This window comes from Streptomyces sp. NPDC053750, assembly GCF_044544295.1.
In the GTDB taxonomy this organism is placed as follows: Bacteria; Actinomycetota; Actinomycetes; order Streptomycetales; family Streptomycetaceae; genus Streptomyces.
On record NZ_JBITXB010000006.1, the window covers coordinates 280,292 to 336,617 of the forward strand.

Consider the following 56,326-nt stretch of genomic DNA (forward strand, 5'->3'; position numbering starts at 1 on the left):
AGGATTCGGCAGGGCATTCCGGCGGACATCCTTTTGCCCGCTTTTCCGTGGACCTGATAATGCGACGCATTGCCAACTCTTTACCTTGTGTCGCCGCAACCTTCCCGGCCTTCGAGCGGTAGTCACGGCGTCCGAATCGTTGACTTCCGTCGAAGGAGCATCATGTCCCTCCCCCTGACCCGCCGGATCGCCCGTGCCGCGCTGCTCGTCGCTGCGGGAGCGGCTGCCGGGGTCGGTGCGGCCGGCTCCGCCAGTGCGGCTCCCGAACTGCCGGCCAACCCGAACCTCGGGGGACTGACCGCCCTCGACGGGGCGAACGCCGGCGACACCCTCGGCGCCACCACCCAGGGTGTCACCAAGACCGCGGGCGACACCGGCGGCAAGACCGTCAAGAAGGCCACGCCCATGGCGCAGAAGGGCGCCAAGGACGTGACGGGCTCCGCCACGGACGTCGTCGGTGACACCACGCAGACCGCCACGAAGGGCGGGCTGCCGCTCGGCTGAGCGCCCGCCTGAACAACAGGGGCGACGGGGTCTGGGAGTTCTCAGGCCCCGTCGCCTTTGTGTGCCCCCGTTGATTGCAGCGGGGCGGGGCGGTCAGGCCGTCAGCCGGCTCACGGCCGCGCGGACGCGCTCGTCCGTGGCGGTGAAGGCGACGCGGACGAACTTCTCGCCGGCCGGGCCGTAGAAGTCGCCCGGAGCCACCAGGATGCCGCGCTCGGCCAGGTGGGCCACCGTGTCCCAGCAGGACTCGTCACGGGTGGCCCAGAGGTAGAGGCTGGCCTCGCTGTGCTCGATGCGGAAGCCGTGGCCGAGGAGGGCCTCGCGCAGGGCCGTGCGGCGGGCCGCGTAGCGCTCGCGCTGGACGCGCACGTGCTCGTCGTCGCCGAGGGCCGCCACCACGGCCGCCTGCGTCGGTGCCGAGGTCATCATGCCGCCGTGCTTGCGGATCTCCAGAAGAGGGCCCAGGACGGCCGGATCGCCCGCCAGGAAGGCCGCGCGGTAGCCGGCGAGGTTGGAGCGCTTGGAGAGCGAGTGGACGGCCACCAGGCCGTCGTACGAGCCGCCGTTGACGTCCGGGTGCAGGACGGAGACCGGGTCGGCCTCCCAGCCCAGCTCCAGGTAGCACTCGTCGGAGACGACGAGGACGCCGTGCTCGCGGGCCCACGCGACGATCCGGGTCAGGTCGGCCTTGGACAGCACCCTGCCGGTCGGGTTGGACGGCGAGTTGAGCCACAGGAGCTTCAGGCCCGTCGGGTCCAGGTCGGTGGGGCCCGGCGCGTCAGCGCCTGGTGTCAGCGTGTACGCCTCGTACTCCGCGCGGGCCAGCCGCGCGCCGACCTCGTACGTCGGATAGGCCAGACGGGGGAAGGCCACCCGGTCGCCGGGGCCGAGGCCCAGCTGGGTGGGGAGCCAGGCGACGAGTTCCTTGGAGCCGACGATCGGCAGGACGTGGCGGTGGGTGACGTCGCGGGCGCCGAGGCGGCGCTCGACCCAGCCGGTGATCGCGTCGCGCAGTGCCGGGGTGCCCCAGACGGTCGGGTAGCCCGGGGAGTCCGCCGCGTCGATCAGGGCCTTCTGGATCAGCTCGGGGACCGGGTCGACCGGGGTGCCGACGGAGAGGTCGACGATGCCGTCGGGGTGCGCGGCGGCCGTCTTCTTGTACGGCTCGAGCTTGTCCCAGGGGAAGGTGGGCAAGCGGTCGGAGACTGCGGACACGGTTACTGGCTCACTTTCGTCGGGTACGGCGCGGGCCCGCCAAACGCCTCGGTCCCGTGCGGCGCCGATCGGGGGGCGATCAGGCCGTACGGGACCGAGGCGGCGCGGTGCGGGCCGCTCCTACTGGTTCTGCGGCGGCAGCGCGGCGACGAAGGGGTGGTCGCGCTCGATCAGGCCCAGCTTGCTGGCGCCGCCGGGAGAGCCGAGCTCGTCGAAGAACTCGACGTTCGCCTTGTAGTAGTCCTTCCACTCCTCCGGAGTGTCGTCCTCGTAGAAGATCGCCTCGACCGGGCAGACCGGCTCACAGGCACCACAGTCGACGCATTCGTCCGGGTGGATGTACAAGGACCGCTGGCCCTCGTAGATGCAGTCGACCGGGCACTCCTCGATGCACGCCTTGTCCTTCACGTCGACACAAGGCTGCGCGATGACGTAGGTCACGCTGTCGTTCCTCCTCGATAGGGCGCTGGCGGGCCTCCTCAGGCTCCGCCGCCTGGCGCGCGGGAGCGCGGCGTCGTCGATGCCCGCCCCTAGTATCTCCGTTCTGGGGCATGATCCGAACAGGAGGGGTGGACCGACCCGTGGAAATCTCTGCCGCTGGACGCCTTGAGGTCCGTATCACCACTGCTGACGTGGGCAAACGGGTCTCCGTGCGGCGCTTGAGCGAACCTGGTGTCTCGGGTGAGAGGTTCACCGACACGGTCGGCGTTCTCACATCATGGGACGACGGTGTGCTGCTGATCACACGGAAGAGTGGCGAGACCGTCCGTATCCCGGAGGCCGCGCTGGTCGCGGGCAAGGTGGTGCCGTCCGCTCCGGCGCGTCGGCGCGGCCCCGCGGCCTCCTACGAGGAGCTGGCGCGCGTCGCCTCGCGGGCCTGGCGGCCGGTGGAGAGCGAGCGGCTCGGTGAGTGGGAGCTGCGGGCGGCCTCCGGGTTCACGCGGCGGGCGAACTCCGTACTGCCGCTCGGCGATCCGGGGATGCCGCTCGACGAGGCGCTGACCGCCGTGCGCCGCTGGTACGGCGAGCGCGGCCTGCCCGCCTACGTCCAGACCGCCACCGGTGCCGAGGGCACACAGGAGCTGCTCTGCGCGGAGCTGGAGCGGCGGGGGTGGGTGCGGGAGGTGACGGCCGAGCTGTGGATCGGTGCCCTGGCACCGGTCGCCGACCTCTCCGAGGGGACCGGGGTGGTCCTGTCCCGGGAGGCGGACGAGGCGTGGCTGGCGCGGTACCAGCGCAAGGGCGTGAGCGACGTGGCCCTGCGGGTGCTGGGCGCCGGGCCGTCCGTGTGGTTCGCGACGGTGCCCGGTGCCGACGCCCCGGCCGCCATCGGGCGGTGTGTCGTGGACGGGCGGTGGGCCTCCTTCTCGGCCGTCGAGGTCGACCCCGCACAGCGGCGCCGGGGACTGGCGACCGACGTGATGGCCACGCTGGCCCGGCGGGCGCTCGACGAGGGCGCCTCGGCGGCATGGCTCCAGGTGGAGACGGACAACGCGGGGGCGCGGGCGCTGTACGCCGGGATGGGCTTCGCGGCGCATCACACGTACCACCACTACCGTGCGCCCGAGGATGCCGGTCCGGAGAATGCCGGTCCGGGCCGGTAACCGATCGCCGTGAAAGGGCACGAGCCAGGCATGCGTCACCTCCCCCATCCCCCGCCGCCCGAGCGCTCCGCCGAGGTACGACGGCTGTTCGCCGAAGAGGCGCGGTCCGAGCGGCCCGATCTGTCGACGCTGTGCCTGCTGGTGGGCGCGGAGGCGGACGGGGCCCTGGACGAGGCGGGTCTGGACGCCGCCCAGATGGAGCTGGACCGGCTGGCCGGGCAGCTGCCGTTCCGGCCGGGTACGCCGCAGGCCTGGGCGGCTGCGCTGCGGGACCTGCTCGGCGGGCGGTACGGGTTCCACGGGACCGCGGCGGACTACCGGCGGCTGGAGTCGTCGCTGCTGCACGAGGTGCTGCGGCGCCGGCGCGGGCTGCCGATCATGCTGTCGGTGGTGTGGATGGAGGTGGCCCGGCGGGCGGGGGCCCCGGTGTACGGGGTCGCGTTGCCGGGGCACTTCGTGGTCGGGTTCGGGCCGGAGTTCGGGCCGGAGGAGGAGCGGGTGCTCGCCGATCCGTTCGACGGGGGCCGGGTGCTCACCGGGAACGACGCGGAGGTGCTGGTCGCCGGGGCCACGGGGGCGCGGTTGCAGCCGTCGATGCTGGAGCCCGCGGCGCCCCTGGACGTGGTGGCGCGCATCCTGAACAACGTACGGGCGTGGGCGGCGGCCCGGCCGGAGCGGTCGGACGTCGGGTTGTGGGCGATCGAGCTGGCGTTGCTGTTGCCGGCGCGGCCGGCGCGGCTGCGGTACGAGCGGGCGCGGTTGCTGGTGCAGCGGGGGGAGTTCTCGGCAGGGGCCGGCGAGCTGGAGGCGTACGCGGAGGTCGTGGAGGCGGTGGACGAGGCGGCGGCCGAGCTGGTGCGGGGGGAGGCGCGGGCGGCGCGAGCCATGCTCAACTGAGGTGGTGAGGGGCCGGCGCGAGTCGTACGACGAGAGGGGCGCCCGGCGCGTGCCGGGCGCCCCTCTCTCGTGGACGTGCGTCAGCTGGGGTTGGTCTCGATGACCGCCACGCGGTCGGTCTTGCTCTTCAGGGCCTGGCGCAGGGCGCCGTAGACGTCCTCGGGGGTGACGGCCGTCTTCTCACCGTTGGCGCGGGTGATGAGCACGCCGTCGAACGTCTGGCCGTAGAGCTCCTTGAGGGCGTTGAGGTCGGGCTTGTCGACGAGCTTCCCGTCGACGGCCGTGACCCTGAGGAACTTCCACAGCGACTTCTCGGGGCTCAGCGGAATGGAGTGTGCCGCGTCCGTCTGCACGGTCACGCGGGCCGACATGGCCGGCTCGGCGAACTCCTTCAGCATCCGGTCGACCTCGGCGTTGGAGACCGTGGGCTGCCGGGTGGTGGTCGGCACGTTCACCGGGGTGGCGGTGCCCGTCTCCACCTGGGCCCGGTACGCCTCCTGCACGGCCTCGGTGGACTTGGCCACGTCTATGCCCTTGCCCGCCTTGCCGTACACCGGGACGGCCTTGCCGGACTCGAACCTGATCGTGCCCTCGGTCAACGATCCGGCCCCGCCGGCCGCGTTCTCCAGGGCGGCGTGGAGCTTCTCCTCGTCGACGGGCATGACCGGGTCGACGACCCGCTTCTGTCCGAAGAGCGAGCCGATCACGGACATCGGGTTGTAGTCGCTCGTCGCCGCGTCGCTGGCCGTGGCCTGCGTGTCGAGCTGGAGACCCGCCTGGTCGGGCTTCAGGGAGACGGTGTCGCCGCCCACGGTGAGCTTGAGCGGCTTGGTCGCGCGGGCGCCGAGGGCCTTGTCCAGCTTCTCGACCGCGTCGTCGCGCGTGCCGCCGCCGATGTCGACGCCGAGCACGGTGGTGCCCTTGGGCACGTCGGAGCGGTTCATGAGCAGGCCGGCGCCGTAGGTGACACCGGCGACGACGACCAGGCCGCCGACGAGCAGCGGGAGCTTCTTCCGGCCGCCCTTCTTCTTGGCCGGCTTGGTGGAGCTCGCCGGAGGCTCGGCGACCGGCGTGGGCAGCTTGGGCGGCGTGTGCGGCAGCGGTCCGTCGGTGCCCTGGAACGGGGTGCCCCGGTCGCTCGGGACGACGGGGATGCCGCTGGTGACGGTGTTCCCGGAGACGTTGTCCGGGTTCCCGCGGCCGGGGGTGCCCGGCTCGGGGGCCGGCTTCTGCGGGGTGAGGATCGCGGTGTCGTCGCTGAGCCCGCCACCGGGGCCGAGGCCGGTGGTGCCGGTGGCGGCGCCGGGGGCTTGTGATCGGCTCGGGCCGCCACCCGGGCCCGCAGGGGCCGCCGTACCCGACGGGCCGCCGGGCCCGCGCAGGCCGTTGGGCGCGGGTCGGCGCTGTGCGCCGGGGCCGCCGGGTGCGCCCGTACTGCCGGGCGGGGGCGGCGTCAGTCGGCCCTCGCCGGTGGCCGGGCCGCTCGTCGGGCCGGTGGGGCCCTGGGGAACGCCGTACGGGGACGGGCTGTTGGGGCCGCTCGGGTGGTTCGGGCCGCTCTGCTCGTTCCCCGAGAAGTACGGCAGGTCGTCGCGGCGCGGCTCGGGACCGCCGTCGGTGCCCGGACGGGGGTTGCTGCCGTTGCCGTTGCCCAGCGGTCCGGACGCCAGTGCCTCGGTCACGTCGAAGGAACCGGTGCCGCCACCGTGTCCGGGCGCCACGGGGCCGCCGGTCGCCCCGGGGAGACCGGCGCCGTTGGTGGAGCCCGACCGGGAGCCGCCCGGCACGTTCATGGAGCCGACGACGCCACCGGGGCGGCCACTCCCGCCGCCCGGCCGCGCACCGGCACCGGCGCCCGAAGGACCCGCGTTCGGTGCACCGCTCGGCGCTCCGGAACCACCGGGAAGCCCGGCGCCGTTGGTGGAGCCGCCGCCCTGAGCGCCCTTGCCGGAACCGGACTTGCGCGGCGCGAACCAGTCGCTGGTCGGCTTCTCCTCGGCCGACTGGGCCGACTCGGCGGGAGCCTCGGGGGCGGAGGACGGGGCCGGGGCCGGGGCCGTGGGCGCGGCGGCGCTCGGTGCGGGCCGCTCGGCCGGCTCCGTGCCGGCGGCGTCGCCCTCGGCGTCCCCGACGGGCTTGCGCACGACGACCGGCGGAATGGGCCGCGACCCGGGGATGTTGATCCGGATCCGGGTCGTCAGCGTCGTCTCGGTCTTGCGCTCCTCCGGCCGCGAGGCCGAACGGCCCGCGTCCGCACCGGCGTCGGAAGCCACGGGTGTCCCGTAGGGCGGGGTGCCCGACGGGTAGGCGGCTCCGCCGCGCCCGTGGGGCCCGGAGGACGAACTGTCAGTTTCACGACTCAAGGCAGGTTCTCCCGGTTGGCTCCGCCGCCCGGCACACCAGAAAGCGGGCGGCTCGGCGGCGCGCACCACCATACTGGCCGCGTCTCACGCGTATCCCGTGACCGCCGGGGAAACCCACACCGGACTCGCACGTCCGCGCCACGGCGAAGTAGTACGTCACTTGCGAAGTCGGCCGGCGTCGCCGTCCGGTTGCCGCACCGGCGCGAGGGTGGCGCACATCACAGCGACGGCGATACCACCGAGCAGGAAGAGGTAGGAACCGCTCCCGGCGGCGAAGAGGAAGTCGCCCTCGGGCCGGCTGGTGGTGAGCAGGACGACGGCGATCGCCCAGCCGGCGGCGGGCGCGACGGCCCCGCCACGGCGGCCCACGGCCCGGCCCGCGCCGAGGCACAGCCCCGCCTCCGCCGCCAGCGCGAGCAGCAGCCCGCCCGGGAACCACGCCGGCTGCACGAGTGCCCCGGCCACACCGACGACGGCCCCGAGCACGAAGAGCCCCAGGTAGAGGGCGGCCCGCCCGGGGGAGGGCGCGCGCAGCGGCTGGGCCAACGCCGAGGTGGGAGCCTGCTCGTTGCGGCGGCTGCTCATGAGGTCACCTCGGTCCCGGTCTCGATTCCGGCGAACAGGTCGCTCTCACGCCCGCCGCCGTCACCGTCACCGGCCCGCTCGCCGCGCACCAGTTCGTAGTACTCGGTGGTGAAGACCGGCTGTGCCAGTTCGTTGGAGAGGATGAAGTAGGGCTCGGCCACGGTGATCTGTGTGGCGTGCGCGCGCATGGCGGCGGCCTTGGCGGCGGCGTACGGGGTGCTCTCGCCGCTGATCTCGGTGGTGATCCGGTCGTCCTGGACCACGCCGGGTACGTCCTCGACGCCGGCCGCCTTCTCGAAGGGCAGGCCCGGCAGGTCGTCGCGGAGGCGGGCGAAGGAGTCCTCGGCGACGGTGCGCGGCACGCGGTTCCAGTACACCTTGGCGACCGGACAGCCGGCCTCGGCCGCGAGCTCGGCGGCGCGCATGGCGATGCGGTGGGCCTGGATGTGGTCGGGGTGGCCGTATCCGCCGTCGGGGTCGTAGGTGACGAGGACCTGCGGGCGCACCTCGCGGATCACCTCGACGAGGAGCCCGGCGGCCCGGTCGACGTCCGCCTGCCAGAGACAGCCGGGGTCGTCGTTGTCGGGCAGGCCCATCATCCCGGAGTCGGCGAAGCGGCCCGGCCCGCCGAGGAGCCGGAAGTCGTCGACGCCGAGCGCGCGCATCGCCGCCGCCAGCTCGCCCCTGCGGTGCCCGCCCAGGGCGGCTCCGGTCAGGTGTGCGAGCTCGGGCGGGATGACCTCGCCGCGCTCACCGAGGGTGCAGGTGACCAGCGTCACGTGGGCGCCTTCGGCCGCGTACCTGGCCATGGTGACGCCGTTGTTGATCGACTCGTCGTCCGGGTGCGCGTGCACCAGCAGCAGACGCCGGGCGGGGAGTTCCGTCATGCCCCCACCCTATGAGGCGGAGACCTCGTCCTCGTAGCGCGGGAGACCGTGGAGGGGTCGGCACGTCGGGACGGGCGCCGCGACAGCGTTTCACGGCCGACGCACATCCCGCGCCGAGCCGGGTCATGGATACCGTTGCCAGGCTGACCGACAGGTCGGCACCGGCGCCCCCTCCCGGAGGCGCCGGTGCGGCCCCCACGGACCTGTCACTTCTGACGGAAGGCGCTCGATGCGCAAGCCGAAAGCCCACCGGACTCCCGCCGGCCCCGCCTACCAGGGACGCCTGCTTCCCCACCCGGAGGAAGAGGTCGTCGACCAGGGACTGAAGTTCGACCTCGGCACACTCGTCTCCCGCAGGCGGGCCCTGTCCTTCCTCGGAGGGGTCGGGGGCATGGCGGCCCTCGCCGCGTGCGGCTCGGGTTCGAGCTCGAGCAGCAGCGCGTCGAGCACGGCCAGGGCCACGGCCTCCGCGTCGTCGTCCGACCTGACCGAGATCCCCGACGAGACCAACGGCCCCTACCCCGCGGACGGCACCAACGGGGTCCAGGTCCTGGACCAGGACGGAATCGTCCGACAGGACATCCGCTCGAGCTTCGGGGACTCGACGACCACCGCGCCGGGCATCCCCCTCACCTTCGAGTTCACCCTGCTGGACATCGCCAAGGACGGCCGGCCGCTGGCCGGGGCGGCCGTCTACGCCTGGCAGTGCGACCGGGACGGCAACTACTCCCTGTACTCCAGCGGGATCGAGGACGAGAACTACCTGCGCGGCGTCCAGGTCGCCGACGACGACGGCCGGGTGAGGTTCGTCAGCATCTTCCCCGCCTGCTACCCGGGCCGCTGGCCCCACATCCACTTCGAGGTCTACCCCGATCTCGATTCCGTCACCGACTACGACAAGCGGCTGTCGACCTCCCAGCTGGCCCTTCCCAGGACCGGCTGCGAAACCGTCTTCGCCACCGACGGTTACGAGTCCTCCGTCGACAACCTGGCCAAGCTCACCCTCAAGACCGACAACGTCTTCGGCGACGACGGCGGAGTCCACCAGCTCGCCACCCTGACCGGCTCGGTGAAGGCCGGCTACACGGCCGAACTGACCGTCCCCATCGACACCGGCACCGAGCCCACGGCCGGCAACGCACCCGGCGGCGCCCCCGAAGGCGGCCGGCCGCCCAGCGGAGCCCCGACCGACGGCCCGCCGCCCGGCTCGGCGCCCTCGAGCAGCTGACCCGGGTGTCAGAAGTTGATGCTGCCGATCATCCCCGCGATGTTCGTCGTCAGCTCACTGATCGTGGGCGCGACGGTCGACGAGGCCAGGTAGAAGCCGAGGAGCATGCACACGACCGCGTGTCCCGCCTTCAAGCCTGACTTCTTGACCAGCAGGAAGACGATGATCGCCAGCAGCACAACCGCCGAAATCGAGAGTGCCACGGCGGCTCACCTCCAATAAGCCCAGGGACATGGGGGGTCGGACGCAGTCGGACGCGATCGGTCGCAGTCGAACCTTGGGGCAGATAAATCCACGCAGCGGGCACCTGGTTGATACCCACTATGCGCTAGTGATCATAACTATCCGTGCGCGCGCATCTCTCGGCGCACAGCCGCACAAGGGGGCGCATGGCCAATATGGTCAGGGCATGACGACCGAGTCCGACTCCTTCCCCAAACGGCACGCCCGCACCCAGCGGTTCACGCTCGGCGCGCCGCGTTCGTTCACCGTGGCGCCCGATGGTTCACGGGTCGCCTTCCTGCGCTCCGGCACCGGTACCGACCGGGCCAATTCGCTGTGGATCCTCGACGTCGAGGAGGGCGGGGAGCGCGTCGCCGCCGACCCGCGCGCCCTCCTGGGCGGCGCCGAAGAGCATCTGTCGCCCGAGGAGAGGGCACGGCGCGAACGCAGTCGGGAGGGCGGGGCCGGCATCGTCGGCTACGCCACCGACTCCGCCGTCGAACTGGCCGCTTTCGCCTTGTCAGGGCGGCTCTTCGCGGCCGAACTGCGGGCCGGGACGGCGCGTGAACTGCCCACCCCGGGGCCGGTGATCGACCCGCGCCCCTCCCCCGACGGCCGGCACATCGCCTACGTCGCCCAGGGCGCCCTGCGGGTCGTGGGCGCCGAGGGGGACGGCGACAGGGCGCTGGCCGAGGCGGACGCGGAGGGCGTCGGCCACGGGCTCGCCGAGTTCATCGCCGCCGAGGAGATGGGGCGCAGCCGGGGCTTCTGGTGGGGGCCGGAGTCGGACCGGCTGCTGGTGGCGCGCGTGGACGACACGCCGGTGCAGCGGTGGTGGATCTCCGACCCGGCCCACCCCGAGCGTGATCCACGCCACGTGCCGTACCCGGCGGCGGGCACCGCCAACGCGGACGTACGGCTGTTCGTGATCGGGCTGGACGGGGGGCGCACGGAGGTTCTCTGGGACCGGGCACGGTATCCCTATCTGGCGCGAGTGCACTGGTCAGCGGCGGGTGCGCCACTCCTCCTCGTACAGGCGCGCGACCAGCGCAGTCAGTTGTTCCTGGCCGTGGACACCGAGTCCGGGACGACCCGTATGGTGCACGCCGACGAAGATCCAATTTGGCTGGAACTCTTCCCTGGCGTGCCCTGCTGGAGCCCCTCCGGACAGCTCGTGCGGATCGCGGACGAGGGGGGCGCCCGGGTGCTGGCGGTCGGGGAACGGCCGCTCACCGGTGCCCAGTTGCACCTGCGGGCCGTACTGGACGTCTCCTCCGACGACGTGCTGGTTTCCGCGTCGGCCGGTGCGGAGGCGGACGATCCGGAGACCGGTGAAGTGCACGTGTACCGGGTGAACGAACTCGGCGTGGAGCGCGTCTCCCAGGAACCCGGCGTGCACTCGGCGGTGCGCGCCGGGGGCGTGACCGTTCTCGTCTCCGCGACGCTCGACCGGCCGGGGGCCCGGGTGCAGGTTCTGCGCGACGGGAAGCCGGCGGCGACCATCGCCTCGTACGCCGAAGACCCCGGTTTGTCCCCGCGCGTGACGCTCACCGAAGGGGGCGCACGCCGTGTCCCGTGCGCCGTGCTTATGCCAAGGGACTACCACGGTGACACCCCCCTCCCCGTCCTCCTGGACCCGTACGGTGGCCCCCACGGCCAGCGTGTGGTGGCCGCGCACAACGCCCACCTCACCTCGCAGTGGTTCGCCGACCAGGGGTTCGCGGTGGTCGTCGCCGACGGTCGGGGCACCCCGGGGCGCTCCCCCGCCTGGGAGAAGGCCATCAAGGACGACGTGGCCGCCGTCGTGCTCCAGGACCAGGTGGACGCACTGCAGGCCCTCGCCGCCGACTTCCCGCTGGACCTCGGCCGCGTCGCCATCCGCGGGTGGTCCTTCGGCGGCTATCTCGCCGCGCTGGCCGCGCTGCGCCGGCCGGACGTCTTCCACGCCGCGGTCGTGGGGGCGCCGGTCACCGATCTGCGGCTCTACGACACCCACTACCAGGAGCGGTACGTCGGACACCCCGACGAGCAGCCGGAGGTCTACCGCCGCAACTCGGTGATCGACGACGCGGGCCTGGTGGACGCCGCCGAGCCGCACCGTCCCATGATGGTCATCCACGGGCTCGTCGACGACAACGTGGTGGTCGCCCACTCCCTGCGGCTGTCCTCTGCCCTGCTGGCCGCCGGCCGCCCGCACGAGGTGCTTCCGCTGTCCGGCGTCACGCACATGACCCCGCAGGAGTCGGTCGCCGAGAACCTGCTGCTGCTCCAGGTGGACTTCCTCAAGCGGTCGCTGGCCTGACATCACCCGCCTGAGGCACCCGGAGGCATCAACCCCTGTAACACGCAGGCAACTTCACCAAAACGGTTCCGATATACGGACGCGCGACGCTGATCAGCGTACGGCCGTGCGGGTGCCGTAAGCGGGCCGGGGAGCCATGTCACCCCGGCCCGCTGTCATGCCTGCTGCTCCCCGCCCGCCTCCAGGGGCACCACCTTCTTCTCCTCGGCGAAGTGGCACGCCGAGTCGTGGGCCGCGGGGCCGGAGACCGCGCGGAACTCCGCGGGGACGGCGAGGGCCGGGACCTCCCGCGCGCAGCGTTCCTGGGCCTTCCAGCAGCGGGTGCGGAAGCGGCAGCCGGAGGGGATGTTGGTCGGGGACGGGACGTCACCGGCCAGGATGATGCGCTCGCGGTGTTCACGCGCCTCCGGGTCGGGGACCGGCACGGCGGACAGCAGTGCCTGGGTGTAGGGGTGGGTGGGATGGTCGTAGATCTCCGCGTCCCTGCCCGTCTCCACGATGCGGCCCAGGTACATCACGCCGACCCGGTCCGAGATGTGCCGGACGATCGACAGGTCGTGGGCGATGAAGATGTAGGACAGGTCGAACTCGTCCTGGAGGCGGCCCATCAGGTTGATCACCTGGGCCTGGACGGAGACGTCGAGGGCCGAGACCGGTTCGTCGGCGACGATGATCTCGGGGCGCAGGGCGAGGCCCCGCGCGATGCCGATGCGCTGGCGCTGGCCGCCGGAGAACTGGTGGGGGTAGCGGTTGATGTACTCCGGGTTGAGGCCGACGACGTCCAGCAGGTGCTGGACCCGCCTCCGCCGGTCGCCCTTCGGGGCCACCTCCGGATGGATGTCGTACGCCTCGCCGATGATGTCGCCGACCGTCATGCGGGGGTTGAGGGAGGTGTAGGGGTCCTGGAAGACCATCTGGATGTTCCGGCGTACGGCCTTCAGGGCCCGGCCCGAGAGCCTGGTGATGTCCTCGCCCTTGTAGCGGATCTCGCCGGCCGTCGGCCTCTCCAGGTGGACCAGCATCTTGGCGACCGTGGACTTGCCGCAGCCGGACTCGCCGACGATGCCCAGGGTCTCGCCGCGGGCCAGGTCGAAGTCGACGCCGTCGACGGCCTTCACCGCGCCGACCTGCTTCTTGAAGAGGATGCCGGAGGTCAGCGGGTAGTGCTTGACCAGCCCTCTGACCTGAAGAATGGGCTCAGCCATGCAGGCACTCCCTCCAGAAGTGGCAGGCGCTGCCCCGCTCCGCGTCGGAGTCCGTCACGTCGTAGAGGGGCGGTACGTCGGTGCGGCAGACGTCCTGGGCCATCAGGCAGCGGGGGTGGAAGGCGCAGCCGGACGGGATGCGGGTGAGGTTGGGCGGCAGGCCCTTGATGGCGTAGAGCTCCTGGCCCTTCTGGTCCAGGCGCGGGATCGACTCCAGCAGGCCGCGGGTGTAGGGGTGGGCGGGGCTCTTGTAGATGTCGTGGACGGGGGCCGTCTCGACGATGCGGCCCGCGTACATGACGGCGATCTTGTCGGCGACGTCGGCGACCACGCCCAGGTCGTGGGTGATCAGGATCAGGCCCATGCGCAGCTCGCGCTGGAGTTCCGCGAGCAGATCCATGACCTGGGCCTGGACGGTGACGTCGAGGGCGGTGGTCGGCTCGTCGGCGATGATCAGCCTGGGCTCCAGGGCCATCGCCATGGCGATCATGATGCGCTGGCGCATGCCGCCGGAGAACTGGTGCGGATACTGTCGCACGCGCTCCTTCGCGGCCGGGATGCGGACCCGGTCCATCAGCTCGACGGCCTTGGTCCGCGCGTCCTTCCTCGACATCCCGCGGTGCACGGTGAACATCTCGCCGAGCTGGTCGCCCACCGTCAGCACCGGGTTGAGCGACGACAGGGCGTCCTGGAAGATCATCGCCATCTCGGCGCCGCGGATCTTGCGGCGTTCCTCCTCCTTCAGTTTCAGCAGGTCCCGGCCCTCGAAGAGGACCTCGCCGGCGGTGACCCGGCCCGGCGGCATGTCGAGGATGCCCATGACCGTCTGGGCGGTGACGGACTTGCCGGAGCCCGACTCGCCGAGGACGGCCAGGGTCTCGCCCGCGTCGACGCCGTAGCTGACGCCGTTGACGGCCTTGGCGACGCCGTCCCGGGTGTGGAACTCCACGTGCAGGTCGCGCACTTCGAGCAGCATGCGGCGGCTCACCTCAGCTTCGGGTCGAGGGCGTCGCGCACCGCGTCGCCGAGCATGATGAACGCGAGGACGGTGACGGCGAGGGCTCCGGAGGGCCAGAGCAGCGCGTGGGGGGCGTTGCGGACGTAGGGGGCGGCGGCGGAGATGTCGATGCCCCAGGAGACGCTGGGCGGCTTGAGGCCGACGCCGAGGAAGGACAGGGTCGCCTCCAGGGAGATGTACGTGCCGAGCGCGATGGTCGCCACGACGATGACCGGTGCGATCGCGTTGGGCGCGATGTGGCGGAGCAGGAGGCGGGAGTGGGAGGCGCCCAGGGCACGGGCCGCCTGCACGTAGTCGTTCTGTTTGGCGGTGATGACCGAGCCGCGGGCGATGCGGGAGATCTGCGGCCAGCCGAGCAGCACGATGAAGCCGATGACCGGCCAGACGGTGTTGCTGGTGATGACGGAGAGCAGGACGAGGCCGCCGAGGACCACCGGGATCGCGAAGAAGACGTCGGTGATCCTGGAGAGGATCGAGTCCCCCACGCCGCCGAAGAAGCCGGCGAGGCCCCCGAGGACGCTGCCGAGGACCGCGACGCCGAGCGTGGCGAGGACGCCGACCGTCACCGATGTACGGGCGCCGTAGACGGTGCGGGTGTAGACGTCGCAGCCCTGGCCGTTGAATCCGAAGGGGTGGCCGGCCTGGGAGCCCTCCTGAGCCTTGGCCAGGTCGCACTTGAGGGGGCTGCCGGAGGCGATCAGGGACGGCCAGACGGAGATGACGATCAGGAAGAGGATCACCAGGGCCGAGATGATGAAGACGGGGTTGCGGCGCAGGTCGTGCCAGGCGTCGGACCAGAGGCTGCGGGGCCTGTCCTGGGGGCCGGGTCCGCCGTCCGTGTCGCCGTCCGTGTCGCCGTCCGTGTCGCCGTCCGGGCCCGACGGCGCCTTCTCCAGCGTGACCGCCTCGCTCGCACCCAGGTCCATGGTCCCGCCCGTGCCGGTCGCCGCGACGGCGCGTTCGGGCTCGTAGGGCTCGTGTTCAGGCATAGCGGATCCTCGGGTCGAGTACGGCGTACAGGAGGTCGACGACGAGGTTGGCGACGAGGAAGACAAGGACCAGGACGGTGACGAAGCCGACCACGGTCTGGGTGTTCTGGCGCAGGATGCCCTGGTAGAGCTGGTAGCCGACGCCGTGGATGTTGAAGATCCGCTCGGTGACGATGGCGCCGCCCATCAGGGCGCCGATGTCGGTGCCGATGAAGGTGACGACGGGGATCAGGGAGTTGCGCAGCAGGTGCCGGGTGATGACCCGGTGGCGGGGCAGGCCCTTGGCGATGGCGGTGCGGACGTAGTCGGAGCGCCGGTTCTCCGCGATGGAGGTACGGGTCAGCCGGGTGACGTACGCAAGGGAGACCGAGGCGAGGACCAGGCCGGGGACGATCAGCTCGCCGAAGGCGGCCTCGGTGGAGACGGCCGGGTCGATCCAGCCCCATTTGACGCCGAGCAGGAGCTGGAGGAGCAGGCCGGTGACGAAGGTGGGGACGGAGATGACCACGAGGGTGAGGAGCAGCACCCCGGTGTCGACGGGTCGGCCGCGGCGCAGGCCGGTGACGACGCCCAGGATGATGCCCACGATGATTTCGAAGAGGATCGCCACGACGGTCAGCCGGATGGTGACCGGGAAGGCCGTGCCCATCAGCTCGGTGACCGGCTGGCCGTTGAAGGCGGTGCCGAAGTCGCCGGTGAAGACGTTGCCCATGTAGGTGACGTACTGCTGCCACACGGGCTGGTCGAGGCCGAACTCGTGCCGCAGCCGGGCGGCGGTCGCCGGGTCGCACTCCCGGTCGCCGCACAGGCCGGCGATGGGGTCGCCCATCACGTTGACCATCAGGAAGATCAGCAGCGTGGCCCCGAGGAAGACCGGGATCATCTGGAGCAGCCGCCGGACGACGTAGCGTCCCATGGCGCCCCCTCAGCCGACCTTGATCTCGTCGTAGACCGGGACGCTGAACGGGTTGAGCTTGACGTTGGAGAGCCGCTCGGAGTAGCCGGCGCTGCCGTTCTGGTACCAGAGCGGGATGGCTCCCATCTCGTCCCGCAGGACTTCCTCCGCCTGCTGGAAGAGGCCGATGGCCTTGGTGGTGTCCGTCTCGGCGTTGGCCCGGTCGACGAGGTCGTCGAACTTCTCGTTGGACCACTTGCCGTCGTTGGAGGAGGCGTTGGTGTAGTAGAGCGGCTGGAGGAAGTTCTGGATGAGCGGGTAGTCCATCTGCCAGCCGGCGCGGAAGGGGCCGCTCATCTTCTTGTCGGTGATCTGGCCCCGGAAGTCGGCGAAGGTGCCGACCGGGTTGCCGACGCAGGCGCGGTCGTTGTCCAGGGCGTTGTTGATGGAGTTGCAGACCGCGTCGATCCACTGCTTGTGGGAGCCGGTGTCGGCGTTGTACGTGATCTTCACCTGGCCGCCGGGCAGTCCGCCGCCCTCCGCGATCAGCTTCTTGGCCTCGTCGGGCTTGTACTCGCACGCCTCGCCGCACAGGCCGGCCTTGTAGCCGCCGTCCGCGCCGAGGACGGGTGAGGTCCAGTCGGTGGCCGGGGTGCGGGTCTGCTCGAAGATCGTGTCGGTGATCTGCTTGCGGTTGATCGCCATGGACAGGCCCGTGCGAACCTTGTCCGAGCCGGACTTGTTCCAGTCCTTGTCGTAGTAGGGGAAGGCGAGGGTCTGGATGATGCCGGCCGGGGTGTTGATGTAGCGGTCGCCGAGGTCGCTCTCGACGTTCCTCAGCTGGGCGGCGGGGACGTCGTCGACGAGGTCGAGGTTGCCGGCCATCAGGTCGGTGTAGGCGGTGTTGTTGTCGGTGTAGACCTTCAGGTCGACGCCGCCGTTCTGGGCCTTGTCCGGACCCGGGTACTCCTCCCACGTCCGCAGGGACATCTGGGAGCCGCGGGTGTAGTTGTCCACCATGTACGGGCCGTTGCCGACCGGTTTCTTCAGCCAGGCGTCGTGGTCGTCGAAGAACGCCTTGGGCAGGGGCGCGAAGGCCGGGTAGCCGAGGGTGTCGGGGAACGTCGAGAACTTCTGGCCGAGCTGGACGGTGAAGGTGAGGGGGCCGGTGACCTTCAGCCCGGTGAGCGTGTCGGCGCTCTGCTCGCTCCCGTCCTCGGGGTGCACCTTGTCGTAGCCGTCGATGTAGCCGAAGAAGTAGGCGTTGCGCTGGTTGTTCTTCAGGCTCGCGCCGTAGTTCCAGGCGTCCACGAAGGACTGGGCGGTGACCTTCTCGCCGTTGCTGAAGGTCCAGCCGTCCTTGACGGTGATGGTGAACTTCTGCGAGTCGGAGCTCTCGATCCTCTCGGCGAGCATGTTCTGTGCCTCGCCGGTCTCGGGGTCGTACTTCTTCAGCCCCCGGAAGATCATGTCGAGGACCTTGCCGCCCTGCACCTCGTTGGTGTTGGCCGGCTCCAGCGGGTTCTGCGGATCGCCCCAGGAGGAGCTGAGCACCGCGCTCGTGTCTCCGCTGCCGCCGCCCCCGCCTCCGCAGGCAGTCGTCGCGAGGGCTACCGCAGCCGCACATGCGGCCCATCTGGCGTGCGTGGCTCCGCGCATGGAGTGCCTCCCTGTGCCCTGGCTGTTCGGCTGATCCGTTACGGGTCAGCTTCAGGGGGTGCATCCATCGGCGCACACTCGTCCGGTCCGTACGGGTTGCGCGGTGCTCCGGACGGGTGTGGCGGGAACCGGCACAGCGCAGGGGCGGGAGTGTTCCTCCCGCCCCTGCGCTGTTCCTGTCTGCCGTTCAGCTCTTCGAGAGCTTCGCGTCGCCGCCGTCGGCGTCGTCCTCCAGGGCCTTCAGCCCCGGGTCCATCACGATGTCCTCGGACCTGGCCTCCGTCGTGGGGTCCTCCGGGAAGTGGCAGGCGGTCAGATGGCCCGACCGGTTGCCCTCGAGGTGGACCAGCGGCGGCTCCTCGGTCGCGCACTTGTCCTGCGCCTTCCAGCACCGGGTGCGGAAGCGGCAGCCGGACGGCGGGGAGATCGGCGAGGGGACGTCGCCCTCGAGGCGGATCCGCTCCTTCTTCTCCGCGTCGATGTCGGCGTCCGGCACCGCCGACAGCAGCGCGTGCGTGTACGGGTGGCGGGGCCGGTTGTAGAGGGAGTCGCGGTCGGCGATCTCCACGACCTTGCCGAGGTACATCACCGCGATGCGCTGCGAGAAGTGCCGCACGATCGCCAAGTCGTGGGCGATGAAGACGAACGCGATCCCCATCTCCCGCTGCACTTCCTGCAGCAGGTTGACCACCTGGGCCTGGATCGACACGTCGAGCGCCGAGACCGGCTCGTCGGCGATGATCAGCTTCGGCTCCAGGGCGATGGCACGCGCGACGCCGATGCGCTGGCGCTGACCGCCGGAGAACTCGTGCGGGAAGCGGTTGTAGTGCTCGGGGTTGAGACCGACGATCTCCAGGAGTTCCCGGACGCGCTTCTCGCGGCCGCCGGGCGGGTTGATCCCGTTGATCTCCATCGGGCCCGAGATGATCGTGCCCACCGTCTGCCGCGGGTTCAGCGCCGTGTAAGGGTCCTGGAAGATCATCTGGATCTCGGACCTGATCGGCGCCAGCTGCTTGCGGTTGGCGCGGCTGATGTCCTGCCCGCGGTACTGGATGGTGCCCTCGGTGGGCTCGTACAGGCGGGTCAGCAGTCGGCCGGTCGTCGACTTGCCGCAGCCGGACTCGCCGACGAGGCCGAGGCTTTCGCCCTCGAAGACCTCGAGGTCGACGCCGTCGACGGCCTTGACGTGGCCGACGGTGCGCTTGATGGGGAAGCCGCCCTTGATCGGGAAGTGCTTCTTCAGTCCCGTGACCTTGAGGAGCGGTGTGCCGTCGCCGTCCCGCTGCTGCGGGACGGTGTCGGCGACCGCCGTGGTCGTCTTGCTGTTGTCGCTCATGGTGATGCCCCAGTCGCCGGTTTCTCTCAGCCCAGCCGGGGCTGAATCGTGTCGATGAACACCTGCTGCCGCTGGCCCTCCGTCAGGTGACAGGCGGCGGCCCGGCCATCGGCGAGCGTCGGGCGCTCAGCCGAGCACAGGCCTCCGGAGACCTTGTCGGTGAAGCCGCACCGCGGGTGGAAGGCACATCCCGACGGCGGGTTCAGCAGGGAGGGCGGCGAGCCCGGGATCGGCACCAGCGGCTCGTCCACGTCGGAGGACAGCCGCGGCATCGAGCCCAGTAGACCCCAGGTGTACGGGTGCTGGGGCGCCTTGAGCACCTCGCGCACCGAACCGCGCTCCACGGCCCGGCCCGCGTACATCACCAGGATGTCGTCGGCCATGTTGGCGACCACGCCGAGGTCGTGGGTGATCATGATGATCGCGGAGCCGAACTCCTGCTGCAGGTCCTTGAGCAGGTCGAGGATCTGCGCCTGCACCGTCACGTCGAGGGCCGTGGTGGGCTCGTCGGCGATGAGCAGGTCCGGGTCGCAGGAGAGCGCCATCGCGATCATGGCACGCTGGCGCATGCCGCCGGAGAACTGGTGCGGGTAGTCGTCGACCCGCTTCTGCGGGTGCGGGATGCCGACCTTCTGCAGCAGGTCGATGGCGCGCACCCGGGCGTCCCTCTTGGAGGCGCCGGTGTGCTTCATGAACGGCTCACCGATCTGCCGGCCGACCGTGTAGTACGGCGACAGCGCGGTCAGCGCGTCCTGGAAGATCATCGCCATCTTCTTGCCGCGCAGCTTCTCCAGCTGCTTCTCGCTCGCGACGGTCAGCTCCTGGCCGTCGAGCTTGATCGAGCCGTCGATGGCGGTCTTCTTGCGGTTGTGCAGGCCCAGGACGGCCAGGTTGGTCACCGACTTGCCGGAGCCGGACTCGCCCACGATGCCGAGGGTCTTGCCGCGCTCCAGGTCGAAGGAGAGCCCGTCCACGGCCTTGACGACGCCGTCCTCGCTGGAGAAGTGGACCTTGAGGTCGCGCACCGAGAGAAAGGCTTCTCCCGCGGCGGCGGACGCTGCCTCTTCGGGCTTGGTCTGAGTGGTCACGGTGGTTCTCCTAGGACAGACGCACGCGCGGGTCGATGACGGCGTACAGGGCGTCCACGATCAGGTTGAAGACGATGATGAGCGCGGCGCTGACCAGCATGACGCCCATCAGCATCGGCAGGTCCTTGTTGGTGACGGAGTTCAGCGCGAGCCGGCCCAGTCCGGCGAGGCCGAACGTCAGCTCGGTCACCATGCCTCCCGACAACAGGGAGGAGAGGTCGATGCCGAGGATGGTCACGATGGGGATGAGGGAGCCGCGCCAGGCGTAGCGGAAGAAGACGAAGTTGCCCGACATGCCCTTGGCGCGGGCCGCCTTCACATGCTCTTCCTGGAGCTGTTCGATCATCGACGAGCGGCTCATACGGGTGTAGTTGGCGGTGAAGATGGTCGCCATCACGAACCAGGGGATCAGCAACCCCATGAACCAGCCGCCGAGGTCCTCGGAGAACGGCACGTACTTCGGCTTGTCCAGCCAGCCGGTGCTGTAGACCGTGGCGAGCAGGACGAGCGGGCCGAGGAAGTAGATCTGCATGGAGCTGATGACGAGCGACCCGGAGCTGAACGTCTTGTCCACCCAGGTGCCGCGGAACTTCGCGGCCAGCATGCCGGCGCCGAGACCGGCGACGAGGAAGACGATCAGGCTGCCCGCGGTCAGCGACAGGGTCAGCGGGAAACGGTCGAGGATCGTGTCCCAGACGTTCTGGTCGTTGGCGAAGGAGACACCGAAGCAGGGCGCAGGGCAGTGTCCGACGGCGAAGTCACGGCCGGCGAAGATGCCGACCAGGAAGTCCCAGTACTGGGTGGTGACCGGCTTGTCGAGGCCGAGGTTCTTGTGAATGATCTCCAGCGCGTCCGGAGTGCAGTTCTTGCCACAGGCCAGCATGGCCGGGTCCTGCGGGATCGCGAAGAACATGAAGAACGTGAACGCACTGATCAACAGCAGAATCAGCGCCGCGCCGAACGTCCGGCGAATGAGGAATTGAAGCATGGCAGGCAGCTGCTCTCAGGACGGCGGCAATCGGAGGGGAGGTCGGGGAGGCGTCCGGGCCCCGGTGGTGGGCGCTCCGCCGCGCGCCCACCACCGGAGTCCTGACCTGGCGGTTACTTCTTGAGGAAGACCCGGGTGACGTCCACGTAGCTCGAGTCCGAGCTGTAGCGGAGGCCGCCGACGTTAGAACCGAAGATCTGGAAGACCTTGGTGTAGTACATCGGGGCGGCCGGGTTGACCTTCTCGGAGATGTACTTGCTCAGCTCGGCCCACGCCTTGGTGGCCTCGGCGGTGTCGGTGATCTGCGAGATGCGCTTGATCTCGGAGTTCACGTGGGCGTCGTTGATGTGCGAGTAGTTCGACGCGCCGTCCTGGATCTGCGTGCCGTCGTACACCGGCGGGATGACCGTGGAGGCGGACGGCCAGTCCTGGCCCCAGCCCGTCATGTACAGGTCCAGGCCGTTGTTGACCTTGCCGACCTGCTCGTACCAGGTCGCGCCGTCGATCTCCTTCTTCTGGATGTCGAGACCGATCTTCTCCAGCGCGGTGGTGATCAGGACGGCCTGCTGCTGACGGACCGGCGTGTTGGCGTAGGCGTAGACGAGGCTCTTGCCCTCGAAGCCGCCTTCCTTGATCAGCTTCTTGGCGGCCTCGATGTCGCCGTTGGGCTTCTTGTGCCGGCTGAACGGGTCGAACGCCTCGTCGTAACCCGGAGTCGTCGGCGAGATCAGCGAGTTGGCGACCTCACCGCCGTAGGCACCGCCGTCGGCCTTGAAGACCGAGGACGAGGGGATCGCCAGGGTGATGGCATCGCGGAGCTTCTTGTCCTTGATGCGGTCCATGTTGAAGTTGAGCTGCCACACGTAGGGCGCGTAGCCCTGGATCGTGCGCTTCATGGCCGCCTTGTCGCTGACGACCTTCTGCAGCTGCGTGGTGGCGACCTGACCCGTGAACATCATCGCGTTCTTGGCCTCGCCCTGGTCGGCGAGCAGGGTCTTGGTCTGGTCCTCGTCATCGTGGTTGATCGAGATGTCGAAGCCGTCCACGTACTGGTGACGCACCGAGTCGGACTTCGGGTCCCAGTGGGTGTTCTTGACCAGCTTCATGGACTTGCCCGGCTTGAAGTCCGCGATCTTGTACGGGCCCACGGCGACCGGGGCCGTGTCGTACTTCGCCTTGGTGTCCGTCTCCACCGGGACGACGCTGTAACCCGGCATCGTCAGCATCTGCGGGAGGTCGGGCTGCGCGACCTTGAAGTTGAAGACGATCGTCTTGTCGTCCGGCGTCGCCAGGACGTTGTCCGGCAGGTGCTTGCCCTTGTCCGGACCCGTGTAGGCGTCGCGGTAGGTGGTGCCGGCACCGGACAGCCACTGCTGCAGGTAGGTCGGGCCGTCGGTGATGTACGAGGAGTACAGGCGCTCGACCGTGTTGCGGATGTCGGCCGAGTTGATCGGGTTCCCGTTCGCGTCCTTCAGGTTGTCCTTCAGGGTGTACGTCCAGGTCTTGCCGCCGTTCGACGACTTGCCCGCGTCGGTGGCGAGGTCGCCCACGACGGTCAGGTTGCCCTTGTCGTCCTCGGAGTACTGGGTCAGACCGCGGAAGATGAGGCGGCTGAGCAGCTTGCCGTCCGAGACGTAGATCTGACCCGGGTCCAGGTGGGAGAAGTCGTCCTCCTGGTAGACGGTCATGGTGCCGCCCGGCGTCGCGCCGGGAACCTCGGGAGCCGGACCGGTGGACGCCTGCGCATCGCCGATCTGCACCGGCTTCGACTGCGACTTGGCGTCTTCCTTCTTCTTGCTGTTGTCCTTGGCGGAGCCGCCGCTGTCGCCGCCACCACAGGCGGTCAGGGTCAGGGCGCCGGCAGCGACCGCGACGATCGCGGCCGTGGCGGTGCGGTTACGGAAGATGCTCATAGGGACGAATCCACCTGCCTGTGAGTAGTGAGCACTGCTGGTACGTGGCCGGGGCCGGGCTGAGCGGCACCGAACCGGCCGGGCGAGAGTGTGGGGGGATTCCCCTGGGGGCTCAGCGTCCCGTCTTGGGATCGAAGGCGTCCCGCACCGAGTCACCGAGGAGGTTGAAGGCCACGACGAAGATCACCATGGCCACTCCGGGGAAGAGCATGTAGTACGGGTCCTGCTCGATGGTGCCGGCGCCGATGGCGAACATCCGTCCCCAGTCCGGCGTGGGCTCGACGTACCCGACGCCCACGAAGGAGAGGAACGCGATGTTGAGGATGGTGCTCGGCAGCTGGAGCGTCGCCTGTACCAGCGTCGGAGTGACGATGTTGGGCAGCAGTTCCTTGCGGATGATGCGCCAGGGAGAGGCGCCGGAGATGCGCGCCGCCTCGATGAACTCCCGGTCGCGCAGGGCCAGTGTGGCGCCTCGGACGATCCGGGACATGCTCATCCAGCCCAGGAAGGACAGCACGATGATGATCGCGCTGGTGCGCACGTAGGTGGGCGTCTCCTTGTCGGGGGCGACGAACACCGTGGTGATGACGGGCATCGCGGCGACGAAGAACAGCTGGCTGGGAAGGGCCATGAAGAAGTCGGTGACCCGGCCGAGCCAGTAGTCGACCTTCCCGCCGAAGTAGCCGCCGGCGAGACCGATCAGCACACCCAGCACCGTCATGAGGATGGTCGCGACCAGCGCCGTGGCGAGCGAGGTCCGGATGCCGTACAGCAGCTGGGTGAACACGTCACGGCCCAGGACCGGTTCGATGCCGAACCAGAACTCGCCGTCCATGCCGCCGAACGGCTTGGCAGGCATCGTGAACATGTCCAGGAGCTCGGGGTTGTCCTGCCCGTAGAGCGTGTACGGGTCCTTGCCGTACACCTTCGAGATCAGCGGCGCCGCCGCCGCGATCAGGAAGAAGAACAGGACGACGAAGCCGGCCACCACACCGGTGCGGTCACGCTTGAAACGCGCCCACATCAACTGCTTGGGACTGCGCCCCGCCAGCTTCTTCGACTCCTTGGCGTCACCCTTCGGCGCGCTCTCTTTGTCCAAGACGGGAGAGGCTTCAGCACCCTCAATCTCGATTGGACTCGTCATGATTGGTCCATTTCACAGGTTGGAGGTCGTCGGGAGTGCACAGCGGCCCGACGGCCTTCGCACGGCGTACGTCATTCGCAGCGCGCGAGGGGAACAACGACGGAGGGGCGGCACCACCCCTGGAGAACCCTTGCCCGCGGCCGGTACCTACCGGCCGACGGCACGCGTCGTCAAGGAAGCTCGCGCCGCCGCGTCGCTACCTCGACCACCGTGACGGCACCGAACGCACCTGCGGGGCCTACATCTGCCATCGGGGACGATGCGACCCATATGGCGCTTGTGGCACCTCGCATGGGTTCCTCCTCATGAATCCGCTGGTTCACCGCAAAGAGGAGCACAGGACGCGTCCCGGCCACCCAGCGGTGACCGGAGACCGTCAGGTGCCCCCGCGCTCGCGAGCCTGCGCCGTCAGCGCGTGACCCGTTTATCCGAGCTCTACGCGCCTAACTATCTGCCATTCTCTGGTGGACGAACCACACTCTCGAGGTCTCGGTTCGATCACAGATAGGGGCCAGACCTTTCAAAATCCGGACAAAGGGTTTGGTGAGAGATCACAGCGAAACGGACTTGTTACACATCTAGCGGTGAATACTGTCCGTATAACGGACGCCGGGGTGACGAAAAGTGATTGCGCGTAACGCACCGGCGGTGCAAGGTGCCTTGCAGGTCTGTCTCGTGCTCGGCGCAGGTTAGTGCGGCTCGGTCCGCCCGGCGGCATCCGGCGACGAAATCTAGGGTTATCCCTACCTCTTGGGGGTCTACCGGGGGTCTGCTGGGGTCCGCGCCTCGCCCCGCCGACCGCGCCCCCGCATACGAAACGGCACCGGGCACCACGTCAGACGTGGTGCCCGGTGCCGTTGTGAAGAGGCGTCAGCCGTGCTTGGCGCGGCTCGCGGCGCGGGCGCGCTCGCGGGCGTCCAGGTTCACCTTGCGGATGCGGACGGCCTCCGGGGTCACCTCGACGCACTCGTCGTCGCGGCAGAACTCCAGGGACTGCTCCAGCGAGAGCTTGCGCGGCGGGACGATCGCCTCGAACGAGTCGGCCGAGGACGACCGCATGTTGGTGAGCTTCTTCTCCTTGGTGATGTTGACGTCCATGTCGTCGGAGCGGGAGTTCTCGCCGACGATCATGCCCTCGTACACCTCGGTGCCGGGCTCCGTGAAGAGCACGCCGCGCTCCTGGAGGTTGGTCATCGCGAACGCGGTGACGGCACCGGAGCGGTCGGCGACCAGCGAGCCGTTGTTACGGGTCGTCAGGGTGCCGAACCAGGGCTCGTGGCCCTCGTGGATGGAGTGGGCGATACCGGTGCCGCGGGTCTGGGTCAGGAACTCGGTACGGAAGCCGATCAGACCGCGGGACGGCACGACGAACTCCATGCGGACCCAGCCGGAGCCGTGGTTGGACATGTTGTCCATCCGGCCCTTGCGCACGCCCATCAGCTGCGTGACCGCGCCCATGTGCTCCTCGGGCACGTCGATCGTCATGCGCTCGACGGGCTCGTACGTCTTGCCGTCGACCTCCTTGGTGACGACCTGCGGCTTGCCGATGGTCAGCTCGAAGCCCTCGCGGCGCATCTGCTCGACCAGGATGGCCAGCGCCAGCTCACCGCGGCCCTGCACCTCCCAGGCGTCGGGGCGCTCGGTGTCCAGGACGCGGAGCGAGACGTTGCCGATGAGCTCGCGGTCCAGACGGTCCTTGACCTGGCGGGCGGTGACCTTGCGGTCCTTGACGACCGCCTTGTTGTCCGCGCCCTTGCCGGTGGCGCCGCGGCCGACCAGCGGGGAGGTGTTGGTGCCGATGGTCATGGAGATCGCGGGCTCGTCCACCGTGATCAGCGGCAGCGGGACCGGGTTCTCCTGGTCGGCCAGGGTCTCGCCGATCATGATGTCCGGGATACCGGCGACGGCGCAGATGTCACCGGGGCCGGCCTTCTCGGCGGGCTTGCGGGTGAGCGCCTCGGTCATCATCAGCTCGGAGATGCGGACGTTGCTCACGGACCCGTCGCGCTTCATCCAGGCCACGGTCTGGCCCTTCTTCAGCTCGCCCTGGTGCACGCGCAGCAGCGCGATACGGCCGAGGAAGTTGTCGGCGTCCAGGTTGGTCACGTGCGCCTGGAGCGGGGCGTCCTCGTCGTAGGTCGGGGCCGGGATGTGCTCCAGGATGGTGGAGAAGAACGGCTCCAGGTTGGTGGAGTCGGCGGGGACCGTGCCGTCCTCCGGCTTGGTCAGGGAGGCGACGCCGTCCCGGCCGCAGGCGTAGACGATCGGGAACTCGATCTGCTCCTCGTCGGCGTCCAGGTCGAGGAAGAGGTCGTAGGTCTCGTTGACGACCTCGTCGATCCGGGAGTCCGGCCGGTCCGTCTTGTTGATGCACAGGATGATCGGCAGCCGCTGCTGGAGCGCCTTGCGCAGCACGAAGCGGGTCTGCGGCAGCGGGCCCTCGGAGGCGTCCACGAGCAGGACGACGCCGTCGACCATCGACAGACCGCGCTCGACCTCGCCACCGAAGTCGGCGTGGCCGGGGGTGTCGATGATGTTGATGGTGATGACGTCGCCGCCATCCTTCGGGTGGTACTTCACCGCCGTGTTCTTGGCCAGGATCGTGATGCCCTTCTCACGCTCCAGGTCGTTCGAGTCCATCATGCGGTCGTCGACGGAGTCGAGCTGGTGCGCGGCGAAGGCACCGGCCTGCTTGAGCATTCCGTCGACGATCGTGGTCTTGCCGTGGTCGACGTGGGCGACGATGGCGACGTTGCGGATGTCGTGGCGCGTGGCCATATGAGGCGTACTCCCGGAGGGTGTGAGGACGGCCCTCGCGTACGTCCGTGTCACGCGGGCCTGCCGGGCGGTACATGCCACGGCCTCACCCAATGGTACGGGGCCCCGGGGACTGGGGCTTCCCGGGTGCTGTACGCGCAGGCCGGGACACCCGGTCAGGACGAGGGAGTGGCCGACGACCGTGACCCCTGGGCGCCCTTCTTGAAGTAGCCCATGTCCTCGTAGACGGGGGTCTCGAAACCGAAGGCTCCGGCGTTGGCGAGGTTCTTCCGGGCCGCCATGAGCTGGGGGCGCTGATAGAGGGGGATGGACCCGGCCGCCGCCCAGATCCGGGAGTCGGCCTTGCGGAGCAGGTCCCGGGCCTCCTCCTGGTCCAGGGTCGCCAGGGCCTGGTCGAAGAGCTGGTCGACCTGGTCGGTGCCGACCCGGGTGTAGTTCTGCGCGACGTTCAGCGAACCGTCGGCGGCCGGGACGGGCTTGGCGTAGATGGGGCGGGCGTCGGTGGCGGGGAAGGCGGTGGTGGGCCAGGAGTAGAGCGCCAGGTCGTACTCGCCGGAGGCGATGTGGTCCTTGAAGTAGCTCTCGTCCGGGACCTTGGTGATGTCGGTGCCGATGCCGATCTTCTCCAGCATCCCCGAGATGCGGTCGGCGACGGTGCGCAGGGCCTGGGAGCCGGAGCCGGAGGGGAGCACGAAGCGCAGGGTGAGCGCCTTGCCGTCCTTGGCGACGGGGGCCGCCGCGGCGCCGGCCGGGGCGGCGGTGCCCTTGGGGGCGTAGGCGCCGGGGGCGCCGCCCTGCGCGGTGTTCTTGCCGCTGCTGCGCTTCTCGCCGCTCTCCTGGTCGGTGTCGTCGGCCTCGTCCCTGCCGTCGTCGTTCTTGTTGTCGCTCTCGTCGTCGTTCTTGTTGTCCTCGCCGACGATGTATGTCCCGTCGTCGCCGCCCTCGGACTTCTCCTCGTCCTTGCCCTCCTTGGACTTCTCGGCGCCGGCGGCCTCCTCGCCGTCCTCGGTCTCCTTCACCGGCCCGCCCCACACCCACCCGGCGTCCGCGAGGAGGGCCCGGGCCTCCTTGACGTTCTGCTCGCCGAGTGCGCCGCTGCCATCGGCGTACGCGGGCTGGCCGGAGAGCGCGAGGTGGCTGCCCACGGGCTCGGCGGGCAGGCCCAGCGGCCCGAGCACCGTCTCGGCCAGCTGCCGGCGGTCCAGTGCGCGGGCCACGGCCCGGCGGACGCGTTCGTCGGCGAGGGGGCCGTCGGCGCCGTTGAGGGCGAGCTGGGTGTGGACGGGCTCCAGCGACTTGCGGACCTCGAAGCCGCTCAGGGCCTTCTCCCGGCGTTCGAGCTTGGCCGGCGACGCGCGCCGCTCCTCACGGGCGAGGGCCTCCTCCTCGGCCGCCTCCTCGTCGGAGCCGTTGGCGAGGGCCCAGGAGCGCAGCGCCCGCGCGGCGGACCTGCCCTGCGCGCCCCCGAGCGGCGAGGCGCCCGAATCCGCGGCCGGGGAGTCGTCCGGCCCCATGAGCGGGGTCCCGGTGCCCGCGTCCCGGGGGCCGGCGGCCAGGGTGACCTGCTCGGCGGTGTCCGGGTCGATCTCCGCCAGGTCGAGCTCGCCGGCGACCAGTGCGGAGACCCGCTCGTCGCGCGGTACGGCGCGCAGCACGATCTGCTCCAGCTTGGCCGGCTCCCCCCACCAGCGCGGATTGCCGGTCAGGAGCACCTCGTCGGCCTTGGTGTCGACCTTCTTGACGGTGAAGGGGCCGGCGGTGACCTTCAGCTTGCGCCGCGCGCCGTCGTTGAAGGCGTCCGGGGTGCCCATGACCTCCTTCGGGTACAGCGGTGTGAACAGCGACTTCCAGTCGGCGTAGGTCCGGCTGAAGGTGACCTTGACCTCCAGGTCGCCGGCGCCGCGCTCGATCTTCTCGATCCGGTCGTAGCCGGCGTTGCGGGCGGTCCAGTAGGCGCTGTCCTTGCCGGACAGGGCGCGCCACTGGGCGGCGAAGTCGGCGGCGCCGATCTCCCGGCCGTCGCTCCAGACGGCCTGCTGGTTGAGCCGGTACACGACGACCTGCTTGGGCTCGGTCTCGACGACCTTGGCCGACTCCAGGTAGTCGGGGTTGCGGACCGGGCGGCCGGCCTCGTCCATCCGGTACATCGAGGGCAGCACGGCCTGGGCGACGCGGGCGGTGGTGGCGTCGGCGTCCGACTGGAAGGTGTTCAGCGTGTCCGGTACGGAGTCCACGGCCCAGCGCAGGGTGCCGCCGTCCGCGACGCCGGCGCGGTCCGCGTCGGCGATGTCCGGCCCGGCGAGCGGCTTGCCCGACGGGTCCTCGGAGCTGCAGCCGGCCAGCGCGGTGAGCGCGAGCACCCCCGCGGTGAGGAAGGCGACCGAGCGCATGACCGCGCGCGGTCCGACGCCGACGTGGGACATCTCTGCTACCTCCGGAGGGCCGCGGGCATGGTGATCACTTGTAGCGATATATGCACTATGTGCGGTATATGCTGGTTTTGAGTTGATCATTTGTTATCCGGACGCGGATGCGGCCACTGAAGAGGAATCGGTTCGGCGACGCCGGGAGACACGGCGAGGACGGTGCGGAAGCCACCCGTGTGGCGCAACACCACCCTCGATGCACCGACACGCCCCGGCCAATCGCTGCACGTCCCTTCCCAGCAACAGGTGTGACGCGCAACACTCGCAGGCGCATGAACGTCACCACCCAAGGCCGGCCCGGCCGTGTCCGACGGAAGCTCCGACGGAAGCGAGGTCACGTCATGTCCGTGCACAACGACCTGTCAGCGATGCAACGCAGTCTCGACGAACTGCTCCGGTCCGTGGCCCGGCTGGAACAGCAGATGGGCAGCGGCGACCTGGAGATCCGCCGGATACGGGCCGACGCGGACCGCCTGCGCGAGAGCGTCGCGCTGCTCCGGGAGGCCGCCGCGCAGGACGCGCCGAAGCGGCCGGAACTCGTCACGATCTCCGACGATCCGTACGACCTCTCGCTGTGGACGGATTCGGACGACGAGGGCCTCGGCGCCCGCGACCGCCACGCCCCCTGAACCCGACCGACCGACCGGAGTCGCCCCGTGGCCACTGGTACGGAACCCCCAGCCACCGACCCCCATCCCCGCGGCGGCGGCGTCCACACCCCGACGCGCGCCGCCATCCGCGCCCCGCACCTGCGCACCGACCGCTGGTGGCTGGCGCCGGCCGCCACCGCCGCGGGCCTGCTGGCCTTCGTCGTCTACTCGACCTGGCGGGCCTTCGCGAACGCCGACTACTACGCGGCCCCGTACGTCTCGCCGTTCTACTCCCCCTGCCTGGCGGAGAACTGCGTGCCGATGCGCGGCGGACCGAACTGGGAGCTGTTCGGCGCCTGGTGGGGCATCTCCCCCGCGATCATCATCCTGATCTTCCCGCTCGGCTTCCGCCTGACCTGCTACTACTACCGCAAGGCCTACTACCGGGGCTTCTGGGCGTCCCCGCCGGCCTGCGCGGTGGCCGAGCCGCACAAGAAGTACACCGGCGAGACCCGCTTCCCACTGATCCTGCAGAACATCCACCGGTACTTCTTCTACGCCGCACTCGTGGTCGCGCTGATCCTCACCTACGACACCGTGCTCGCCTTCCGCGACGAGCACTACGCGTGGGGGCACATGGGCCTGGGCACCCTGGTGTTCCTGGCCAACATCATGCTGATCTGGGCGTACACCCTCTCCTGCCACTCCTGTCGGCACATCGTCGGCGGCAAGCTCAAGCACTTCTCCCGGCACCCCGTGCGCTACCGGACGTGGCAGTTCGTGGGACGGCTCAACGCCCGCCACATGCAGCTCGCCTGGGCGTCGCTGGTGAGCGTGGCGCTCGCCGACTTCTACGTGTATCTCGTCGCGTCCGGTGCCTTCGACGATCCGCGCTTCTTCTGATGAGTTCCGATGAGTGAGGCCTTCTGATGTCCGTGGTCGACCGGCAGGAATGGGACGTCGTCGTGGTGGGCGCGGGCGGCGCGGGGCTGCGCGCCGCCATCGAGGCCCGTGAGCGGGGCGCCCGTACGGCCGTGATCTGCAAGTCGCTGTTCGGCAAGGCACACACCGTGATGGCCGAGGGCGGCATCGCGGCGGCGATGGCCAACGCCAACGAGCACGACAACTGGCAGGTCCACTTCCGCGACACCATGCGCGGCGGCAAGTTCCTCAACCAGTGGCGGATGGCCGAGCTGCACGCCCAGGAGGCCCCGCAGCGGGTGTGGGAGCTGGAGACCTGGGGCGCGCTGTTCGACCGCACGAAGGACGGCCGGATCTCGCAGCGCAACTTCGGCGGCCACGAGTACCCGCGCCTCGCCCACGTCGGCGACCGTACGGGGCTGGAGCTGATCCGCACCCTCCAGCAGAAGATCGTCGCGCTCCAGCAGGAGGACTTCCGCGAGAGCGGCGACTACGAGTCCCGGCTCAAGGTCTTCCAGGAGTGCACGGTCACCCGCGTGCTCAAGGAGGGCCGGGAGGTCTCGGGCGTCTTCGGCTACGAGCGCGAGACCGGCCGCTTCTTCGTGCTGGAGGCGCCCTCGGTGGTGATCGCCACGGGCGGCATCGGCAAGTCCTTCAAGGTGACGTCGAACTCGTGGGAGTACACGGGCGACGGCCACGCGCTGGCGCTGCTGGCCGGGGCGCCGCTGCTGAACATGGAGTTCGTGCAGTTCCACCCCACGGGGATGGTCTGGCCGCCGTCGGTGAAGGGCATCCTCGTCACCGAGTCGGTGCGCGGCGACGGCGGGGTGCTGCGGAACTCCGACGGCAAGCGGTTCATGTTCGACTACGTCCCCGACGTCTTCAAGGACAAGTACGCGGTGACGGAGGAGGAGGCCGACCGCTGGTACGACGACCCGGACCACAACCGGCGGCCCCCGGAGCTCCTCCCCCGCGACGAGGTCGCGCGCGCGATCAACGCCGAGGTGAAGGAGGGCCGGGGCTCCCCGCACGGCGGCGTCTTCCTCGACGTGTCCACCCGGATGTCCGCCGACGTGATCCAGCGCCGGCTGCCCTCGATGTACCACCAGTTCAAGGAGCTGGCCGACGTCGACATCACGGCCGAGCCGATGGAGGTCGGGCCCACCTGCCACTACGTGATGGGCGGCATCGCCGTCGACTCCGACACGGCCGCCGCGCGCGGGGTGCCGGGGCTGTACGCGGCCGGTGAGGTGGCCGGCGGCATGCACGGCTCCAACCGGCTCGGCGGCAACTCGCTGTCCGACCTGCTGGTCTTCGGGCGCCGGGCGGGCTGGCACGCGGCCGAGTACGCGGCGGGGCGGGCGGAGGGGACGCGGCCCCGGGCGGACGACGCGCAGGTCGACGCCGCGGCCGCGGAGGCGCTGCGTCCGTTCTCGGCGGAGGCGGAGGCGCAGAGGCAGGAGCAGCCCGACGACGGCCCGCCGGAGAACCCGTACACCCTCCACCAGGAACTCCAGCAGACGATGAACGACCTGGTCGGCATCATCCGCCGCGAGCCGGAGATGAAGCAGGCCCTGGAGAAACTCGCGGAGCTGCGAGTACGCGCCCGCCGGGCCGGCGTGGAGGGGCACCGGCAGTTCAACCCGGGCTGGCACCTCGCCCTGGACCTGCGCAACATGCTGCTGGTCAGCGAGTGCGTGGCGCGGGCCGCGCTGGAGCGCACCGAGTCGCGCGGCGGACACACCCGCGAGGACCATCCCTCGATGGACCGCAGGTGGCGCCCGGCCAACCTGCTGTGCACGCTGGCCGACCCGAGCGGCGGCCTGGCGGCGACGGACCCGGAGCGCGGCCAGATCACCCTGGAACGGCAGACCACCGAGCCGATCCGACCCGACCTGCTCGCCCTCTTCGAGAAGGAGGAGCTGGTGAAGTACCTCGCCGAGGAGGAGCTGTCCGAATGAGCGGCTACGAGGCCCGCTTCAAGGTGTGGCGCGGTGACGTGGACGGCGGCGGCCTGGAGGACTTCAGGGTCGAGGTGCACGACGGCGAGGTGGTCCTCGACATCATCCACCGCCTCCAGGCCACCCAGGCCCCCGACCTCGCCGTGCGCTGGAACTGCAAGGCGGGCAAGTGCGGTTCGTGCTCGGCGGAGATCAACGGACGCCCCCGGCTGCTGTGCATGACCCGGATGTCCGTCTTCTCCCGCGAGGAGACGATCACCGTCACGCCCCTGCGCGCCTTCCCCGTCGTCCGTGACCTGGTGACGGACGTCGGCTTCAACTACACCAAGGCCCGCGAGGTCCCGGCGTTCGTCCCGCCCGCCGACCTCGGGCCCGGCGAGTACCGGATGATGCAGGAGGACGTGGACCGCTCGCAGGAGTTCCGCAAGTGCATCGAGTGCTTCCTGTGTCAGGACACCTGCCATGTCGTCCGCGACCACGAGGAGAACAAGCCGGCCTTCGCGGGCCCGCGCTTCCTCATGCGCGTCGCCGAACTGGACATGCACCCGCTGGACGCGGCCGGGGACACCGGCCTGGACCGCAGCCGCGCGGCCCAGGACGACCACGGCCTCGGCTACTGCAACATCACCAAGTGCTGCACGGAGGTCTGCCCCGAGGGCATCAAGATCACGGACAACGCGCTGATCCCGTTGAAGGAGCGGGCCGTGGACCGCAAGTACGACCCGCTGGTGTGGCTGGGGTCGAAGATCCGGCGCCGGACCTAGGGCCTGTCGTTTGGATCAGGCCGGCCGTAAGGTGCAGCACCTCTTGGCCGACCCGAGCGGGCTCTGGTGCGTGCAGCTGCAAGGCGGAGGAGGGCGTCAACGCGGAGCGTTGGCAACCGACGACAACGCGGCAGATGTGCGTGCCAGAGCCCGCGACGCCGGGATGATCCAAACGACAGGCCCTAGCGGACCCAGCCCTCCCGGTACTCGTCCCAGTTCGTCTCCGTCGCCGCGAAGTCGATGTACGGGGCGACGCCGAAGAGCTCGCGGTCGGGGTCGGTGCGGGACAGGCCGAGGCGGGCGCCGCGGACGGCGGCGGCGACCGTCTCCGCGTGACCCCAGTGGTCGAAGTTGCTCTCGTGGTAGAAGGGCAGGCCGATCAGCAGGTGGGTGCTGGGCGGGGTGACCTCCAGGGCGAGTGAGGTCTGCTGGGCCACGTAGCCGCCGTAGGTGCCCTCCAGCGGCTGCGCGGTGTCGTACGTCATCACGGCGATCTGGTCGACGCGGCGGGCGACCTGGCCGAAGAACTCCTGCGACCACCACTTGGGGTGCTCGGTGAAGACGCCGAAGACGGTGTGGAGGGCCGGGAGCGGGTCGATCTGGTGGGCGGCCACGGACAGCTGCGCGCCCTGGGCGCGGGTGACGGCGCGCAGGTCGTCCAGGAGGGAGAGGTAGTTCCGGTCGCCCGAGTGCAGGGGCTCCAGGTCGAGGTGGACGCCGTCGTAGCCGGCGGCGAGGACCTGGCGGGCCGAGTCGACGACGGCGGCGCGGGTGCCGGCCTTCTCCAGGTGCATGCCGTCGGGGCCCTCGGTGGCGAGGACGTCGCCGAGGAAGGCCTGGACGCGGACGCCGGGCAGCTCCTTGTGCACGGCGTCGATCAGCCAGCGGGCCTTGGGGTACAGGGACTCGGGCAGGGTGCCGTCGTGCTCCATCGGGCCGGTGTGGACGTACAGGTCGCGGATGCCGGTGGTCTTGACGCGGCGGGCGAAGGCGGCGAGGTCGGCGTCGGTCTTGCGGCCGTCGACCCAGGCGTGGCCGAGCCACATCGCGTCGCGGTTCCTGGTGTACGTGCCGTCGGCGGGGTCTCCCATGTAGTTGACGCGGAGGGCGGCCTGGGCGGTGAGGAGGGGGAGGAGCAGGACGAGGAGGAGGGTGAGGGCGGTACGGCGGACGAGGCGTAGCCGTCTCCTCATTTTCGAGTCCCCGCCCGCATCGTCCGTGCGGCTTGCCTCCTCGGGTGCGGGTGGTCCCTGGGAGGCGTCCTCGCTGTCGGCGGTTGCCGGTTCGGTGGTCTTCGACTCCGTGTGCTCCATGGCGTTCCCCTCCCTGTGGCCCGTCCCCGGTCGCGGTGGCCGGGTTCCGCGCATACGCTCAAGCGTGTTGCCAGCGGGGACGAGTCGAACCGGTGTTCCGGTTGCGGTCAGGGGTGCGGCGCGATGATCTCCGCCGACCTGGTGCCGCCCCTGGTCACGGCCGGGGCGGCGTTGCTGCTGGCCGGATACGGGTATGTGCGCCGCGTCCGGCGCGCCCGGAGCCGTACGACACCGGGACGCGTCAGAAGAGGCTCAGCAAGGCCTCCGCGGGGTCCGTGAGCTGGGTGTCGCCGCCCGGCAGGGGCAGCTCGAACCACACCGTCTTGCCCCGCGGCGTACGGCGTGAGCCCCAGGCCGCGCTGAGCAGGCCGACGAGTTGCAGGCCTCGGCCGCCCTCGTCGGTGTCGCGGGCGCGGCGCCGGCGGGGCTGCACCAGGCCGGAGTCCCAGACCTCGCAGACCAGGGTGCGGTCGAGGAGGAGACGGAGTCTGATCTCGCCCTCGCCGTACCTCAGGGCGTTGGTGACGAGCTCGCTGACGAGCAGTTCGGTCGTGTCGACCAGCGGCTCCATGTCCCAGCCGAGCAGCTGGGCGCGGGCCAGTTCGCGGGCGCGGCCGACGCTGCGCGGCTCGCGCGGCAGGGTCCAGTCGCCGACCGAGTCGCTGGGCAGGCCCTGGACGCGGGCCATCAGCAGCGCGATGTCGTCCTCGCCGTGGTGGCTGTCGAGGGTGTTGAGGACCTGGTCGCAGACGTCCTCCAGGGGCCGGGTGGGGTCGGTGAGGGCGCCCACGAAGGCCTGGAGCCCCTCGTCGAGGGGGTGGTCGCGGCTCTCGACCAGGCCGTCCGTGTAGAGCGCGAGCAGGGCGCCCTCGGGCAGTTCGACCTCCACCTCCTCGAAGGGTTCCCCGCCGACGCCGAGCGGCAGGCCCGGCGGCACGTCGAGCATCAGCGCGGACTCGCCGCGCTCGACGAGGACGGGGGGCAGATGGCCCGCGTTGGCGAAGGTGCAGCGCCTGGTCACCGAGTCGTAGACGGCGTAGACGCAGGTCGCCAGGTAGACCTCGGAGAGGTCGGCCTCGCGGGGGCGGCGGGCGGCCCGGGTCGCCTGCTGGACGCCCCCGGGTGCGCCGAGGCCGCGCGCGATCTCGTCCAGTTGGGAGAGCACTTCGGCCGGTTCGAGGTCGAGCTGGGCCAGGGTGCGCACGGCGGTGCGGAGTTCACCCATGGCGACCGCGGCGCGCAGGCCGCGGCCCATGACGTCTCCGACGACCAACGCGGTGCGGTGGCCGGGGAGTTCGATGACGTCGAACCAGTCGCCGCCGACCTCGCTGGGCCGGCCGGTGGCCGCGTTGCCGGGCAGGTAGCGGCAGGCGATGTCGAGTCCGGAGGCCTCGGGGTCGCCGGGCGGGAGCAGGGACCGTTGCAGTATCAGCGCGCGTTCGTGTTCGCGGCGGTAGAGGCGGGCGTTGTCGATGCAGACGGCGGCGCGCGCGGCCAGTTCCACGGCGAGGTCGCGGTCGCGGTCCCCGAACGGCTCGCTGCCCTTGGTCCGGGAGAACTGCGCCAGTCCTACGACCGTGTCGTGGGCGACCATCGGCACGGCGAGCGTGGACTGCACGAGGCCGCCGTCCTCGGCGGGGACGGTGCGGGGGCGGGCCGTGCGCAGGGCGTCCGCGCAGGGCGAGTTGAACGGGTAGTGGTGGACGGCGCCGAGCCGGACCCGCTCGCCGGTGTCGTGGAACGGCGCGTCGGAGACGGCGCTGGAGAAGGCGACGCGGCGCAGCTCGGCGCTGCCGTCGGCGAGGCCGGGCGGGGTCTCGTCGCCCACCAGCAGGCCCTGGTAGAGGTCGACGGTGGCCAGGTCGCAGAAGCCGGGGACGACGACGTCGAGGAGTTCGCGGGCGGTGGTCTCCAGGTCGAGGGAGTTGCCGATGCGGGCACCGGCCTCGTTGAGGAGGGCCAGGTTGCGCCGGGCGGCGGCGGCCTCGCGGGCGGCGGCGCGGCGGGCGGTGATGTCGGTTCCCAGCCAGGCGATGCCGATGGGGCGGCCGGTACCGCTGTGGACGCGGTAGAGGTTGACGGACCAGTGGCGGCGCTCGTCGGAGCCCGGCACGAAGCCCGTGACGTGCATGTCGGTGATGGAGTCGCCGCTCTCCAGCACCCGGCGCAGGGTCGCGGAGACCCGGTCGGCCTCGGCGCGCGGCAGATAGTCGTGGACGCCCTTGCCGCGGTGGTCGTCGGGGGTGCCGCCGAAGACGGAGGCGAACCGCTGGTTGGCGCGGCGCACCCGGAGGTCGGGGTCGATCAGCAGGAAACCGAACGGAGACTGGCCGAAAATCGCCTGCGAGGCGGCGAGGTCGGTCTCGATGCTGCGCAGCACGCGGACGTCGACGACGATACAGACGGCGGCCTTCTCCCCGTCCTCCGTACGCGTCGGCATGACGTACACCTCGGCGAGCCCGCGCTGCCCGCGTCCACGCCGGCCGCCGTCCTCGACACCGCCCTCGGCACCGCTGTTCGGCGCACGGAAGGGGACCACGCCGGTCCACTCCCGTCCGTCGAGGATTTCGGCCATCTTCCGCTGGCCGCGCTCGCGCAGGTCGGGGTCGATGAACGCCTCGATGGGGTCGGTGCCCACGGCGTCCTCGGCCCGGATGCCGAGCAGTTGCTCCGCGCGCAGGCTCCACTGGTCGACGAGCCCGTCGGGGCCGATGGAGAAGGACGCGACCTTGATGTAGTCGTAGATGGAGCCGGGTGGGCTGCTCTGCCACACCGCGTCACCGAGTGGCGCGCCTTCCGACGGGCCCTCGGACTCCGTGGACTCCGTGGCCCTCGCTGGTATCTCGCTCACGCGAACCGTCCCCTCCAGCTCACCGCGTCCGGCACCGGTCACCGGGGGCGGCTGCCCGCAGTATCCAGCACTACGGCGCCGCACAACACGGTGTTCACGATCACAGCACGGTCCCGATGGTTTTCGGTCCGGACCGTGACAACACTTCCAGTCTTCTAACCAGCGGACACGGCATCGAATCACGTAGTTCGACAACTGCCACTGGCGTGAACCAGTTGGCGGGCGCGCACCGGCGTCGCGGCGGCGCGAGGTCAGGGTGGCAACGCGAGTTCGAACCACACCGTCTTGCCCGCCCCTCCGGGCCGGGTGCCCCAGCGGCTGGCGGAGGAGGCGACCAGTTGCAGGCCCCTGCCGCCCTCGTCCCCGGGCTGGGGGACGCGCCTGCGGGGCGGGTCCGGGAGCGGGTCGGAGACCTCGACGAGCAGGGAGCCGTCCAGGCCGGCCGGGTGGTGCACCAGGCGGACGCCGATGGGGCCGGTGGCGTGCCGCAGGGCGTTGGTGACCAGCTCGCTGACCAGCAGGGCGGTGATGTCGCCGACGCTGTCGAGACCCCATCCGTGCAGGGTGCCGCGGACGAGGGAGCGGGCGCTCCGCACGGCGTCCGGTGACGCGGGGAAGACCCACTCGACGCAGTCGCCTTCGCTGTCGGACACGCCGATCACTTCCCGGCCAGCGACCCCGACCCATGTCCGGTTTCAAGGGGCAACTGGAGGATGAGTGGAGGAGAACTGGAGGATGACTGGAGATGAGTGGAGATGAGTGGAGGTGAGTGGAGGTGAGTGGATTAAGTAGGACTAAGAGGCCCATACCCGATATCCGCGCACCGGTACCGTCACAGGGGCGCACAGTGGCGCCGACGGCGTACGCGGCGCTCACGCCCGTCGGTTCACGCGCCTCGCCCATCGGCCGGCCCCAGCCCCAGATGCGCGAGCGTCCGCTCCACGGCCGGGACGTCCTGGTCCAGCCACGGGACGTCCCAGATCTCGGCGGGCGTGAGCCAGCGCAGGGCGTCGTGGTCCTCGAGAGGGGCGGGGGCGGCGGAGCCGGGAAGCAGGCGCGCGGTCCACACGTGCAGGACGAACGGGGCCCTCAGCGGCCACTGCCCCGGCACCCGCTCACCGGGCTCGGCCGCCACGCCGAGCTCCTCTCGCAGCTCCCGCACGAGAGCGGCCTCCGGCGCCTCACCGGCCTCGACCTTGCCACCGGGCAACTCCCAGCGTCCGGCCAGGTCGGCCGGTGCGCTGCGCCGCGCGGCGAGCAGCCGTCCACCGTCGACCAGCGCGGCAGCCACCACGATCCGTTCCGTCATGCGCCGGAGCATAAGGCCTGCCGGCCGGTGGGGGACCGAGAGGCCGGACGCCCGGATCAGTCCGCCGGGCCCGAGGGCTTCGGGGTGAGTTTCTCGACCCAGTAGAGCTGCTCGCGGCCGGGACCGTCGAGGGTGTCCGCGATCCTCTGGGCCTCGGCCCGGGTCGCGTACCTGCCCACGCGGTAGCGGTTGCCGTTGTCGTCCTGCCGGAAGACCAGCCAGGGAAGAGTGACCGTGCCGTCGTTCATCGCGCCCCTCCACTTCCCGTCCACGGCCCGCGCCGCGCCCCGCCCGATAACGAAACCGCAATACGCATATGCCCGACCCTACGCCTAACCTTCACGCAGCGAATACGGCTTTGCACAAAGAGGTACGCAACCAGCCAGAACGCGGGGGGCGCACGATGTGGAACGCGCCGTCACCACGCACCTCCGCCTCCGGTCGGAGGCATGCCGGTACGGCGAGGACGACCTGCGAGAACGACCGGATTCCGGCGCCACTGGAACGAGGGCGGAGGGACCGGACACCCGTCCGAGCGCGAAAAGGGGGCGCGGGAGGCGCACGAGAGGCGTGCGCCATCTCACACCACCGTGGACGGGCGAACTCCCCCGACGGCGCCCCTACTTGACGGGCAGGTGGTACGCCACCCGGTACCGGTCGGCCGGGACGACCACGTCGGCCGTCTCGACCGCGCGGCCGGAGGCGTAGAAGGTGCGCTGGATGACCAGGACCACGTGGCCCGGGACGCCGCCCAGGGCGAGCAACTCCTCGGCGAGGCCGGGGCGGGCGCCGACCTCCTCGGTCACGTTGTCCACGACGACGTCGATGGCGGCCATCCGCTCGACGACGCCCATGCCGCCGAGCGGCCCCTCCTCCGGCAGCATCACCGGCGTACGCCCGGTGAGGTCGAGCGGCTCCCAGGAGGTGGAGAGCATCATCGCGTCGCCGGCCTCCCGGAAGACGTACCGCGTGCACATCACGCGGTCCCCCGGCTTGATCCCGAGCCGCTCGGCCACCTCGCCGCTCGCCTCGGCCTGCTCGCTGCGCGACTCCCACGTGCCGCGCGACTCACCGTCGGCCTGCTCCTGCCGGAAGGGGGTGGCGCCGCCCGCCGGCCGGAATCCGGAGCGGGCGATGCGCCGGGGCACCGGCCGCTCGCGCACATACGTCCCGGAACCGGAGCGGCCCTCGACGAGCCCCTCGGCCATCAGCACCTTGCGCGCCTCCAGGGCGACGGTGTCCGAGACGCCGTACTCCTCGCGGATCCGCGCCTGGGAGGGGAGGCGGGTGTGGGGCGGCAGCAGGCCGTCGGCGATCTTCTTGCGGAGATCACCCGCGACACGCAGATATGCCGGCTGCTCACCGAATGTCACTGGCCGCTCCCATCAGGTTGTACAGACAGCAAGAGCGTGGCAACCGTGGGTTGTGCCAGGCAAGCAAAGGCCAGAGAATCACTCGATGTGATGACTTGTGGCCGCGAGGGGCATCACGCAGGCACTTTCTCCCCACTGCCGCCGCCGTCACACCTCCCGCCCCGGGCTCTCACCCCCGCCGTCGCCGCCTTCGTCGTACTCCGGCCGGGTCGTGGCCAGGCCCAGCGCCTCGCGGGCGGTGACCGTCGTGTCGGCCACGACGAGGTCGTAGCCCTTGCCGTAGTGCTCGTAGAACGTGTCGAGGTCGGGCGCCTTCGCCGCCAGGCTCCACTCCTCCTGCGCCGCCTCCAGGTCCGCGACCAGGTCGGCGACCGGCCGTTCGGCGTCGCCGGACCAGCTGTGCGCGTTCAGCACCGAGAGCTCGCCCCTGAGCGCCTCCGACACCTGCCCCGCCCAGACCCGGTACCCGGCGAAGTCCTCCTCGACGGTCTCCGCCACGGGCACCTCGTCCATGGCCCGGTTGAGGTGGCCCTCCGCCAGCAGGTACGTGTGCTGGTCCGAGTCGAGCCCACGGCCGTCGTTGCGCAGCGAACCCGTCAGCGTGCCGCGTTCGTCCGTGTTCCCGAACAGGCAGGTGATCTCCCGGTCGCCCGTGCGCCAGCTCTGCGAGGTCGGCGTCAGGTAGTACACGTCGACGTCGACCGGCAGGGCCCAGCGGTCCATGGCGTAGGTGTCCTGGAGCGCGTAGCACTGGTCGTCGGCGGCCCGGGTGATCTCGTCGTCGCCGGGGAAGGCGCCGCCCGGCAGCTCGAAGGCGGCGAACACCTCGCCGTCGTGCTCCTCGTCGCAGGGCACCTCGTCGACGTCGTACGTCACTCCCTGCAGCGAGCCGCTGGGGGTGGTGAAGCACTCGCCCTTCTCGAGCGCGTAGGCGGTGCCCTCGCTCCGTGCGGCGTCCTTGAAGCCGTCCCAGAAGTCGGCGGCGGCGCCCGTGGAGAGCGTCACCGCCCACAGGACCAGCCCCACGGAGGACAGTACGGAACCGGCCACGGCGAACCCCTTGCCCCGTTCGCCCCTGCGCCTGATCTGGCCCAGCGCGATCAGTCCCAGCACGAGTCCGACCGCCGGCACGAAGCACAGGACGCCGAGGACGAAGGCGGCGACGGCGAGACCGTTGACGGGCGCCGGCCGGGGCGGGACGGTCCCGCAGGGGTGGCCCCACTGGGGGGCGGCGTACGGGCCCTGGGGGCACGGTCCTTGGGGCCCCGGCCCCGGGGGTGGCGGCATGGACACGGGTACCGTGCTCCTGTTCAGGCAGCTGGGCGGCGACGGGCCGGCGGAGGGTCCGCGGGTGCGGCGTACGGCGTGCGGCTGGGGCCGTACGGCTTGGCGCATCGTAAGCGCGGCGTGAACGGGGGCGGTATGCGGGTCGGCTGTCCCGCCGTGCACCGGCACACGTGCCTCGCCCCCGCGGTGGACCGGGTCACCGACCCGAAGCCGTGCCGCGAGGGCGAGTTCCTTCACTGAGCCGAACTGTCGTCAGATCCAGGGTTGCGTCAGAACTGCAGGGCCCAGGCGTCGATCCGCCCGGTGTCCCACGACGCGTTGTCGCTGACCCGCAGCTTCCACGTGCCGTTCGCGGTCTCCGAGGAGGCGTTGACGGTGTACGTGGTGTTGATGTCGTTCGCGCTGCCGCCGGTGCCGTACGCCTTGAGCGTGTACGCCGTGCCGTCCGGGGCGACCAGCTGGACCTGGAGGTCGCCGATGTAGCTGTGGACGATGTTCACGTCGACGGAGAGCGCCGAGGGCGCGTTGCCCGCGACGCCGGTGACGGTCACCGGGGACTCGACGGTGGCGTTGTCCTGGATCGTGTAGTCACCGGTGTTCTCGAAGCGGTCGCCGGGCGGGGGCGTGGTGCCGCCGTCGCCGACGTTCAGCAGGCGGTTGGGCGAGCCGCTGCCCGGGTTGGAGACGACGCCGCTGGTGGCGGCGGACGTCAGCGCGGTGGCGACCTGGGCGGGGGTGGCCGAGGGGTTGTCGGCCAGGTACAGAGCGGCGGCGCCGGCGACGTGCGGGCTCGCCATGGACGTACCGGAGATGGTGTTGGTGGCCGAGTCGCCGCTGTTCCAGGCCGAGGTGATGGACGAGCCGGGGGCGAACAGGTCAAGGACCGAGCCGTAGTTGGAGTAGCTGGCGCGGGCGTCGCTCGACGTGGTGGCGCCGACCGTGATCGCCTCCGTCACCCGGGCCGGGGACTTGGTGGAGGCGTTGGTGGACTCGTTGCCGGCCGCGACGGCGAAGGTGATGCCGGAGGCGATGGCGTTGCGGACGGCGGTGTCCAGGGCGCTGTCGGCGCCGCCGCCCAGCGACATGTTGGCGACGGCGGGCTTCACGGCGTTGCGGGCGACCCAGTCGATGCCGGCGACGACCTGGGCGGTGGTGCCGGAGCCGGAGTTGTCGAGGACCCGGACGCCGACGACCTTCGCCTGCTTGGCGACGCCGTAGGAGGTGCCCGCGACGGTGCCGGCGACGTGGGTGCCGTGGCCGTGGCCGTCCTGGGCGGTGTTGTCGTTGTCGATGGCGTCGTAGCCGTTGGAGGCGCGGCCGCCGAAGTCGCTGTGGGTGATGCGGACGCCGGTGTCGATGACGTACGCCGTCACGCCCTGCCCGGCGCTGTCCGGGTAGGTGTACGAGCTGTCCAGCGGGCGGTTCTGCTGGTCGATGCGGTCCAGGCCCCAGGAGGGCGGGTTGGGCTGGGTGCCGGTGACGTGGAAGGTGCGGTTCTGGACGACGGAGGCGACGGCCGGGTCGGCGGCGAGACGTTTCGCCTCGGTCTCCGAGGCCTCGACCGCGTAGCCGTTGAGCGCCTTGGTGTAGGTGCGCTCGATGTCGGCGCCGTACTTCTTCGCCAGGGCGCGGCCCTCGGCGGAGCCGGAGCTCGCCTCGTCCGCCTTGAGGGTCACGATGTAGCTGCCGGCGACGGCGTTCGCCGCGTCCTCGTACTGGATGCGGCCCTCCGCGGCGGTGGCGGGGAGCGCGGAGACGAGGCTCGCGGCGAGGGCCGCGGTGGCCGCGGCGCTGAGGACGGCCAGTCTTCGCCGGGTGGTGCGGTGGAGGTGGTGACGCAGCACTGCCATGTGAGGGGTCCTCCTCGGTGGGGTGGTGCATGGTGGGGTTCGTGCACGCCGAGCAGGCCGTCCCGGACGACATGCGGCATGGTCATGACCATGTCAATGCGGGGCGGCTTTGGTGCGTCAGCCGAAAGATTGAGGCTTCCAGAGGAATTGCACAAGAGGCCCTGCACGAATGTGCAGGGCCTCGCGCCGTTTGAGCGCCGTCGCTTCCCGGCGCCATTGCTCCCCGGCGCCATCGGCGCCCTGACGAAGGGTCAGTCGTCGAAGCCCGTCGCCCGGCTCCGCTTCTCCCACGCCTCGACGTCCCCGCGGACCTGGTCGAGATGGCCGAGAACCGCGCTCACACCGTCGTCACCGAGCGGCAGGCGCAGCGGGGTGCGCTCGGCCGCCAGGGCGTCCAGGATCAGCGCCGCCGCCTTCGCGGGGTCGCCGGGCTGGCTGCCGTCGCCCGCGGCGACCATCCCGCGGGTCTCGCCGACCTTGGCGTACACACCGCTGTCCGCGCTGATGCCCGCGTTCCCGGCTTCGAACAGGCCGGTGCGGAAGGCGCCCGGCTCGACGATCAGCACCTTGATGCCGAACTCCCGCACCTCGTCGGCCAGCCCTTCGGACAGGCCCTCCAGCGCGAACTTCGTGGCGCTGTACGCCGAGAAACCCGCGAAGGACAACTGCCCGCCCATGCTGCTCATCTGCACGATCGCGCCCGAGCGCCGCTCCCGCATGTGCGGCAGCACGGCCCGCGTCAGCGCGGCCGGCCCGAAGACGTGGACGTCGAACAGGGCGCGCAGCTCGTCCTCACCCGTCTCCTCCAGGGCACCGACGTGGGTGCGGCCGGCGTTGTTGACAAGTACGTCGATCCGCCCGTGCCGCGCCACCACGTCCCGAACGGCGGCCCCGGCCGCCGCCGTGTCGGCGACGTCCAGGCGCAGCGCCTCCATCTGGTCGGGATGGGCGGCCACCAGGTCGTCCAGCGCCTCGGGCCGCCGCGCCGCACCCACCACCACGTCGCCGTCGGCCAGGGCCGCCTCGGCGATCGCCCGCCCGAACCCGCTGCTCGCACCGGTGACCAGCCACACCTTGTTCATACCGACTCCCTCGTCTCCGTGTCTTCGACGTCAACCACTCTGCCCCGCAAGCCAGTTGCCCGTCCAAGACCCGGGGTGATAGCCAACGGTCATGACGACGGACGTGCATGTGCGGGAGCTGCGCTACTTCGCGACGGTGGCCGAGGAACTGCACTTCACCCGGGCGGCCGAGAGGCTGTACGTGTCCCAGCCCGCGCTGAGCAAGCAGATCCGGGCGCTGGAGAAACAGTTGGGCATCGAGCTCTTCCGGCGCGAACCGCGGGGCGTGTCGCTCACCGAGGCGGGCACGGCGCTGCTGCCGCACGCCCGGCGGATACTGGCCGACTGGACGGAGGGCGCGGCGGCGGTGGACGCGGCCCGGGCGGCCCGGCGCGGCACCCTGGTGGTCGGCATGAGCACCAGCCCCGGACGCGGCGGCCTGCTGCCCGCGATCCGCTCCCGCTTCACGGCCGCCCATCCCGACGCGCGCCTGCGGCTGCGGCAGGTGAGCTGGGAGGACCCGACGGCGGGCCTGGCCGACGGCACGGCCGACGTCGCCTACGTCTGGCTGCCCCTGCCCGACGCCGCCCGCTACGCCTGGACGGTGGTCGCCGAGGAACCCCGCGTGGTCGCCCTCCCCGACACCCACCCGCTCGCGGCCCGCGCGGAGATCGACTTCGCCGACCTGGCCGACGAGCCGTTCCTCGCCCTGCCGCCTCGGGCCGGGGTGCTGCGCGACTTCTGGCTGGCGATGGAGGAGCGGCAGGCACTGCCGGGGCACGCCGGTCGGCCGCCGCGCATCGGGGCGGAGATCGCCGGCACGGAGGAGACGTACGAGGCCCTCGTCGCCGGCCTCGGCGTCTGCCTCGTGGCCACGGGCAACGCCCCGCTGATCACCCTGGGCGGCGTGACCACCCGCCCGGTCCGCGGGCTTGGCCCCAGCCGCTACGCGCTGGCCCGGCGCCGGGAGGACGAGGGGCGGGTGCTGGTGCGGGGGTACGAGGAGGCGTGCCGACGGGTGGTCGGGCAGGAGTGACGGCCCGGCCTGTCGCGAGCCCCCGCCCCCGTCGGCCGCCTCACCGGGCGACAGCGTCAGGTCGCGCTCTGCGACCACCAGCCGCAGCCGGCCGCTCAGCACGTACAGCCACTCGAAGCCCTCGCGGGCCACGCGGACATCCTGTGGTAACTGATCGACGGCACGACGGGGCGCTGACACCCACAGGGCAATGCCTGTGCCGGTCCCCTACGGACAGGCCTCCTCGCGGATGACGGCGCGAGGAACGGATCGGCCTCATCCCTCGGTCAGTTGCTGGATGGCCTTGAGTGTCTTCAGTGCTCCGTTTTCGGTCGCCATGTGGTGTGCCGCTGTTGCGGCGGCTCGACTGTGTGACTGCTGCTTCACCACTTGGCGAAGGGAGTCGGCCAGCCGTTCGGCGGTGAGGGACTGGAAGGGGATCGGGTCGGTGCCGGCACCGAGGGCGGCGAGTCGCCCGGCCCAGAACGGCTGGTCCGCGGTCACGGGGACGGTGACCGCGGGCACCCCGGCGCGCAGCGCGGCGGCCGAGGTGCCGGCCCCGCCGTGGTGGACCACCGCGGCCAGCCGTGGGAACAACAGGGCGTGCGGTACGTCCCCGATGGTGAGCACGTCCTCCGCGTCGGCGGCGAGTTGGGCGCTGCCTGCCTGGAGGATGCCGCGCAGCCCGGCACGGCGCAGGGCTCGCACCGCGATCCCGCTCAGCCGCTCCCCGTCGCCGGACGCCATGCTGCCGAAGCCGACGAGGACGGGCCGGGGTCCGGCGCTCAGGAAATCCTCGATCTCGGAAGGCAGCCGCTCGGCCGGGTCGTGGTGGGGCCACCAGTTGCCCACGACGTCCAGGCCGGGGCGCCAGTCGGAGGGACGGGGCACCAGGGCCGTGCTGAATCCGTGCAGGATGGGCCAGTTCGCCTGTTCCTGCCGTCGGCGCACCTCGGCAGGGGAGGCCGGAGGGAGAGCGAGGCGGTGACGCAGTTGTGCGACCGCCTGTGCGTAGACGCGGTCGGCCATCCGCAGGGCGAAGCGTCCGGTTGCCCGGTTGGCGAGTCGGCCCAGTGAGCGGGAGCCGGTCACGACGGGTGGGAAGTCGCCGGTCGGTGCGGTGGGCTGGAGGTACACGCCGAGACTCGGTGTGCCCGTGGCCTCGGTGAGGTGCCAGCCGAGGGGGGCCGTGGTGGTCGACAGCAGGAGCAGGTCGGTGCCTTTGTCCACCGCGTCGGCGAAGCCCTGACCCAGTTCGGTGATGAACGCGGCAGCGGTCCGCATCAGGTCACGTTTGCTTGTGACATCGCCGTGCACCCGCGTGTCGGCGGGCAGACTGCGGAAATCCAGCCCTGCCTCGCGTGCGAGGGGTGCGAAGGTGTCGGTGGCGGCGAGGGCGACGTCGTAGCCGGCCCGGCGCAGTTCGGCGCCCAGGCCCGTGTAGGGCGCGACGTCGCCGCGCGATCCGGCCGCGGCGATCATGATCCTCATCGGTTCTCCTCACCATCGGTGCCGTCACCTGCGTGGCGGGCCGCGTTGGCGTGGACCGCCTCACGCGTGTAGGCGGCCAGGCCGGGGCGTTGCTGCGAGGGCGGTACGACCAGGGCGAAGGCACGCGGGTCGGCGACGAAGTCGTCCGCGATGCGCCGGTGCATGTCGGGCGGGCAGGAGGTGAACCAGCGGGCGATGTGCAGGCGATGTTCCTCGGCGAGGTCCATGGCCCGCTCGCCGCAGCTCGGCTCCCCTTCGTCGAAGGCCGCGAGCAGCTCCGCGCGCCAGGCGGCGGCTTCGCCCATGAGCCGGCGCCAGTCCTCCTTGGTGTGGGCGTCCGCGCGCGCCATCGCCTGGCGCTGTCCTTCCGAGTGCGCCCACTTCAGCTCCGCCTCGGTGGCGTAACTCAGGTCGAAGGCGACCTCGCCGAAGACCTCGAAGCGTTCCTCAGGCGTCAGGGGCACCCCGGTCTTCTGGACCTCTATGGCCCGTTCCGCCACCTCGACCAGCCGCTGCAGCCTGGCGATCTCCTCGTTCAGCTGTCGCTGCCGGGCTTGGAGTCGCGCCAGGGGGTTCACCTGCGGATCCTTGAAGATCGCGGCGATCTCTTCGAGAGGGAAGCCGAGCTCGCGGTAGAAGAGGATCTGCTGGAGCCGGACCAGGTCGGCCTCGCTGTAGAGCCGGTACCCGGCTTGGCTGCGGTCACTGGGCGAGAGCACTCCCGCCTTGTCGTAGTGATGCAGCGTACGCACCGTCACGCCGGCGAAGGCCGCGACCTGCCCCACGGAGTAGCTCATCCACCCGCCCTTTCGTCGGCACACAGCCTCAAGCCTGACGTAGGGGGAGGGTCAACTCGCGTTCCGCTGAGGGCGCGACGAGGTGTCACCGACCACGCCGGACCCGGCAAGCCGCGGACGGGCCGGCTCTACGCTGTCGGTCATCTCGCGCGCCTCAGGGAAAACTGCGGGCCAGGGGAGTTCCTGATCCACGACCTCATAGCGCGTGTCAACGAAGATCGCCCGGACTAGGGTCGCCGGTATGACGATCGACACCGATGCTGCCGGCTTGCTCTTCGATTCCCTCCGGGCGGACGCCCTCACCGGCCCGGACCAGCTGCGTGAGCTCTACCCGCAGCCGCACCCGAACGCGCTGCGCAAGGCGATCGACCGCCTGACCGAGGAGACCCGGGCGCTGATCGGCTGTTCCTCCCTGGTGTTCATCGGCAGTGCGGACCGCGAGGGCCGGGCGGACGTGACGCCGCGCGGCGGCCCGGCCGGGTTCGTCTCGGTGCTGGACGAGCAGACCCTGGTGATCCCCGACGCGACCGGCAACAAGCGGCTCGACACCCTGCACAACGTGCTGGAGACCGGACGCGTCGGGCTGCTCTTCCTCGTCCCCGGCCGCCCGACCACGCTGCGGGTCAACGGCCGCGCCTGTGTTTCGGCGCGCCCGGAGCTGCTCGCCCACCTCACTCCCGTGGGGAAGCCACCGGTCAGCGCGCTTGTGGTGCAGGTCGAGCAGGCCTATCCGCACTGCCCGAAGTCGCTGATGCGCGCCAACGCCTGGCGGCCGGAGCAGTGGTTGCCCGCTGACGCCCAGCCGACCAGCGCCGAGGTGATACTGGCCCAACTGGACCTGCCGGGCCTGACCCTGGACCAGATCGAGGAGGCCGAACGGGAGTCTCTGCGCCTGCGTTACGAGTGAGTTCGGTCGGCGCGATGCACACGGGACTTGGGCCCACCGTCATTCGGCCGCCGCCCCGCACCCCGACCGTGCCAAGTGGAGGGCCTGTACGACGGGGCAGCCCGCCACGTCTCGGCACTGACGGGCACGGGCGTCCTCCTCCCCAGCACGATCCCGGCACGGGAAAGACCGAGGGCCCGACTCCGTAGAGTCGAGCCCTCTCCGAACTGCACGTTGGCCAGATCAGTGACGTGGTGGGACGACAGCCGCTACACGTTGAAGCGGAACTCCACCACGTCCCCGTCCTGCATCACGTAGTCCTTGCCCTCCATGCGGGCCTTGCCCTTGGCGCGGGCCTCGGCGACCGAGCCCGTCTCGACCAGGTCGTCGAAGGAGATGACCTCGGCCTTGATGAAGCCCTTCTGGAAGTCGGTGTGGATGACACCGGCGGCCTCGGGGGCGGTGGCGCCCTTCTTGATGGTCCAGGCGCGGGACTCCTTGGGGCCGGCCGTCAGGTAGGTCTGCAGGCCGAGGGTGCGGAAGCCGACGTGGGCGAGGGTGGCGAGGCCGGGCTCGTCCTGGCCGACGGACTGGAGGAGCTCCAGGGCCTCGTCCTCCTCCAGCTCGGCGAGGTCCGCCTCCAGCTTGGCGTTGAGGAAGATCGCCTCGGCGGGGGCGACCAGGGCGCGCTGCTCGTCCTTGAAGTCGTCGTCGGTGAGCTCGTCCTCGTCGACGTTGAAGACGTAGAGGAAGGGCTTCGTCGTGAGGAGGTGGAGGTCGTGGAGGAGCTCGTTGCGCTCGGTGCCCTGGACGATGCCGTGGGCGAAGAGCGTGTCGCCCTTCTCCAGGATCTCCTTGGCCTCCTCGACCGCCTTGACCTTGGGCGCCACGTCCTTCTTGATCCGGGACTCCTTCTGGAGGCGCGGGAGGACCTTCTCGATGGTCTGCAGGTCGGCGAGGATCAGCTCGGTGTTGATCGTCTCGATGTCGTCCTTGGGCGAGACCTTGCCGTCGACGTGGACGACGTTCTCGTCCTTGAAGGCGCGGATGACCTGGCAGATCGCATCGGACTCGCGGATGTTGGCGAGGAACTTGTTGCCCAGGCCCTCACCCTCGCTCGCGCCGCGCACGATGCCCGCGATGTCGACGAAGTCGACGGTGGCCGGGAGGACCTTCTCGGAGGAGAAGATCTCGGCCAGTTTCGTCAGGCGGGGGTCGGGGACGCCCACGACGCCGACGTTGGGCTCGATCGTGGCGAACGGGTAGTTGGCCGCGAGCACGTCGTTCTTGGTCAGGGCGTTGAACAGGGTCGACTTGCCGACATTCGGCAGACCGACGATTCCGATCGTGAGCGACACGTTGCGACTTCCCGTACGTGAGGATGCGGAGGGGGTTGGTGGGGCGGGCCAGGCAAGGGCCGATCCCCCAGTCTACGGGGTGGCCGGTACCGGCCCTCCCCGGTGCCGAAGGCTTGTTCAAGGTCTGCCCGACGGCGTGTCTGGAGGGCCATTCGGCACATAAACCGACCTAAGTTGGTCCAGTGGAGCAACACAGGACGCGACCTGCACAGTACGGACCGCGACGGGGCCGGGCGCCGCTGCCCCCGCAGGGGCGGGGTGCCGCCGCTGCGGCCCGGCCGGGCGGGCGGACGGGCGGAGCGCCTACGGGTGGCGCGTCACGACCGGGCAACGGGCCACGACCGGGTGGCGGGCCACGGCGGGCCCCGGCCGCGGTGCGGGCGCCCCGGTCCGGGGCTCCGGTGCGTGGGTTCCCGGGCGTGGTGCGCGCGCTGCGGGAGATGCCCAACCCTCGGCTGACGGGGCTGGGCAGCGGCCTGTTCTGTGCGGCCGTGATGACCCTGCTGGGGTTCCTCGATCAGGTGCTGTTCGGCGCGTCCCTGACGGTGTACGGCGTGCTGTTCCTGCCGGTGTGCCTGCTCACCGCGCTCTGGACGCACAGGGGCGACCTGCTGACCGCCCCCGTCGTCGTGCCGATCGCCTTCGCCGTGGGGCTGGTCACCGTGTCCGAGAGCGGGGACGGTCTCAGTGGGCGGCTGATGGGGCTGGTGACCGCGCTGGCCACCGAGGCCGGCTGGCTGTACGCCGGGACCCTGCTCGCGGGCGCGACCGCGCTCGTCCGCCGGATCCGGCTGCTGCGCCGACGGGCCGCCGCCCGCAACCGCCCACCGGCGTGACGGCCGAGTCGGCCCCCGGCTGCCGGTCCGCCGGCTCAGCCCGTGGCGGAGGCTGCTCCGGTCCGCTCCGCCGCCCGCATCGCCGCCCCCACGATCCCCGCGTTGTTCTGGAGCTGCGCGGGGACGATCTCCGCCTGGATGCCCTCGATGTGGTGCAGGAACTTGTGGGACTTGCGGCTGACCCCGCCGCCGATGATGAACAGCTCGGGTGAGAACAGCATCTCGACGTGGGCGAGGTACTTCTGCACCCGGTGGGCCCACTGCTCCCACGACATGTCGTGGTCGTCCTTGACCTTGCTGGACGCGCGCTTCTCCGCGTCGTGACCGTCCAGCTCCAGGTGGCCCAGCTCGCTGTTGGGGACGAGGACGCCGTCGGAGAAGACGGCGCTGCCGATGCCGGTGCCGAAGGTGAGGACGACGACCGTGCCCCGCCGGCCGCGACCGGCGCCGAAGTGCATCTCGGCGACGCCCGCCGCGTCCGCGTCATTGACGACCGTCACGTCCAGCCCGCCCAGCCGCTCACCGAACAGGGCGCGCGCGTCGGTGTCGACCCAGCTCTTGTCGACGTTGGCCGCCGTGCGGACCACGGCACCGCCCGTCACCACGCCCGGGAAGGTGAGCCCGACGGGTCCGGTCCAGCCGAAGTGGTCGACGACCTGTTTCACACCGTCGGCCACGCCGTCGGGGGTCGCCGGGTGCGGGGTCAGTACCTTGCAGCGCTCCTGGGCCAGGTCGCCCCTGTCGAGGTCCACAGGGGCGCCCTTGATCCCGGATCCGCCGATGTCCACGCCGAAGATCTGCATGGCACCACGTTACGGCCTGCGACTGACAGTCACTCCCCGGCCGTACCGGAGCCGCCCGTACCGGAGCCAGCCGTACCGGAGCCAGCCGTACCGGTACCGCCCCGCTGCGCCACGAGGGACGCCGCCTCCTCGCGCAGATCGCGGCGGAGCTCCTTGGGCAGCGAGAAGATGATGGACTCCTCGGCGGCCTTGACGATCTCCACGTCCTCGAAGCCGCGCTGCGACAGCCGCTCCAGGACCTGCTCGACCAGGACGTCCGGCACGGATGCGCCGGAGGTGACACCGACCGTGGAGACGCCGTCCAGCCAGGTCTCGTCGATCTCGTCGGCGAAGTCCACCAGGTACGCGTCGCGCGCGCCCGCCTGCTTCGCGACCTCGACGAGGCGCTTGGAGTTGGAGGAGTTGCGGGAGCCGACGACGATCACCAGGTCGGCCTCGGCGCCCATCTGCTTGACCGCGAGCTGGCGGTTCTGCGTGGCGTAGCAGATGTCGTCGCTGGGCGGCGAGATCAGCTGGGGGAACTTGTCCTTCAGCGCGTCGACGGTCTCCATCGTCTCGTCGACGGAGAGGGTGGTCTGCGACAGCCACACCACCTTCGACGGGTCGCGGACCTCGACCTTCGCCACGTCCTCGGGGCCGTCGACGAGCTGGATGTGGTCGGGGGCCTCGCCGGAGGTGCCGATGACCTCCTCGTGTCCCTCGTGGCCGATCAGGAGGATGTCGTAGTCGTCGTTGGCGAAACGGACGGCTTCCTTGTGCACCTTGGTGACGAGGGGGCAGGTGGCGTCGATGGTGGCGAGCTTCCCGCGCTCGGCCTCCTCGTGGACGACGGGGGCCACGCCGTGCGCGGAGAACATGACGATGTTCCCCGGGGGGACCTCCTCCGTCTGCTCGACGAAGATCGCGCCCTTCTTCTCCAGCGTCTGGACGACGTACTTGTTGTGGACGATCTCGTGCCGGACGTAGACGGGGGCCCCGTACTGCTCCAGGGCCTTCTCGACGGCGATCACGGCGCGGTCCACACCCGCGCAGTAGCCACGGGGGGCGGCGAGCAGGACACGGCGGCCAGGCGAAGCAGTCATGGCACCCATCGTAAGGCCGCGTTCGGCGGGTCAGAGATCGCGTGGGTGCGGCGTCGCCGGGGAGACTGACGGGGACGTTGAGGGGGACGTTCCGAGGCACAGTCCGATGCGCTGGCGGAGGCACGATGTCCGAGACCGGTACGGCGGCCCAGGGGGCCGGTGAGGAACACGCGCTCAAGCGCAGCCTGGGCTTCCGCGACCTGGTCGTCTACGGGCTGCTGTTCATCGCGCCCATGGCGCCGGTCGGCGTCTTCGGCACGCTGGACGCCAAGTCGCACGGCGCGGTGGCGCTGGTGTACGTCGTCGCCACGATCGCGATGGCGTTCACCGCGTTCAGCTACGCGCAGATGGTGCGGGTGGTCCCGCAGGCGGGGTCGGTGTTCGCGTACGCGCGCGTGGGGCTCGGGAACGGGGCCGGGTTCGTCGCCGGCTGGATGGCGATGCTGGACTACGTCCTCATCCCGGCGGTGGCGTACCTGTTCTCCGGCATCGCGATGGAGGCGCTGGTCCCGGAGGTGTCGCGGTGGGTGTGGACGGTCCTCGCGGTGGTCGTCACGACCCTGCTGAACCTGTGGGGGGTGCGCGCGGCGGCCCGGGTGGGGTTCCTGGTCCTCGCCATGGAGATCGTGGTCCTGCTGGTGTTCGTCGTGGCGGCGATCGTGGTCCTCGCGCGCGAGGGTGCCGAGCGCGGCTGGCTGTCGCCGCTGTCCGGGGACGGCACGCAGGGGGCGTTCGCGCTGTCCGCGGTGGTGGGTGCGGTGTCGGTGGCGGTGCTGTCGTATCTGGGCTTCGACGCGATCGCCACCTTCGCGGAGGAGGTCACCGGGGGATCGGCGAAGGTGGCGCGGGCGCTGCTGTTCTGCCTGGCGCTGGCGGGCGTGCTGTTCGTGGCGCAGACGTATCTGGTGGCGCTCCTGGAGCCGGTGTCGTCGGCGCAACTGGCGGCGGAGCCGGAGCGGCAGGGGTCGGCGTTCTACGACGCCGTGGACGCGTCGGTGGGGACGTGGCTGCACGACCTGGTGGCGGTGAGCAAGGCGATCGGCGCGGCGTTCGCGGCGCTGGCCGGGCAGGCGGCGGCCGGGCGGCTGCTGTTCGCCATGGGGCGCGACCGGCGGCTGCCGCGGGTGCTGTCGCGGACGGACTCGGGGGTTCCGCGGGTGGCGCTGCTGGTCTCGGCCGTGATCACGATGGTGGCGGCGGTGTGGGCGGCCCGGCGCGACGACGGTCTCGATCACCTGGTGTCGGTGGTCGACGTCGGCGCCCTGACCGCCTTCACGCTGCTCCACGCGAGCGTGGTGGGCTGGTTCGCGGTCCGGCGCACTGGGGGCCCGGTGAGCTGGTGGCGGCACGTGCTGGTGCCGGTACTGGGCGCGGCGATCACCGTCGCGGTGATCGTGGAGGCGTCCCGGACGGCCCAGGTGGTGGGGGCGATCTGGCTGGCGGTGGGGCTGGTGGTACTGGCGGCGCAGGCACGCGGGAGGCGCACGACGGGCGCGTGAGGCGGGCGGGCCGGGGGCCGGCGGAGGGTGACGAGCGAGTCCGGGGCGCGGGCGGGCCGATAGGGCCGGGCACTGCGCCTGTTCATGGAGCATGCCGGTCAGGGCGGGCGCTCGACGGGCGTGAGTCGGTGACTCCCGCCGCCGCCCCGCCTGACGCGCGCGAGGCGTCGCGGCCGCGGGGCGAGGCAGGGCCCCGGCGCACGGGCGGGCGTCGCGGTGCGTGGGGTCCGGCAGGGCGGGTGGGTTCGGCGGGTGCCGGGTGGGCTTGGGTTGTCGGACCCGGCCGTTACGCTCGGGCGCATGGCTGTTAACTCGACCCCCGAAAGCCCGCTGCCCGTCGGCGAGGTGTCGCGGCTGATCGGGGGCTGGATCGACCGGCTCGGCGCGGTGTGGGTCGAGGGGCAGATCACCCAGTTGTCGCGGCGGCCGGGCGCGGGGGTCGTGTTCCTGACGCTGCGGGACCCGTCGTACGACATCTCCGTGAGCGTGACGTGCTACCGGCAGGTGTTCGACGCCGTCGCGGACGTGGTCGGCGAGGGCGCCCGGGTCGTCGTCCACGCCAAGCCCGAGTGGTACGCGCCCCGTGGGCAGCTGTCGCTGCGGGCCGCCGAGATCAAGCCGGTGGGCGTCGGGGAGCTGCTCGCCCGCCTGGAGCAGCTGAAGAAGGCACTCGCCCGCGAGGGGCTCTTCGCCCCGGAGCGGAAGAAGCCGCTGCCGTTCCTGCCGCGGCTGATCGGCCTCGTGTGCGGACGCGCCTCGGCGGCCGAGCGGGACGTCCTGGACAACGCCCGGCACCGCTGGCCCGCCGTCCGCTTCGAGGTGCGCAACGTCCCCGTGCAGGGCGTGCACGCCGTGCCGCAGGTGGTGCAGGCGGTGAAGGAACTGGACGCGCTGGACGACGTGGACGTGATCGTCGTCGCGCGGGGCGGTGGCAGCGTGGAGGACCTGCTGCCGTTCTCCGACGAGCAGTTGGTGCGGGCGGTGGCCGCGTGCCGTACGCCGGTCGTCTCCGCGATCGGGCACGAGCCGGACAATCCGCTGCTGGACCATGTCGCCGACCTGCGCGCCTCCACGCCGACCGACGCCGCGAAGAAGGTCGTCCCGGACGTCGGCGAGGAGTACGAGCGGGTACGGCAGCTGCGGGACCGCGCGCGGCGGTGCGTGGCGGGCTTCGTGGACCGGGAGGAGCGGGGGCTGGCCCACGCGCTCGCCCGGCCGTCGATACAGGACCCGCACCGGATGATCGACGAGCGCGCCGAGCAGGTGACGGCCCTGCTGGACCGGGGCCGCCGCTCGCTGCGGCACCACCTCGACCGGGCCGACTCCGAGCTGACGCACACGCACGCGCGCGTGGTGGCCCTCTCCCCCGCCGCGACCCTGAAGCGCGGGTACGCGGTGCTGCAGCGGGCCGACGGCCACGCCGTCCGCGACCCCGGTGAGGTGGAGCCGGGCGAAACGCTGCGGGCCCGCGTCAGTGAGGGTGAATTCTCCGTACGAGTCGACGCATAGGGTGAGTGGATGACCAGCGAGGTGGAACAGCCGACGGCCGCGTCCGAGGCGCTCGGGTACGAGCAGGCACGGGACGAGCTGATCGAGGTCGTACGGCGGCTGGAGGCCGGTGGTACGACGCTGGAGGAGTCCCTGGCCCTGTGGGAGCGGGGCGAGGAGCTGGCGAAGATCTGCCGCCGCCGGCTGGACGGCGCCCGCGCCCGCCTGGACGCGGCGCTCGCCGAGGAGGCCGGGGCGGAGGAGGCGGACGGGGAGCTCTAGTCCCCGTCCCCCGCAGAGGCGCCCCGCGGCCCGTGCGCACCGTCTACTTGGCGGTGTCCTCGGCGAGCGTGTGCGCGACCAGTGCGTTCGCGTGTCCGTGGCCCATCTGGTGCTCGGTCTTGAGCCAGGAGACCAGCTCCATGTGCTTGGTGAGCGGCGAGGAGCGGATGAGCTCCTTCCACTCCGCGACGGGGCGGCCGTACTTCTTCTCGATCGACGGGAAGTAGCTGGCGGGACCCTTCACGGTGCTGCTGGCCATGTCG

The 56,326-nt window shown here is 71.0% G+C and carries 48 protein-coding genes and 1 pseudogene; 15 read left to right on the plus strand and 34 right to left on the minus strand.

Features of this window, described 5'->3' with window-relative positions; genetic code table 11:
- Positions 1 to 162: 162 nt before the first annotated feature.
- Complete coding sequence (locus ACIGO6_RS19570; RefSeq protein ID WP_399877633.1) at positions 163 to 504, plus strand: ATP-binding protein; 342 nt, start codon at positions 163 to 165, stop codon at positions 502 to 504.
- A 93-nt stretch (positions 505 to 597) separates the two neighbouring features.
- On the opposite strand, the gene ACIGO6_RS19575 is transcribed toward ACIGO6_RS19570, so the two are convergent.
- Positions 598 to 1,719: a bifunctional succinyldiaminopimelate transaminase/glutamate-prephenate aminotransferase gene (locus tag ACIGO6_RS19575; RefSeq protein ID WP_399877636.1), complete on the minus strand. Its 1,122-nt coding sequence runs from the start codon at positions 1,717 to 1,719 to the stop codon at positions 598 to 600.
- A gap of 120 nt (positions 1,720 to 1,839) precedes the next feature.
- Positions 1,840 to 2,160 carry a ferredoxin gene (gene fdxA, locus ACIGO6_RS19580; protein ID WP_003973842.1) on the minus strand — a complete coding sequence of 107 codons (321 nt, stop codon included), beginning with the start codon at positions 2,158 to 2,160 and terminating at the stop codon, positions 1,840 to 1,842.
- A 140-nt stretch (positions 2,161 to 2,300) separates the two neighbouring features.
- On the opposite strand from fdxA, the gene ACIGO6_RS19585 reads away from it, so the two are divergent.
- Both ACIGO6_RS19585 and ACIGO6_RS19590 read left to right on the plus strand, forming a co-directional pair.
- Positions 2,301 to 3,323, plus strand: a complete 1,023-nt coding sequence (locus tag ACIGO6_RS19585; protein WP_399877638.1) for a GNAT family N-acetyltransferase — start codon at positions 2,301 to 2,303, stop codon at positions 3,321 to 3,323.
- Between the two features lie 30 nt (positions 3,324 to 3,353).
- Complete coding sequence (locus ACIGO6_RS19590; RefSeq protein ID WP_399877640.1) at positions 3,354 to 4,220, plus strand: transglutaminase-like domain-containing protein; 867 nt, start codon at positions 3,354 to 3,356, stop codon at positions 4,218 to 4,220.
- Between the two features lie 80 nt (positions 4,221 to 4,300).
- Here the strand turns inward: ACIGO6_RS19590 and ACIGO6_RS19595 are convergent, their stop codons facing one another.
- The 3 genes from ACIGO6_RS19595 to mshB all read right to left on the minus strand — a co-directional run bounded on the left by ACIGO6_RS19595 (position 4,301) and on the right by mshB (position 8,055).
- A complete protein-coding gene (locus ACIGO6_RS19595; protein WP_399877642.1) occupies positions 4,301 to 6,583 on the minus strand; it encodes a hypothetical protein in 2,283 nt (760 codons plus the stop codon).
- Positions 6,584 to 6,739: 156 nt separating this feature from the next.
- Positions 6,740 to 7,168, minus strand: coding sequence for a DUF6113 family protein (locus ACIGO6_RS19600; protein WP_399877645.1), 429 nt, complete (start codon positions 7,166 to 7,168; stop codon positions 6,740 to 6,742).
- Positions 7,165 to 8,055, minus strand: a complete 891-nt coding sequence (gene mshB / locus ACIGO6_RS19605; protein WP_399877648.1) for an N-acetyl-1-D-myo-inositol-2-amino-2-deoxy-alpha-D-glucopyranoside deacetylase — start codon at positions 8,053 to 8,055, stop codon at positions 7,165 to 7,167. Before mshB ends, ACIGO6_RS19600 begins: the two co-directional genes overlap by 4 nt.
- Before the next feature lie 229 nt (positions 8,056 to 8,284).
- On the opposite strand from mshB, the gene ACIGO6_RS19610 reads away from it, so the two are divergent.
- Entirely contained in the window at positions 8,285 to 9,283 is a 999-nt protein-coding gene (locus ACIGO6_RS19610; RefSeq protein WP_399877649.1) for an intradiol ring-cleavage dioxygenase, read from the plus strand.
- 8 nt (positions 9,284 to 9,291) lie between these two features.
- Here the strand turns inward: ACIGO6_RS19610 and ACIGO6_RS19615 are convergent, their stop codons facing one another.
- The gene (locus ACIGO6_RS19615; RefSeq protein ID WP_029393692.1) at positions 9,292 to 9,486 is read right to left on the minus strand and encodes a hypothetical protein; all 195 of its coding nucleotides are present in this window, start codon (positions 9,484 to 9,486) and stop codon (positions 9,292 to 9,294) included.
- 206 nt (positions 9,487 to 9,692) lie between these two features.
- Between ACIGO6_RS19615 and ACIGO6_RS19620 the strand changes: the two genes are divergently transcribed.
- Positions 9,693 to 11,807, plus strand: coding sequence for a prolyl oligopeptidase family serine peptidase (locus ACIGO6_RS19620; protein WP_399877652.1), 2,115 nt, complete (start codon positions 9,693 to 9,695; stop codon positions 11,805 to 11,807).
- 155 nt (positions 11,808 to 11,962) lie between these two features.
- On the opposite strand, the gene ACIGO6_RS19625 is transcribed toward ACIGO6_RS19620, so the two are convergent.
- The 12 genes from ACIGO6_RS19625 to ACIGO6_RS19680 all read right to left on the minus strand — a co-directional run bounded on the left by ACIGO6_RS19625 (position 11,963) and on the right by ACIGO6_RS19680 (position 29,243).
- The gene (locus ACIGO6_RS19625; protein WP_399877655.1) at positions 11,963 to 13,012 is read right to left on the minus strand and encodes an ABC transporter ATP-binding protein; all 1,050 of its coding nucleotides are present in this window, start codon (positions 13,010 to 13,012) and stop codon (positions 11,963 to 11,965) included.
- Positions 13,005 to 13,988 carry an ABC transporter ATP-binding protein gene (locus ACIGO6_RS19630; protein WP_399877657.1) on the minus strand — a complete coding sequence of 328 codons (984 nt, stop codon included), beginning with the start codon at positions 13,986 to 13,988 and terminating at the stop codon, positions 13,005 to 13,007. The genes ACIGO6_RS19625 and ACIGO6_RS19630 overlap by 8 nt, the downstream gene beginning before the upstream one ends.
- An 8-nt stretch (positions 13,989 to 13,996) precedes the next feature.
- Positions 13,997 to 15,019 (minus strand): ABC transporter permease, encoded by a 1,023-nt coding sequence (locus ACIGO6_RS19635; protein ID WP_399877660.1) that lies wholly within the window; start codon positions 15,017 to 15,019, stop codon positions 13,997 to 13,999.
- Complete coding sequence (locus tag ACIGO6_RS19640; protein ID WP_399877662.1) at positions 15,012 to 15,935, minus strand: ABC transporter permease; 924 nt, start codon at positions 15,933 to 15,935, stop codon at positions 15,012 to 15,014. The genes ACIGO6_RS19635 and ACIGO6_RS19640 overlap by 8 nt, the downstream gene beginning before the upstream one ends.
- A 9-nt stretch (positions 15,936 to 15,944) precedes the next feature.
- On the minus strand, positions 15,945 to 17,573 hold the full coding sequence (locus tag ACIGO6_RS19645; RefSeq protein WP_399877664.1) for an ABC transporter substrate-binding protein: 1,629 nt from the start codon (positions 17,571 to 17,573) through the stop codon (positions 15,945 to 15,947).
- 187 nt (positions 17,574 to 17,760) lie between these two features.
- Positions 17,761 to 18,909, minus strand: a complete 1,149-nt coding sequence (locus tag ACIGO6_RS19650; protein ID WP_399877666.1) for an ABC transporter ATP-binding protein — start codon at positions 18,907 to 18,909, stop codon at positions 17,761 to 17,763.
- Between the two features lie 26 nt (positions 18,910 to 18,935).
- Positions 18,936 to 19,997, minus strand: coding sequence for an ABC transporter ATP-binding protein (locus tag ACIGO6_RS19655; RefSeq protein ID WP_399877668.1), 1,062 nt, complete (start codon positions 19,995 to 19,997; stop codon positions 18,936 to 18,938).
- A 10-nt stretch (positions 19,998 to 20,007) separates the two neighbouring features.
- Positions 20,008 to 20,985 carry an ABC transporter permease gene (locus tag ACIGO6_RS19660; RefSeq protein ID WP_399877671.1) on the minus strand — a complete coding sequence of 326 codons (978 nt, stop codon included), beginning with the start codon at positions 20,983 to 20,985 and terminating at the stop codon, positions 20,008 to 20,010.
- 113 nt (positions 20,986 to 21,098) lie between these two features.
- Positions 21,099 to 22,898, minus strand: a complete 1,800-nt coding sequence (locus ACIGO6_RS19665) for an ABC transporter substrate-binding protein (protein ID WP_399877673.1) — start codon at positions 22,896 to 22,898, stop codon at positions 21,099 to 21,101.
- Between the two features lie 112 nt (positions 22,899 to 23,010).
- Positions 23,011 to 24,042: an ABC transporter permease gene (locus tag ACIGO6_RS19670; RefSeq protein ID WP_399877675.1), complete on the minus strand. Its 1,032-nt coding sequence runs from the start codon at positions 24,040 to 24,042 to the stop codon at positions 23,011 to 23,013.
- An 870-nt stretch (positions 24,043 to 24,912) separates the two neighbouring features.
- Positions 24,913 to 26,820, minus strand: coding sequence for a translational GTPase TypA (typA, locus tag ACIGO6_RS19675; RefSeq protein WP_399877677.1), 1,908 nt, complete (start codon positions 26,818 to 26,820; stop codon positions 24,913 to 24,915).
- Between the two features lie 155 nt (positions 26,821 to 26,975).
- Entirely contained in the window at positions 26,976 to 29,243 is a 2,268-nt protein-coding gene (locus ACIGO6_RS19680) for an ABC transporter substrate-binding protein (RefSeq protein ID WP_399877680.1), read from the minus strand.
- 344 nt (positions 29,244 to 29,587) lie between these two features.
- Between ACIGO6_RS19680 and ACIGO6_RS19685 the strand changes: the two genes are divergently transcribed.
- From ACIGO6_RS19685 to ACIGO6_RS19700, 4 genes are read left to right on the plus strand one after another with little or no spacing between them, the layout of a single operon-like run.
- Positions 29,588 to 29,875 (plus strand): hypothetical protein, encoded by a 288-nt coding sequence (locus ACIGO6_RS19685; protein ID WP_399877683.1) that lies wholly within the window; start codon positions 29,588 to 29,590, stop codon positions 29,873 to 29,875.
- 27 nt (positions 29,876 to 29,902) lie between these two features.
- On the plus strand, positions 29,903 to 30,739 hold the full coding sequence (locus ACIGO6_RS19690; protein WP_399877685.1) for a hypothetical protein: 837 nt from the start codon (positions 29,903 to 29,905) through the stop codon (positions 30,737 to 30,739).
- 26 nt (positions 30,740 to 30,765) lie between these two features.
- The gene (locus tag ACIGO6_RS19695; protein WP_399877688.1) at positions 30,766 to 32,718 is read left to right on the plus strand and encodes a fumarate reductase/succinate dehydrogenase flavoprotein subunit; all 1,953 of its coding nucleotides are present in this window, start codon (positions 30,766 to 30,768) and stop codon (positions 32,716 to 32,718) included.
- On the plus strand, positions 32,715 to 33,482 hold the full coding sequence (locus ACIGO6_RS19700) for a succinate dehydrogenase/fumarate reductase iron-sulfur subunit (RefSeq protein WP_399877691.1): 768 nt from the start codon (positions 32,715 to 32,717) through the stop codon (positions 33,480 to 33,482). The genes ACIGO6_RS19695 and ACIGO6_RS19700 overlap by 4 nt, the downstream gene beginning before the upstream one ends.
- A gap of 182 nt (positions 33,483 to 33,664) precedes the next feature.
- On the opposite strand, the gene ACIGO6_RS19705 is transcribed toward ACIGO6_RS19700, so the two are convergent.
- The 9 genes from ACIGO6_RS19705 to ACIGO6_RS19745 all read right to left on the minus strand — a co-directional run bounded on the left by ACIGO6_RS19705 (position 33,665) and on the right by ACIGO6_RS19745 (position 44,547).
- A complete protein-coding gene (locus tag ACIGO6_RS19705) occupies positions 33,665 to 34,795 on the minus strand; it encodes a hypothetical protein (RefSeq protein ID WP_399877694.1) in 1,131 nt (376 codons plus the stop codon).
- Between the two features lie 241 nt (positions 34,796 to 35,036).
- Positions 35,037 to 37,646 carry a SpoIIE family protein phosphatase gene (locus ACIGO6_RS19710; RefSeq protein ID WP_399877696.1) on the minus strand — a complete coding sequence of 870 codons (2,610 nt, stop codon included), beginning with the start codon at positions 37,644 to 37,646 and terminating at the stop codon, positions 35,037 to 35,039.
- Between the two features lie 251 nt (positions 37,647 to 37,897).
- Entirely contained in the window at positions 37,898 to 38,308 is a 411-nt protein-coding gene (locus ACIGO6_RS19715; RefSeq protein WP_399877698.1) for an ATP-binding protein, read from the minus strand.
- A gap of 224 nt (positions 38,309 to 38,532) precedes the next feature.
- Complete coding sequence (locus tag ACIGO6_RS19720; protein ID WP_399877701.1) at positions 38,533 to 38,955, minus strand: (deoxy)nucleoside triphosphate pyrophosphohydrolase; 423 nt, start codon at positions 38,953 to 38,955, stop codon at positions 38,533 to 38,535.
- A 56-nt stretch (positions 38,956 to 39,011) separates the two neighbouring features.
- Positions 39,012 to 39,203, minus strand: coding sequence for an SPOR domain-containing protein (locus ACIGO6_RS19725; protein WP_399877703.1), 192 nt, complete (start codon positions 39,201 to 39,203; stop codon positions 39,012 to 39,014).
- A gap of 372 nt (positions 39,204 to 39,575) precedes the next feature.
- Positions 39,576 to 40,328, minus strand: coding sequence for a GntR family transcriptional regulator (locus ACIGO6_RS19730; RefSeq protein WP_399877706.1), 753 nt, complete (start codon positions 40,326 to 40,328; stop codon positions 39,576 to 39,578).
- Between the two features lie 147 nt (positions 40,329 to 40,475).
- Complete coding sequence (locus ACIGO6_RS19735) at positions 40,476 to 41,615, minus strand: DUF4190 domain-containing protein (RefSeq protein WP_399878186.1); 1,140 nt, start codon at positions 41,613 to 41,615, stop codon at positions 40,476 to 40,478.
- Between the two features lie 269 nt (positions 41,616 to 41,884).
- Positions 41,885 to 43,465 (minus strand): S8 family peptidase, encoded by a 1,581-nt coding sequence (locus ACIGO6_RS19740; RefSeq protein WP_399877708.1) that lies wholly within the window; start codon positions 43,463 to 43,465, stop codon positions 41,885 to 41,887.
- A gap of 251 nt (positions 43,466 to 43,716) precedes the next feature.
- A complete protein-coding gene (locus ACIGO6_RS19745) occupies positions 43,717 to 44,547 on the minus strand; it encodes an oxidoreductase (RefSeq protein WP_399877711.1) in 831 nt (276 codons plus the stop codon).
- A 91-nt stretch (positions 44,548 to 44,638) separates the two neighbouring features.
- Here ACIGO6_RS19745 and ACIGO6_RS19750 point away from each other — a divergent pair, with 91 nt between their 5' ends.
- Complete coding sequence (locus tag ACIGO6_RS19750; RefSeq protein ID WP_399877714.1) at positions 44,639 to 45,562, plus strand: LysR substrate-binding domain-containing protein; 924 nt, start codon at positions 44,639 to 44,641, stop codon at positions 45,560 to 45,562.
- 30 nt (positions 45,563 to 45,592) lie between these two features.
- Here the strand turns inward: ACIGO6_RS19750 and ACIGO6_RS19755 are convergent.
- From ACIGO6_RS19755 to ACIGO6_RS19765, 3 genes and pseudogenes are all read right to left on the minus strand, one after another.
- A pseudogene (locus tag ACIGO6_RS19755) lies at positions 45,593 to 45,685 on the minus strand (XRE family transcriptional regulator); the annotation flags it as partial.
- 132 nt (positions 45,686 to 45,817) lie between these two features.
- Positions 45,818 to 47,032 carry a glycosyltransferase gene (locus tag ACIGO6_RS19760; RefSeq protein ID WP_399877716.1) on the minus strand — a complete coding sequence of 405 codons (1,215 nt, stop codon included), beginning with the start codon at positions 47,030 to 47,032 and terminating at the stop codon, positions 45,818 to 45,820.
- Entirely contained in the window at positions 47,029 to 47,829 is an 801-nt protein-coding gene (locus ACIGO6_RS19765) for a MerR family transcriptional regulator (RefSeq protein ID WP_399877718.1), read from the minus strand. Before ACIGO6_RS19765 ends, ACIGO6_RS19760 begins: the two co-directional genes overlap by 4 nt.
- A gap of 241 nt (positions 47,830 to 48,070) precedes the next feature.
- Here ACIGO6_RS19765 and ACIGO6_RS19770 point away from each other — a divergent pair, with 241 nt between their 5' ends.
- The gene (locus ACIGO6_RS19770) at positions 48,071 to 48,736 is read left to right on the plus strand and encodes an MSMEG_1061 family FMN-dependent PPOX-type flavoprotein (protein WP_399877719.1); all 666 of its coding nucleotides are present in this window, start codon (positions 48,071 to 48,073) and stop codon (positions 48,734 to 48,736) included.
- A 248-nt stretch (positions 48,737 to 48,984) separates the two neighbouring features.
- On the opposite strand, the gene ychF is transcribed toward ACIGO6_RS19770, so the two are convergent.
- Positions 48,985 to 50,073: a redox-regulated ATPase YchF gene (gene ychF / locus ACIGO6_RS19775; protein ID WP_399877721.1), complete on the minus strand. Its 1,089-nt coding sequence runs from the start codon at positions 50,071 to 50,073 to the stop codon at positions 48,985 to 48,987.
- 182 nt (positions 50,074 to 50,255) lie between these two features.
- On the opposite strand from ychF, the gene ACIGO6_RS19780 reads away from it, so the two are divergent.
- On the plus strand, positions 50,256 to 50,909 hold the full coding sequence (locus ACIGO6_RS19780) for a DUF6542 domain-containing protein (protein WP_399877723.1): 654 nt from the start codon (positions 50,256 to 50,258) through the stop codon (positions 50,907 to 50,909).
- A gap of 35 nt (positions 50,910 to 50,944) precedes the next feature.
- Here the strand turns inward: ACIGO6_RS19780 and ppgK are convergent, their stop codons facing one another.
- Together ppgK and ACIGO6_RS19790 are read right to left on the minus strand one after the other, a co-directional pair.
- Positions 50,945 to 51,712 (minus strand): polyphosphate--glucose phosphotransferase, encoded by a 768-nt coding sequence (gene ppgK, locus ACIGO6_RS19785; protein WP_399877725.1) that lies wholly within the window; start codon positions 51,710 to 51,712, stop codon positions 50,945 to 50,947.
- 29 nt (positions 51,713 to 51,741) lie between these two features.
- Positions 51,742 to 52,803, minus strand: coding sequence for a 4-hydroxy-3-methylbut-2-enyl diphosphate reductase (locus tag ACIGO6_RS19790; protein ID WP_399877727.1), 1,062 nt, complete (start codon positions 52,801 to 52,803; stop codon positions 51,742 to 51,744).
- Between the two features lie 116 nt (positions 52,804 to 52,919).
- Between ACIGO6_RS19790 and ACIGO6_RS19795 the strand changes: the two genes are divergently transcribed.
- From ACIGO6_RS19795 to ACIGO6_RS19805, 3 genes are all read left to right on the plus strand, one after another.
- Entirely contained in the window at positions 52,920 to 54,293 is a 1,374-nt protein-coding gene (locus ACIGO6_RS19795; protein WP_399877729.1) for an APC family permease, read from the plus strand.
- A 300-nt stretch (positions 54,294 to 54,593) separates the two neighbouring features.
- On the plus strand, positions 54,594 to 55,802 hold the full coding sequence (gene xseA / locus ACIGO6_RS19800; protein WP_399877730.1) for an exodeoxyribonuclease VII large subunit: 1,209 nt from the start codon (positions 54,594 to 54,596) through the stop codon (positions 55,800 to 55,802).
- A 9-nt stretch (positions 55,803 to 55,811) separates the two neighbouring features.
- A complete protein-coding gene (locus ACIGO6_RS19805) occupies positions 55,812 to 56,063 on the plus strand; it encodes an exodeoxyribonuclease VII small subunit (protein WP_399877731.1) in 252 nt (83 codons plus the stop codon).
- A gap of 43 nt (positions 56,064 to 56,106) precedes the next feature.
- Here the strand turns inward: ACIGO6_RS19805 and ACIGO6_RS19810 are convergent, their stop codons facing one another.
- Positions 56,107 to 56,322, minus strand: coding sequence for a DUF4287 domain-containing protein (locus ACIGO6_RS19810; protein WP_399877734.1), 216 nt, complete (start codon positions 56,320 to 56,322; stop codon positions 56,107 to 56,109).
- Positions 56,323 to 56,326: the final 4 nt, after the last annotated feature.

Coding starts and splice junctions, on each gene's coding strand:
- ACIGO6_RS19570 (WP_399877633.1), top strand. CDS start 163: ATGTCCCTCCCCCTGACCCGCCGGATCGCCCGTGCCGCGCTGCTCGTC.
- ACIGO6_RS19590 (WP_399877640.1), top strand. CDS start 3,354: ATGCGTCACCTCCCCCATCCCCCGCCGCCCGAGCGCTCCGCCGAGGTA.
- ACIGO6_RS19600 (WP_399877645.1), bottom strand. CDS start 7,168: ATGAGCAGCCGCCGCAACGAGCAGGCTCCCACCTCGGCGTTGGCCCAG.
- mshB (WP_399877648.1), bottom strand. CDS start 8,055: ATGACGGAACTCCCCGCCCGGCGTCTGCTGCTGGTGCACGCGCACCCG.
- ACIGO6_RS19610 (WP_399877649.1), top strand. CDS start 8,285: ATGCGCAAGCCGAAAGCCCACCGGACTCCCGCCGGCCCCGCCTACCAG.
- ACIGO6_RS19620 (WP_399877652.1), top strand. CDS start 9,693: ATGACGACCGAGTCCGACTCCTTCCCCAAACGGCACGCCCGCACCCAG.
- ACIGO6_RS19625 (WP_399877655.1), bottom strand. CDS start 13,012: ATGGCTGAGCCCATTCTTCAGGTCAGAGGGCTGGTCAAGCACTACCCG.
- ACIGO6_RS19630 (WP_399877657.1), bottom strand. CDS start 13,988: ATGCTGCTCGAAGTGCGCGACCTGCACGTGGAGTTCCACACCCGGGAC.
- ACIGO6_RS19635 (WP_399877660.1), bottom strand. CDS start 15,019: ATGCCTGAACACGAGCCCTACGAGCCCGAACGCGCCGTCGCGGCGACC.
- ACIGO6_RS19640 (WP_399877662.1), bottom strand. CDS start 15,935: ATGGGACGCTACGTCGTCCGGCGGCTGCTCCAGATGATCCCGGTCTTC.
- ACIGO6_RS19645 (WP_399877664.1), bottom strand. CDS start 17,573: ATGCGCGGAGCCACGCACGCCAGATGGGCCGCATGTGCGGCTGCGGTA.
- ACIGO6_RS19650 (WP_399877666.1), bottom strand. CDS start 18,909: ATGAGCGACAACAGCAAGACGACCACGGCGGTCGCCGACACCGTCCCG.
- ACIGO6_RS19660 (WP_399877671.1), bottom strand. CDS start 20,985: ATGCTTCAATTCCTCATTCGCCGGACGTTCGGCGCGGCGCTGATTCTG.
- ACIGO6_RS19665 (WP_399877673.1), bottom strand. CDS start 22,898: ATGAGCATCTTCCGTAACCGCACCGCCACGGCCGCGATCGTCGCGGTC.
- ACIGO6_RS19670 (WP_399877675.1), bottom strand. CDS start 24,042: ATGACGAGTCCAATCGAGATTGAGGGTGCTGAAGCCTCTCCCGTCTTG.
- typA (WP_399877677.1), bottom strand. CDS start 26,820: ATGGCCACGCGCCACGACATCCGCAACGTCGCCATCGTCGCCCACGTC.
- ACIGO6_RS19680 (WP_399877680.1), bottom strand. CDS start 29,243: ATGTCCCACGTCGGCGTCGGACCGCGCGCGGTCATGCGCTCGGTCGCC.
- ACIGO6_RS19685 (WP_399877683.1), top strand. CDS start 29,588: ATGTCCGTGCACAACGACCTGTCAGCGATGCAACGCAGTCTCGACGAA.
- ACIGO6_RS19695 (WP_399877688.1), top strand. CDS start 30,766: ATGTCCGTGGTCGACCGGCAGGAATGGGACGTCGTCGTGGTGGGCGCG.
- ACIGO6_RS19700 (WP_399877691.1), top strand. CDS start 32,715: ATGAGCGGCTACGAGGCCCGCTTCAAGGTGTGGCGCGGTGACGTGGAC.
- ACIGO6_RS19705 (WP_399877694.1), bottom strand. CDS start 34,795: ATGGAGCACACGGAGTCGAAGACCACCGAACCGGCAACCGCCGACAGC.
- ACIGO6_RS19720 (WP_399877701.1), bottom strand. CDS start 38,955: ATGACGGAACGGATCGTGGTGGCTGCCGCGCTGGTCGACGGTGGACGG.
- ACIGO6_RS19725 (WP_399877703.1), bottom strand. CDS start 39,203: ATGAACGACGGCACGGTCACTCTTCCCTGGCTGGTCTTCCGGCAGGAC.
- ACIGO6_RS19735 (WP_399878186.1), bottom strand. CDS start 41,615: ATGCCGCCACCCCCGGGGCCGGGGCCCCAAGGACCGTGCCCCCAGGGC.
- ACIGO6_RS19740 (WP_399877708.1), bottom strand. CDS start 43,465: ATGGCAGTGCTGCGTCACCACCTCCACCGCACCACCCGGCGAAGACTG.
- ACIGO6_RS19745 (WP_399877711.1), bottom strand. CDS start 44,547: ATGAACAAGGTGTGGCTGGTCACCGGTGCGAGCAGCGGGTTCGGGCGG.
- ACIGO6_RS19750 (WP_399877714.1), top strand. CDS start 44,639: ATGACGACGGACGTGCATGTGCGGGAGCTGCGCTACTTCGCGACGGTG.
- ACIGO6_RS19760 (WP_399877716.1), bottom strand. CDS start 47,032: ATGAGGATCATGATCGCCGCGGCCGGATCGCGCGGCGACGTCGCGCCC.
- ACIGO6_RS19765 (WP_399877718.1), bottom strand. CDS start 47,829: ATGAGCTACTCCGTGGGGCAGGTCGCGGCCTTCGCCGGCGTGACGGTG.
- ACIGO6_RS19770 (WP_399877719.1), top strand. CDS start 48,071: ATGACGATCGACACCGATGCTGCCGGCTTGCTCTTCGATTCCCTCCGG.
- ppgK (WP_399877725.1), bottom strand. CDS start 51,712: ATGCAGATCTTCGGCGTGGACATCGGCGGATCCGGGATCAAGGGCGCC.
- ACIGO6_RS19790 (WP_399877727.1), bottom strand. CDS start 52,803: ATGGGTGCCATGACTGCTTCGCCTGGCCGCCGTGTCCTGCTCGCCGCC.
- ACIGO6_RS19795 (WP_399877729.1), top strand. CDS start 52,920: ATGTCCGAGACCGGTACGGCGGCCCAGGGGGCCGGTGAGGAACACGCG.
- xseA (WP_399877730.1), top strand. CDS start 54,594: ATGGCTGTTAACTCGACCCCCGAAAGCCCGCTGCCCGTCGGCGAGGTG.
- ACIGO6_RS19805 (WP_399877731.1), top strand. CDS start 55,812: ATGACCAGCGAGGTGGAACAGCCGACGGCCGCGTCCGAGGCGCTCGGG.
- ACIGO6_RS19810 (WP_399877734.1), bottom strand. CDS start 56,322: ATGGCCAGCAGCACCGTGAAGGGTCCCGCCAGCTACTTCCCGTCGATC.